This is a genomic window from Phaeobacter inhibens DSM 16374, assembly GCF_000473105.1.
In the GTDB taxonomy this organism is placed as follows: Bacteria; Pseudomonadota; Alphaproteobacteria; order Rhodobacterales; family Rhodobacteraceae; genus Phaeobacter; species Phaeobacter inhibens.
The window spans coordinates 115344-170983 of record NZ_AXBB01000004.1 but is presented as its reverse complement, the minus strand read 5'-3'; the positions used below and the strand labels follow the sequence as shown (position 1 = coordinate 170983).

General features: G+C 59.1%; 57 protein-coding genes (2 of these 57 cut by a window edge). 38 read left to right on the top strand and 19 right to left on the bottom strand.

Features of this window, described 5'->3' with window-relative positions; all coding sequences use genetic code 11:
* Positions 1-450 carry the 3' portion of a hypothetical protein gene (locus tag INHI_RS0100795; RefSeq protein ID WP_027246376.1) on the top strand. 285 nt of this gene lie to the left of the window's left edge, so 450 of the gene's 735 nt are visible here — the last part of the coding sequence; its start codon lies off the left edge, out of view; the stop codon is at positions 448-450.
* Between the two features lie 66 nt (positions 451-516).
* Positions 517-1539 carry an AI-2E family transporter gene (locus tag INHI_RS0100790; protein WP_027246375.1) on the top strand — a complete coding sequence of 341 codons (1023 nt, stop codon included), beginning with the start codon at positions 517-519 and terminating at the stop codon, positions 1537-1539.
* 41 nt (positions 1540-1580) lie between these two features.
* On the opposite strand, the gene INHI_RS0100785 is transcribed toward INHI_RS0100790, so the two are convergent.
* The 4 genes from INHI_RS0100785 to INHI_RS0100770 are packed head-to-tail and all read right to left on the bottom strand — an operon-like array spanning position 1581 to position 5588.
* Positions 1581-3098 (bottom strand): phospholipase D family protein, encoded by a 1518-nt coding sequence (locus INHI_RS0100785; protein ID WP_027246374.1) that lies wholly within the window; start codon positions 3096-3098, stop codon positions 1581-1583.
* Positions 3073-4797, bottom strand: a complete 1725-nt coding sequence (locus INHI_RS0100780) for a sensor histidine kinase (protein ID WP_254656804.1) — start codon at positions 4795-4797, stop codon at positions 3073-3075. The genes INHI_RS0100785 and INHI_RS0100780 overlap by 26 nt, the downstream gene beginning before the upstream one ends.
* Positions 4798-4852: 55 nt before the next feature.
* Entirely contained in the window at positions 4853-5398 is a 546-nt protein-coding gene (locus INHI_RS0100775) for an RNA polymerase sigma factor (RefSeq protein ID WP_014875607.1), read from the bottom strand.
* On the bottom strand, positions 5391-5588 hold the full coding sequence (locus INHI_RS0100770; protein ID WP_027246372.1) for a NepR family anti-sigma factor: 198 nt from the start codon (positions 5586-5588) through the stop codon (positions 5391-5393). The genes INHI_RS0100775 and INHI_RS0100770 overlap by 8 nt, the downstream gene beginning before the upstream one ends.
* 96 nt (positions 5589-5684) lie before the next feature.
* Here INHI_RS0100770 and INHI_RS0100765 point away from each other — a divergent pair, with 96 nt between their 5' ends.
* Positions 5685-6500: a response regulator gene (locus INHI_RS0100765; protein WP_014875608.1), complete on the top strand. Its 816-nt coding sequence runs from the start codon at positions 5685-5687 to the stop codon at positions 6498-6500.
* Between the two features lie 136 nt (positions 6501-6636).
* Here INHI_RS0100765 and INHI_RS0100760 read toward each other — a convergent pair whose 3' ends face one another.
* On the bottom strand, positions 6637-7134 hold the full coding sequence (locus INHI_RS0100760; protein WP_014875609.1) for a Dps family protein: 498 nt from the start codon (positions 7132-7134) through the stop codon (positions 6637-6639).
* A gap of 194 nt (positions 7135-7328) precedes the next feature.
* Entirely contained in the window at positions 7329-7493 is a 165-nt protein-coding gene (locus tag INHI_RS0100755; RefSeq protein WP_027246371.1) for a DUF1328 domain-containing protein, read from the bottom strand.
* Between the two features lie 119 nt (positions 7494-7612).
* Between INHI_RS0100755 and INHI_RS0100750 the strand changes: the two genes are divergently transcribed.
* Entirely contained in the window at positions 7613-7927 is a 315-nt protein-coding gene (locus INHI_RS0100750; RefSeq protein WP_027246370.1) for a hypothetical protein, read from the top strand.
* A gap of 93 nt (positions 7928-8020) precedes the next feature.
* On the opposite strand, the gene INHI_RS0100745 is transcribed toward INHI_RS0100750, so the two are convergent.
* Complete coding sequence (locus INHI_RS0100745) at positions 8021-8893, bottom strand: MurR/RpiR family transcriptional regulator (protein ID WP_014875612.1); 873 nt, start codon at positions 8891-8893, stop codon at positions 8021-8023.
* A 149-nt stretch (positions 8894-9042) separates the two neighbouring features.
* Between INHI_RS0100745 and INHI_RS0100740 the strand changes: the two genes are divergently transcribed.
* The 7 genes from INHI_RS0100740 to INHI_RS0100710 all read left to right on the top strand — a co-directional run bounded on the left by INHI_RS0100740 (position 9043) and on the right by INHI_RS0100710 (position 17204).
* Positions 9043-9852 carry an N-formylglutamate amidohydrolase gene (locus INHI_RS0100740; RefSeq protein ID WP_027246369.1) on the top strand — a complete coding sequence of 270 codons (810 nt, stop codon included), beginning with the start codon at positions 9043-9045 and terminating at the stop codon, positions 9850-9852.
* Positions 9845-10441, top strand: coding sequence for a TRAP transporter small permease subunit (locus INHI_RS0100735; protein WP_027246368.1), 597 nt, complete (start codon positions 9845-9847; stop codon positions 10439-10441). Before INHI_RS0100740 ends, INHI_RS0100735 begins: the two co-directional genes overlap by 8 nt.
* A complete protein-coding gene (locus INHI_RS0100730; protein ID WP_027246367.1) occupies positions 10441-11943 on the top strand; it encodes a TRAP transporter large permease in 1503 nt (500 codons plus the stop codon). The genes INHI_RS0100735 and INHI_RS0100730 overlap by 1 nt, the downstream gene beginning before the upstream one ends.
* 51 nt (positions 11944-11994) lie before the next feature.
* On the top strand, positions 11995-13029 hold the full coding sequence (locus tag INHI_RS0100725) for a TRAP transporter substrate-binding protein (RefSeq protein ID WP_014875616.1): 1035 nt from the start codon (positions 11995-11997) through the stop codon (positions 13027-13029).
* A 118-nt stretch (positions 13030-13147) separates the two neighbouring features.
* Positions 13148-14500, top strand: a complete 1353-nt coding sequence (locus INHI_RS0100720; RefSeq protein WP_027246366.1) for a glutamine synthetase family protein — start codon at positions 13148-13150, stop codon at positions 14498-14500.
* A gap of 82 nt (positions 14501-14582) precedes the next feature.
* Entirely contained in the window at positions 14583-15965 is a 1383-nt protein-coding gene (locus INHI_RS0100715; protein ID WP_027246365.1) for an aldehyde dehydrogenase family protein, read from the top strand.
* A gap of 93 nt (positions 15966-16058) precedes the next feature.
* The gene (locus INHI_RS0100710; protein ID WP_014875618.1) at positions 16059-17204 is read left to right on the top strand and encodes an iron-containing alcohol dehydrogenase; all 1146 of its coding nucleotides are present in this window, start codon (positions 16059-16061) and stop codon (positions 17202-17204) included.
* Positions 17205-17378: 174 nt separating this feature from the next.
* On the opposite strand, the gene tmpB is transcribed toward INHI_RS0100710, so the two are convergent.
* Entirely contained in the window at positions 17379-17996 is a 618-nt protein-coding gene (gene tmpB / locus INHI_RS0100705; protein WP_027246364.1) for a (R)-1-hydroxy-2-trimethylaminoethylphosphonate oxygenase, read from the bottom strand.
* Positions 17993-19138, bottom strand: a complete 1146-nt coding sequence (gene tmpA, locus INHI_RS0100700; protein ID WP_027246363.1) for a 2-trimethylaminoethylphosphonate dioxygenase — start codon at positions 19136-19138, stop codon at positions 17993-17995. Before tmpA ends, tmpB begins: the two co-directional genes overlap by 4 nt.
* Positions 19139-19249: 111 nt before the next feature.
* Between tmpA and INHI_RS0100695 the strand changes: the two genes are divergently transcribed.
* From INHI_RS0100695 to INHI_RS0100685, 3 genes are all read left to right on the top strand, one after another.
* Entirely contained in the window at positions 19250-20107 is an 858-nt protein-coding gene (locus INHI_RS0100695; protein WP_027246362.1) for a LysR family transcriptional regulator, read from the top strand.
* Positions 20108-20230: 123 nt separating this feature from the next.
* Positions 20231-20602 (top strand): hypothetical protein, encoded by a 372-nt coding sequence (locus INHI_RS0100690; protein WP_027246361.1) that lies wholly within the window; start codon positions 20231-20233, stop codon positions 20600-20602.
* 331 nt (positions 20603-20933) lie between these two features.
* Positions 20934-21626, top strand: coding sequence for a response regulator (locus tag INHI_RS0100685; protein ID WP_027246360.1), 693 nt, complete (start codon positions 20934-20936; stop codon positions 21624-21626).
* A gap of 21 nt (positions 21627-21647) precedes the next feature.
* Here the strand turns inward: INHI_RS0100685 and INHI_RS0100680 are convergent, their stop codons facing one another.
* On the bottom strand, positions 21648-22367 hold the full coding sequence (locus tag INHI_RS0100680) for an ATP-binding protein (protein ID WP_027246359.1): 720 nt from the start codon (positions 22365-22367) through the stop codon (positions 21648-21650).
* Positions 22357-23754: an extracellular solute-binding protein gene (locus INHI_RS0100675; protein WP_014880925.1), complete on the bottom strand. Its 1398-nt coding sequence runs from the start codon at positions 23752-23754 to the stop codon at positions 22357-22359. Before INHI_RS0100675 ends, INHI_RS0100680 begins: the two co-directional genes overlap by 11 nt.
* A 244-nt stretch (positions 23755-23998) precedes the next feature.
* Here INHI_RS0100675 and INHI_RS0100670 point away from each other — a divergent pair, with 244 nt between their 5' ends.
* Both INHI_RS0100670 and INHI_RS0100665 read left to right on the top strand, forming a co-directional pair.
* Positions 23999-25744, top strand: a complete 1746-nt coding sequence (locus INHI_RS0100670) for a sensor histidine kinase (protein WP_254656803.1) — start codon at positions 23999-24001, stop codon at positions 25742-25744.
* Positions 25741-26172, top strand: a complete 432-nt coding sequence (locus INHI_RS0100665) for a response regulator (protein ID WP_014875627.1) — start codon at positions 25741-25743, stop codon at positions 26170-26172. The genes INHI_RS0100670 and INHI_RS0100665 overlap by 4 nt, the downstream gene beginning before the upstream one ends.
* A gap of 217 nt (positions 26173-26389) precedes the next feature.
* Here INHI_RS0100665 and INHI_RS0100660 read toward each other — a convergent pair whose 3' ends face one another.
* A complete protein-coding gene (locus tag INHI_RS0100660; protein ID WP_027246357.1) occupies positions 26390-27256 on the bottom strand; it encodes an amidohydrolase family protein in 867 nt (288 codons plus the stop codon).
* Complete coding sequence (locus INHI_RS0100655) at positions 27253-28254, bottom strand: nuclear transport factor 2 family protein (protein ID WP_027246356.1); 1002 nt, start codon at positions 28252-28254, stop codon at positions 27253-27255. Before INHI_RS0100655 ends, INHI_RS0100660 begins: the two co-directional genes overlap by 4 nt.
* Before the next feature lie 133 nt (positions 28255-28387).
* Here INHI_RS0100655 and INHI_RS0100650 point away from each other — a divergent pair, with 133 nt between their 5' ends.
* From INHI_RS0100650 to INHI_RS0100585, 14 genes are all read left to right on the top strand, one after another.
* Positions 28388-29437 carry an ABC transporter ATP-binding protein gene (locus INHI_RS0100650; protein WP_014875630.1) on the top strand — a complete coding sequence of 350 codons (1050 nt, stop codon included), beginning with the start codon at positions 28388-28390 and terminating at the stop codon, positions 29435-29437.
* Between the two features lie 89 nt (positions 29438-29526).
* A complete protein-coding gene (locus tag INHI_RS0100645; RefSeq protein ID WP_027246355.1) occupies positions 29527-30753 on the top strand; it encodes an ABC transporter substrate-binding protein in 1227 nt (408 codons plus the stop codon).
* A 71-nt stretch (positions 30754-30824) separates the two neighbouring features.
* Positions 30825-31850 carry a carbohydrate ABC transporter permease gene (locus INHI_RS0100640; protein WP_014880930.1) on the top strand — a complete coding sequence of 342 codons (1026 nt, stop codon included), beginning with the start codon at positions 30825-30827 and terminating at the stop codon, positions 31848-31850.
* A 1-nt stretch (position 31851) separates the two neighbouring features.
* Positions 31852-32736: a carbohydrate ABC transporter permease gene (locus INHI_RS0100635; protein WP_014875633.1), complete on the top strand. Its 885-nt coding sequence runs from the start codon at positions 31852-31854 to the stop codon at positions 32734-32736.
* Between the two features lie 130 nt (positions 32737-32866).
* Positions 32867-33403: an ester cyclase gene (locus tag INHI_RS0100630; protein WP_027246354.1), complete on the top strand. Its 537-nt coding sequence runs from the start codon at positions 32867-32869 to the stop codon at positions 33401-33403.
* 5 nt (positions 33404-33408) lie between these two features.
* Positions 33409-34737: a histidinol dehydrogenase gene (gene hisD / locus INHI_RS0100625; protein WP_027246353.1), complete on the top strand. Its 1329-nt coding sequence runs from the start codon at positions 33409-33411 to the stop codon at positions 34735-34737.
* Between the two features lie 67 nt (positions 34738-34804).
* Positions 34805-35857 (top strand): ester cyclase, encoded by a 1053-nt coding sequence (locus tag INHI_RS0100620; RefSeq protein ID WP_211233559.1) that lies wholly within the window; start codon positions 34805-34807, stop codon positions 35855-35857.
* The gene (locus INHI_RS0100615; RefSeq protein ID WP_027246351.1) at positions 35854-36630 is read left to right on the top strand and encodes an SDR family NAD(P)-dependent oxidoreductase; all 777 of its coding nucleotides are present in this window, start codon (positions 35854-35856) and stop codon (positions 36628-36630) included. The genes INHI_RS0100620 and INHI_RS0100615 overlap by 4 nt, the downstream gene beginning before the upstream one ends.
* The gene (locus tag INHI_RS0100610; protein ID WP_027246350.1) at positions 36627-37655 is read left to right on the top strand and encodes a LacI family DNA-binding transcriptional regulator; all 1029 of its coding nucleotides are present in this window, start codon (positions 36627-36629) and stop codon (positions 37653-37655) included. Before INHI_RS0100615 ends, INHI_RS0100610 begins: the two co-directional genes overlap by 4 nt.
* On the top strand, positions 37642-38631 hold the full coding sequence (locus INHI_RS0100605; RefSeq protein ID WP_027246349.1) for a nuclear transport factor 2 family protein: 990 nt from the start codon (positions 37642-37644) through the stop codon (positions 38629-38631). The genes INHI_RS0100610 and INHI_RS0100605 overlap by 14 nt, the downstream gene beginning before the upstream one ends.
* A 154-nt stretch (positions 38632-38785) precedes the next feature.
* Positions 38786-39748 carry a cupin domain-containing protein gene (locus tag INHI_RS0100600; RefSeq protein WP_027246348.1) on the top strand — a complete coding sequence of 321 codons (963 nt, stop codon included), beginning with the start codon at positions 38786-38788 and terminating at the stop codon, positions 39746-39748.
* Between the two features lie 98 nt (positions 39749-39846).
* On the top strand, positions 39847-40974 hold the full coding sequence (locus tag INHI_RS0100595) for a cobalamin-independent methionine synthase II family protein (RefSeq protein WP_027246347.1): 1128 nt from the start codon (positions 39847-39849) through the stop codon (positions 40972-40974).
* Complete coding sequence (locus INHI_RS0100590) at positions 40971-41666, top strand: alpha/beta fold hydrolase (RefSeq protein ID WP_027246346.1); 696 nt, start codon at positions 40971-40973, stop codon at positions 41664-41666. Before INHI_RS0100595 ends, INHI_RS0100590 begins: the two co-directional genes overlap by 4 nt.
* Positions 41663-42358, top strand: coding sequence for an RraA family protein (locus tag INHI_RS0100585; protein ID WP_027246345.1), 696 nt, complete (start codon positions 41663-41665; stop codon positions 42356-42358). The genes INHI_RS0100590 and INHI_RS0100585 overlap by 4 nt, the downstream gene beginning before the upstream one ends.
* Positions 42359-42427: 69 nt before the next feature.
* Here INHI_RS0100585 and INHI_RS20120 read toward each other — a convergent pair whose 3' ends face one another.
* The 4 genes from INHI_RS20120 to INHI_RS0100560 all read right to left on the bottom strand — a co-directional run bounded on the left by INHI_RS20120 (position 42428) and on the right by INHI_RS0100560 (position 47067).
* On the bottom strand, positions 42428-44134 hold the full coding sequence (locus tag INHI_RS20120) for a methyl-accepting chemotaxis protein (protein ID WP_155805534.1): 1707 nt from the start codon (positions 44132-44134) through the stop codon (positions 42428-42430).
* A 26-nt stretch (positions 44135-44160) separates the two neighbouring features.
* Positions 44161-45290 (bottom strand): IS3 family transposase gene (locus INHI_RS0100575; protein ID WP_155805531.1). Its coding sequence is split into 2 segments (ribosomal slippage): positions 44161-45056 and positions 45056-45290, totalling 1131 coding nucleotides; the frame shifts between segments, so codons are not numbered across the junction.
* A gap of 30 nt (positions 45291-45320) precedes the next feature.
* The gene (locus tag INHI_RS0100565; RefSeq protein ID WP_162148078.1) at positions 45321-45719 is read right to left on the bottom strand and encodes a methyl-accepting chemotaxis protein; all 399 of its coding nucleotides are present in this window, start codon (positions 45717-45719) and stop codon (positions 45321-45323) included.
* 370 nt (positions 45720-46089) lie between these two features.
* Positions 46090-47067 (bottom strand): nitrate- and nitrite sensing domain-containing protein, encoded by a 978-nt coding sequence (locus INHI_RS0100560; RefSeq protein WP_027246341.1) that lies wholly within the window; start codon positions 47065-47067, stop codon positions 46090-46092.
* A 298-nt stretch (positions 47068-47365) separates the two neighbouring features.
* Here INHI_RS0100560 and gap point away from each other — a divergent pair, with 298 nt between their 5' ends.
* Entirely contained in the window at positions 47366-48373 is a 1008-nt protein-coding gene (gap, locus tag INHI_RS0100555; protein WP_027246340.1) for a type I glyceraldehyde-3-phosphate dehydrogenase, read from the top strand.
* 109 nt (positions 48374-48482) lie between these two features.
* Here gap and INHI_RS0100550 read toward each other — a convergent pair whose 3' ends face one another.
* Positions 48483-49118: a ChrR family anti-sigma-E factor gene (locus INHI_RS0100550; RefSeq protein WP_014875647.1), complete on the bottom strand. Its 636-nt coding sequence runs from the start codon at positions 49116-49118 to the stop codon at positions 48483-48485.
* Positions 49115-49765, bottom strand: coding sequence for a sigma-70 family RNA polymerase sigma factor (locus INHI_RS0100545; protein WP_014875648.1), 651 nt, complete (start codon positions 49763-49765; stop codon positions 49115-49117). Before INHI_RS0100545 ends, INHI_RS0100550 begins: the two co-directional genes overlap by 4 nt.
* Before the next feature lie 147 nt (positions 49766-49912).
* On the opposite strand from INHI_RS0100545, the gene INHI_RS0100540 reads away from it, so the two are divergent.
* The 7 genes in view from INHI_RS0100540 to INHI_RS0100510 are tightly spaced (at most 1 nt apart) and all read left to right on the top strand, a layout consistent with a single transcriptional unit that may run on beyond the window.
* Positions 49913-51202: an NAD(P)/FAD-dependent oxidoreductase gene (locus INHI_RS0100540; protein WP_027246339.1), complete on the top strand. Its 1290-nt coding sequence runs from the start codon at positions 49913-49915 to the stop codon at positions 51200-51202.
* A complete protein-coding gene (locus INHI_RS0100535; RefSeq protein WP_014880946.1) occupies positions 51199-51951 on the top strand; it encodes a DUF1365 domain-containing protein in 753 nt (250 codons plus the stop codon). Before INHI_RS0100540 ends, INHI_RS0100535 begins: the two co-directional genes overlap by 4 nt.
* Positions 51951-53108 carry an SAM-dependent methyltransferase gene (locus INHI_RS0100530; RefSeq protein WP_014880947.1) on the top strand — a complete coding sequence of 386 codons (1158 nt, stop codon included), beginning with the start codon at positions 51951-51953 and terminating at the stop codon, positions 53106-53108. The genes INHI_RS0100535 and INHI_RS0100530 overlap by 1 nt, the downstream gene beginning before the upstream one ends.
* Positions 53101-53664: a chalcone isomerase family protein gene (locus INHI_RS0100525; protein WP_027246338.1), complete on the top strand. Its 564-nt coding sequence runs from the start codon at positions 53101-53103 to the stop codon at positions 53662-53664. The genes INHI_RS0100530 and INHI_RS0100525 overlap by 8 nt, the downstream gene beginning before the upstream one ends.
* Positions 53664-54887 (top strand): MFS transporter, encoded by a 1224-nt coding sequence (locus tag INHI_RS0100520; protein WP_027246337.1) that lies wholly within the window; start codon positions 53664-53666, stop codon positions 54885-54887. The genes INHI_RS0100525 and INHI_RS0100520 overlap by 1 nt, the downstream gene beginning before the upstream one ends.
* Positions 54884-55432: a DUF3833 domain-containing protein gene (locus tag INHI_RS0100515; protein ID WP_027246336.1), complete on the top strand. Its 549-nt coding sequence runs from the start codon at positions 54884-54886 to the stop codon at positions 55430-55432. The genes INHI_RS0100520 and INHI_RS0100515 overlap by 4 nt, the downstream gene beginning before the upstream one ends.
* Before the next feature lies 1 nt (position 55433).
* On the top strand, positions 55434-55640 hold the beginning of the coding sequence (locus INHI_RS0100510; protein WP_014875655.1) for an SDR family NAD(P)-dependent oxidoreductase. It continues 525 nt past the right edge of the window; only the first 207 of its 732 coding nucleotides appear in the window; its start codon is at positions 55434-55436; its stop codon lies beyond the right edge, outside the window.

The following is a 55640-nucleotide window of genomic DNA, read 5'->3' as shown; positions in this document are numbered from 1 at the left end:
CCAATCCGGACGCCTGCAACGCCGGCGGTACAGCCAGTGGCGAGCAAAGGTCCAAGCGCCAAACGCCTGCGCGCCGCTCTGGATCACGGGCTGGACAAGTTGCCGCCCAAGGCCCGCAAGCAAATCCGCAAGGCGCGTCTGGCCGCGATCCATATTCAGGAAGATCTGGAGCGTCGCGCTGCCAAACTCAGCCGGGCCTCACAGGAGGGGGTCGCTGCCCAACCTCTGGTGGCCGGGGGGCTGGCCTTCGGCCTTGGTGCCATCGCTGCAGCGCTGCTGCCGCAGACCCGGCAGGAAGATGCGCTCCTAGGTGAAAAGCGCGATGCGCTGATGGCGGAGGCCCGCGACATCCTGCAACAGGAGATGCGCAGTCTTGCAAACAAGGGCGAAACCGCCCTGCACGAACAGGTCAGTAAAGGGCGCGACGCTCTACATGCCTCGCTCAACTGATCTGGCCACACACCCCCTTCGCCCTGTCAGGGACGGAGGGGGTCTCTTTGAACAAGGCCTTTGCCAATGTTGAATTCCATGCTCTCTGACCGGGCAGCACGTATCATGCTGCTCATCGTGACAGCCCTTGCACTTGGCCTTGCGCTCTTTTTTGCAAAACCCGTTCTTGCGCCTGTTATTTTCGCGGTAGTCGTCGGGATCGTGGTCTCTCCGCTTGCCGACCGGCTGCAGGGGATTGGCGTTGCGCGCGTGATCGTAGCAGCCAGCCTATTGCTGTTTTCATGCGCCATTATTGTCCTGCTGTTCCTGTCGCTCGAACCGCTGATATCCGGCGTTGTCGAAGATCTGCCAAAGATCAAACAGGAGATTAAAAGCTGGGTTTACATGATGTCCGGCCTACTGCGCGGGATTGAGGCGATTAGTCAGGAGATTGAGCAGACGGTCGGCACCGGCGCGGCGGGACCCGATGTCAGCACCGGCTTTCCGACGCTGATGGATGCGCTGTGGGTTGCCCCGAACTTTGGCGCGCAGGTGTTCATCTTCATCGGAACGCTGTTCTTTTTCGTGCTGACGCGAACCGATATCTACGCGGCGGCCGGATCACTTGGCAAACGGCTCTATCGCGCGGAGCATGAGGTCGCGCGCTATTTTGCGGCTGTGACGCTGGTCAACGCAGGCTTGGGCGTCGCCACCGCCATTGGCCTCGCGACCCTTGGGATTAACAGCGCGCTGATCTGGGGGCTCGCGGCGATGTTGCTGAACTTCATCCTCTACCTTGGGCCATTGATGATGATCACAGGGCTGACCTTTGTTGGGATGACACAGCTGGGCGGGGCCGCAGCGCTGATACCACCGGCGTTGTTTTTGGCGCTCAATCTGATTGAGGCACAATTTGTGACGCCAGCCTTTGTCGGCCATCAACTGCATCTAAGCCCGCTGGTGGTGTTTCTTGCCATTGTTTTCGGCCTGTGGATCTGGGGACCCGTCGGCGCTATCGTCGCCTTGCCAGTGATGCTCTGGATCGGGCAATTGCTGCGCTCCTCGGCGGAGGCGCGCAGACTACAGGGCGAAGAGAACCCGACAGGCTGAGCCGCACAACCCGGGCGGGGCGTCAGGCTCAGTGGCTGCCATCACACCACATCTTCGGTCGCGCCCGGCAGCGATTGGTGCAAATCCGCCATCTTCTGCGGATCATGCGGCACCAGAAATCCGCTGCGGGTCTGTGGCAGGCGAACGCCGTTGCGCTGAATCTCACGGTGCCACCAGTCTGCTGCTGTCTCGACAGCGCGGGCCTCTGCCGGCATCTGCTCCCGATGCCACCAATGGGCACACATCGCCTGCCAGGTTTTAGCGACGCGCTGCTTGTCTGTGATCCGAAGCGCCACCTCCGTGTCCCAGCGCATTGATCGCCCATTCATATTGGCGGATCCGATCATCGCAAAACTATCATCTGCAATCAAAACCTTGCTGTGCACATAGATCACGGGTGACCCTGCCAGAACCGATGGCGCTTCGCGCTCCGCCAGAAATGGCTGCACCGGGCTTGCGATTGTGGCCCGCTCGCCAAAGGCTGTCTGCACCGTCTCCAGAGCCTGCCCCTGCAACGCCATGCCATAGCGCGCATCCAGATCGCGATTGCCCTCAAACGCCACATCATCCGGCAGCGCTGGCAGGACCAATATCAGCGAGAGATCCGGGTTACGTTTGGCGGCGGCGGCCAGCCCATCAGCCAGCACGCTGGACCGCAGGAACTGGGTCTCCAGATAGATCAGGCGTTCTGCCCGTTCGAAAGCGGCCAGATAATCCTCTTCGATCTCGCGCAGGACCGTACGGGGTGATACCGCCCAGAACCCAAAGCGGCGCGGCGCAGAGATCGTGCGCCGAATGAGCTGTCCTTCTGGCGGTGTTTCTTTTCCGGCGACATAGCGCTGGAAATGACGCAGGTAGTGGGCCGCCTCCCGCGCCTCGGGGCCGCTGACCAGAAGTTGCACATCCGCCCAGGTCTCCTGCGATGGCAGATCATGTTTCAGCGTGTCGCGGCGTCGATCATTCAGATCCAGCCCGCCGACATACAGAAGACGCTCATCAATCACCGCCAGTTTTTGGTGATGGGTGACGGGGCGGACCTCCGGGAGGACCTCATCGCCTGGGGCATCCTCCGACGGGGAGGACTGGCTTTGGTCGAGGTTCTGCGTCTTCTTCATCTTGACGAAAGGACCAAAGGCAAGGCGCGGCAGAAGGCCCGCGCGCGCCGGATGCATTGCACCCTCGACCTGGAGATGTCCCACCGGATCATTGGTGGCACGACGGGCTAGCCGTGCGGCAATGGCCTGCGCCTGCGCCACACTGCGCTTGGTCTTTTGATGCAGTTCCTGTCCCATGACCGGGTCAAAATCGCTGATCACCAGATGAAAATCGACACCCCGTGCCACAATATGTTCAACCAGATCGGCCCATGTTTCGCCGATGGCGCGGGCTTCGGGGCTGAGCAAAGCAGTCGAGAAATCGAATATACGGAAACTGGCACGCACCTCTTTTTTCGCGCCCAGCACTGCGCGTTCAAACGCAGGCCACGCCTGCGCCGCCGTTACCAGGACCTCAAAAACCTCTGGATCGGTCGCGTCACCCGGTGTGTCGGAGGTCCGCATTGTCATTTGCACCCTTTTGTTCCGCAATCGCCGCCGCTGCGGTGTCATCACTACGCGGGAAGACGACCTCGTAGGTAAACTCGGTCTCAGTTTCCGTAACCTTGGCGTCGCCGTTCAGCTGGGCAACAAAGGCCTTGATCAGCCGCGCGCCGAGCCCGCTGGTGAAATGGCGGTCTTCATGTGCCAGCCCGGACTGCGGATCCAACGCATTGTGGATTGCAAGACGGCACATACTGGCTTTCTCTTCGCCGAAGAAGACCTGAACCACGCGTCGTCCATCCTCAGTCGCGCCTGCGTATCTGACCGCGTTGGTTAGCGCCTCAGCGACCAGCATGGAGAGGTTTACCGCATCATCCTGATTGAGCGGAACCGTCTCCAGCTTGGTTTCGATGGACACAACCGCATCAGAGCCGAGCGACATGGCCGCGACCTCCTTTGCCAGGGCAGTGATCAGCTCAGCCGCATCGACGGTTGTGACATCCGGATTTGTGTTCAGAGAGCGGTGGATCGCCGCCAACCCGCGCACCCGGCGCTGAAGCTGCGCCAACACCGTACGCGCCTCATCTGACCGCGCCGACCGGGCCTGCATATTCATGATAGAGGCGATCAACTGAAGGTTGTTCTTCACCCGGTGGTGGATCTCGCGCAGGAGAATGGTCTTCTCGCGCAGATCAATTTCACGGCGCTCCTCCGCCTTGCTGAGGATCAGCACCATCCGGTTGAAGGATTGCTGCGCCTCGGCGAATTCACGTGGCGGGTTGATCAGCTCCAGTTGCGCCTGCTCGCGCTCGCCCAAGGCATAGCGCCGCATCGCCGCGCGCAGATCGCTGAGGTGGCGGATCACCAGACGGTGCAACCCAAAAACCCCGACAACCATACCCGCCAGCCACATCAACACCGGAAAGGCCAGTGTAAAGACCCAACCGCCGGCGCCGGTGGCCATCTTGGCCTGCGCTGCGGGCCAGCTGCCCACAACCGCAATCTGGCCCGGGATAATATCGCTCACTGCAAAGAAACGTTCCTCGCCCGCGTTTGACACCGCAAAAAATGTTTCGCCGGATCGCGCCATCAGATCCTCGCGCAGTGATGCCTGTGGCAGGATCAACCCGGCCTCGGACCGAGGTTCGGAGGCAGACAGAACGTCGCCCTCCTCATTGATCGTGGCGAAGCGGATCCCCTCCAGCTTCCAGTCATCGGTGAAGAAACTGCTGGTCAGCCGGTTCGGGATTGCCAGAACGAGATAGGCTACTGCCCTGCCCGCTTCTTCAATGGGACGTGTGAGGGACAGCTCAAATCCATCGCTGCCGTCAAGATTCCGCCCAACGCCATAAGACGGCGTGTCACGGGACAGGGCGCGTTGGAAGATCGGTGTATTGGCGATACTCGCCTGCCCCCCGCCTGAACTGCAGACCCGCTTCCCATCCGGGCGATACAGGCCCGCGAAGGAATAGGCCGCCTGCTCTGCCACAAACGACGTCATCATCGCATTGCATGCACCGGGCTGATCGCTGAGTGGAAGCGCTATCGCACTGAGCGCCTCCGCAGCGCCGTTGGTCCGCTGCAGAAGCTCGCGCTCCGCCAAGGCCGCATTCTCTGCCCGCGCCAGAATGGCGACGCGCGACAATCGTGCGGCCTCGTCTATCACTGAATAGGTCTGATAGATGGCAATCATGCCCAGCGGCAACAGGGCCAAGGTCATGAGAGCGGCGAGCCTGAAAAACAGACCGCCGGCCAGTGCCCGCCCCAACCTCATGTTATGCCACGCTTTGCTGCGACACGATGCCAGCCGTGACGGTATCCGTCAGCTCCATCGGCTCATCTTCGTCAAGGTGCATCAGTTCAGCCAGTCGCGCACGCCCCCGGTTGACGCGGCTCTTGATCGTGCCGACCTTGACACCGCAGGTTTCCGCCGCCTCCTCATAAGAGAAGCCGCCTGCGCCGACCAGCACGAGCGCCTCGCGCTGCTCATCGTTCAGCTGCGCAAATGCCGTGTTGAAGTCACGCATGTTCAGGCGTCCGTCATGGTCCGGTTTCTGTGACAGCTGTTCGGACAGGACCCCGTCGGCGTCCTCGACCTCGCGGCGGCGCTTACGTCGCAAGGAATAATAGGTGTTGCGCAGGATCGTGAAGAGCCAGGCCCGCATATTGGAGCCTTCCTCAAATTTTTCGATATTGGTCCAGGCCTTTACCAATGTGTCCTGCACCAGATCATCGGCCATCGCTGTGTTGCGGGTCAGGCTGATGGCAAAGGCGCGCATGGCACCGAGGTGGTCGACCAGCTCGTCTCTCGGGTCACTCATTGGTGTCACCGGCGCCGTTGCCCGAGGATTTCGCAGGCTCTGAACCCTTTGCCTTGAGCTGATCCAGCAGGTTGGCGAAGCGATCAGGAATAGGTTCGGAGGCCAACGTATCGAAGGCCTTCTTGAGATTGCTATCGATCTCTCGCTCGACCGCATCGCTGCGTGTTTCGGTTGCCTTGTGCTTTTCCATACGATCCAACTATATTTTTTTACGTAGGCTCTGGAACCAAACGCAGTTACCGAGCGTATGGTTCCATATGTATTCAGAAAAAAAGGGACATATCAAATGACCGCCCCGACGGGAGAAGTTCTTGCTAATCAGATTGGGTCTAACCTGCCATTTCTGCGTCGTTACGCCCGTGCGCTGACAGGGAGCCAGACAAGCGGTGACACCTATGCCCTTGCTACTTTGGAGGCGATCCTGGCCGAGCCCGATCGTTTCGAGCCGGAGCTGAAGGCCAAGGTGGCCCTTTTTCGCGCTTTCCATATCATCTGGAGTTCCAGCGGGGCCCCGCTGGAGATGGATGAGCCCGACAACGGGCTGGAGACACAGGCGCAGAAGCATTTGCGCAGGCTGACGCCCAACACCCGCGAGGCGTTGCTGCTCCACACGATTGAAGATTTCAGCACCGCCGAGGTGGGACAGGTCATGGATATCAGCGCCGCAGAAGCGGGAGAGCTGGTCAAGATCGCCTATCAGGAGATGTCTAAATCCACCTCCGGCCGAATTATGATCATTGAGGATGAAGCCATCATCTCCATGGATCTTGAAGGTATCGTGTCGGATATGGGCCATCGCGTCACGGGCATCGCCCGCACGGAAGATGCCGCGCTGAAACTCGCGCAGCAGGAAACGCCCGATCTTATCTTGTCGGATATCCAGCTGGCGGACAATTCCAGCGGCATCGACGCGGTGAACAAGATTCTGGCGGCGCATTTCGACTGTCCTGTCATTTTCATTACCGCCTTCCCCGAGCGGCTGCTGACCGGCGAGGGACCAGAGCCTGCGTTCCTGATCTCAAAGCCATATACAGAGGATCAGGTCCGTTCGGCTGTGAGCCAGGCGATGTTCTTCTCATCGACCGAGACGCTCAAGGCCTGATCAACGCCCGATGCTTGAGCTCTGATAGCCGCCTGGAGACAGGCGGCTATTGCTTTTGAGTATTTATGGAAAGGTGACAGGCCGGTCGCGGGAAGGTCGCCAACCGTTGATGCAGCTGTCACCGGGCCGGGCGGTGTTACCCCTTGGCAATAGCGCGCAGCATCCAGGCCGCCTGCTCATGAAATGCTGAACGCGCGGTGGCCAGATCTTCGGTCACGATGTCTTTGCGATCGCCAGCCAGCTCAGCCAGTGCGTGCAGCCGGTGCGCCACGCGCTCATGGCTGTGCGCAAGATCTTCGACCATTTCCGCTGCCGTCAGCCCGCCAGGTTTGTCCTCCAGCTTCGAGCGGCTGACGATATCGGCAAGGCTCGACGGCGCCAGATGGCCCAAAGCCCGGATCCGCTCAGCCAGATCGTCAGCGGCGGCAAACATGTTCTCGTATTGCTCTTCGGTCAGCTTATGGACCGAGTAAAACGCCGGACCTTCGACGTTCCAGTGATAGGCATGGGTCTTGAAGACCAGGCGGTAGGTGTCAGCCAGCACATCGGCAATGCCGCTGGCGATCACGGATGTGTCGCGGACACCGGTGGCAACATCATCACGGCTGGGCACAACTGAGAGCGCTTCGCTCATCTTATCGTCTCCTTTGTCTGTGTTAATATCGCTGACCCAACGTGTGCAGCTGGCGGAGGTTCCATCTTTTCTAACTGCGGTACGGACCCGCCAGAACGCCACATCCATACGCCGCGCCGCGTGGACCTCAGCATGGGAAACGGGCGGAAGTCAGTTCCTCCGCCCGCATCAGGTCAGGATCTGATCTCTGCATGTCACCTGCCCTTGATCACCCGAAGCACCATCGCGATGGCAAACAGGATGAGGAATACAAAGAACAGGATCTGGGCGATCCCCGCAGAGGCCGACGCAACCCCGCCAAAGCCAAACAGGCCAGCGATGACTGCGACGACAAAAAATAACAATGCCCAATAAAGCATGGCCGCCTCCTTCATATCGTGTTGCGCTGTGATACCTGCCCAACTCAGGTCGCGCGGCGATAGTTCCATGGAACCTTCGCCGCATTCTGCACGTTGAGAGGGGGAAAGGAGATTTCATTATGCCCGCGACCCAGACACAGACTGAGACGAAAAAATCACCCGCAGCGCGCCGCGCCGGGGGGAACAAAGCCGAGGAGACACAACCGATCGCCGAGAAGGTGAAAGAGGTTGGTGAGCAGCTTGAAGATATGGCTGTGCGCAACGCACAAGCTGTCCGTGAAATGGCCAGCGACGGTGCCAAGACCACATCGCAGGCCGTCAGTGATCTGGCGAGCCAAAGCGAGGATTTCGTGAGGAAGAACCCTGCCCTTGCGGTGGCAGGGGCACTGGGCGTCGGCGTCCTGATTGGTATGGCGGTGCGCAACCGCTACTGATCCAATGCGTAACGAACGGAGAGAAGGGGGCCTGTCGGCCTCCTTTTTTATTTGAGGAGATCTTCAGGGTGACCTGCGGCGTAAGAGCGACCATCAGGTGAATTTTCGGAACAGCCGCGTGGTGTCAAAAATCGTGTCCAATTTTTCGTAACGCGCGCGCGTCTCATCCCAGCGCTCTTCCTGTGCGGCAGAGATCATCGCCTCCAACAGCATCATGGTCGAGATATTGGAATCCCAGGCTGAAGGGATCTCCACCCAGCAGTTGAACGTTTGGGCCGCCACCGATCCGATGGGGCTCGACCATTGATCGGTGATCAGGATCACCTGCACGCCACGTTCCGACGCCAGTTCCGCCAGCCGCTGCAGATTGGTTTCATAGCGGCGGACATCGAACATTAGCAGCGTGTCCCCTTCGACCATATCCAGCACGTAGTGGGGCCAGGTTGCCGATGAGGACGTCATATGTGTGACCCGCTGTCGGATCGCCTGAAAATGGGTGAACGCATAATCCGCCAGCGCCCGTGTGATGCGACCACCGACCACATAAAGCCGACCTTCGGTGTCAGCCAACTGACGAACGGCAGCGTCAAACTGTTCGGAATCGACATTGGAAAACGTCTGGCTGAGGTTGTCGGTGACTGCCTGTGCAAATCTGTTCAGCAGATGCCCGTCCGGCGCCTCAGACGCCCAGTTCGCCCGGCGTTGGGTTGGCCCGGATCCTTTGGCCTCCAACTCCTTCAGCAAGGCCTGATGAAACTGGGGATACCCTTTGAAACCAAGCTTTTGCACCATGCGCGCCACGGTGGGTGTCGAGACGTCAGCATTGGCCGCAACAATGGTGATGGAGGCCAGACCGGCCGCTGGGTAATTCGCCAACAAGGCGTTGGCAAATTTGCGTTCCGCCTGTGTCAGACTCGCATATTGCTCCCGGATGAGTTCGCGCACGGTGGCGGGCGGTTTTGTCACAGTCCGGCTATCCCTCTGCTTTGCCTGCAATTTAAGCACAGCTCCGAAACGAGAGCCATTCAAATCTCAGGTCGTCAAACTGATGCTGAAAAGATATTGACACAAAAAGTTGTACGTGAAAACATTTTTCCAAAATCAGGGAGTACCCAATGTCACTGAGCGATTCCAACGCTCCATCTGCCGCCTCGCCAGATCTGCCCGACCGGGCGGTGGACGTCTGGAATGCGACCGGAACCGGCGAGGTGCTGGTGCTGTGCGAACATGCCAGCAACCATATCCCGGCCCGATACGAGGGGCTTGGCCTGTCTGAGGAAGATCGCATCAGTCATGCCGCCTGGGATCCCGGTGCATTGGCAGTCGCCAAAGGCCTGTCGGCAGCGCTGGACGCGCCATTGGTTGCAAGCTGCGTGTCGCGACTGGTCTATGACTGCAACCGCCCTCCCGAAGCCCCAAGCGCGATGCCCGCCAAATCGGAACTGATCGAGGTGCCGGGCAACCGCAATCTGGACGCAGCGGCGCGGGCCGAACGGGTGGCAACCGTCTACGATCCTTTCTGTGCAGCCGTGGCCAAGGTGATTGCGGATCGCAAGGCTGCTGGTCGTGAGACGATGCTGGTCACCATTCACAGCTTCACCCCAGTCTACTACGGCAGCCCCCGCAGTGTTGAAATCGGCATTCTGCATGATCATGATACCCGGCTGGCGGACGCGATGCTGGACGCGGCACCCGCGCTGCCGCACCGCCAGGTTGAGCGGAACGCGCCCTATGGTCCGCAGGACGGCGTCACCCATTCCCTGGTCCTGCATGGGCAGGACAACGGTCTGGCCAATGTGATGATTGAGATCCGCAACGATCTGCTGCGCACCCCTGAACAGGAAACCACCATGACCGAAGAGTTGCTGTGCCTGCTGCGCCCGGCTCTGGCGACCCTCGTCACAAAGGGGGCAGCCAATGCCTAGAGCCATCAAAAGCTACGTGCGCGCCATTGATGCAATGAACCGGCTGATCGGCCGCTTCGCCATGTATCTGATCTTCGTGCTGGTGGGCGTGTTGCTGTGGTCGTCGATCTCCAAGACATTCTTTAACCCGTCGCTCTGGACGCTGGAGACCGCGCAGTTTGTCATGGTCGCCTACTATATTCTGGGCGGGCCTTACTCCATCCAGATGGGCAGCAACGTCCGCATGGACCTGTTCTATGGGTCCTGGTCGCTGAAGACCAAAGCCTGGGTGGATGCCTTCACCGTGCTGTTCCTGATGGTCTACCTGGGTGTGCTGTTTTACGGAGCCATCAGCTCCACCGCCTATTCTCTGGGCTACTTCGGGTTGGAGCCATTTCAGTTCTTTGGCGATCTGGTAATGACCCTTGTGACCGAGGGTCTGGAAGCGGCCAGTGCCAAACTTGGCTATCTGGAACGCAGCTCCACCGCCTGGCGCCCGTTCATGTGGCCCATCAAAACCATCCTCTGTTTCGGCGTCTTTCTGATGCTGCTGCAATGCCTTGCTGAATTGTTCCGTGATCTCGGACGCCTTCGCGGAGACGACTTCTAATGTCCTATGAACTCATCGCCATTATGATGTTTGCCGGCATGATGCTGATGCTGATGACCGGCCAGCGCGTGTTTGGTGCCATCGGATTTGTCGGCGCTCTTGCGGGCATGCTCCTGTGGGGCACCGGCGGCAGCGAAATCCCCTTCTCCGCAGCCATGAAGCTGATGAAATGGTATCCGCTGCTGACGCTGCCGATGTTCATTTTCATGGGCTATGTGCTGTCGGAATCCAAAATTGCCGATGACCTCTACCGGATGTTTCACGTGTGGATGGGCCCGGTCAAAGGTGGGCTCGCGATTGGCACGATCGGTCTGATGGTCCTGATTTCTGCGATGAACGGCCTGTCGGTGGCAGGTATGGCGATCGGTGCCACCATCGCGCTGCCCGAGCTGTTGCGCCGCGGCTATGACAAGACGCTGGTCACCGGCACCATTCAGGCCGGATCCTCATTGGGTATTCTGGTGCCCCCCTCGGTGGTGTTGGTGCTCTATGCGATGATTGCGCGCCAGCCTGTCGGGCAGCTCTGGCTTGCCGGTGTGGTACCGGGTCTTCTGATGGCGACGATGTTCATCATCTATATCTATCTGCGTGCCCGCATGCAGCCTGAACTTGGCCCAGCGATGAGCCCTGAGGATCTCGCCGAATACGAACGTATCAGCGATCATCCGCTGCGGTTGAACTACGTCGTGCTGGCGTTGCTGGTGCTGGTGCCGCTGGTGGTAAAACTGGGTATCATCGAGGCAAAGCCCGCAATCGGCGTGGCGCTGGTCGGGTCTGTTCTGGCCTTTGTGACCCGCAGCATTCCTGCCTTCTATCACGATGTCTTCATGCGTGAAAAATATCGCCTGCTGTTCTCCGGCGTGCTGCCGCTGGCGATTTTTGCCGCGATGATGGTGCCCTTTGTCAATGGCTGGACCTCGCTGGTGGAAAGCTCCGCCATTGGTGCGATGACCGCCTTTGTCGCAGCCATTCTTAAGGGACGTATGAACAAGGAAGTCTTTGAAACCTCCGTGCGCTCGACCTTGGGGATTTCCTGCATGTTCATGTGGATCATTCTCGCCGCGCTTGGCTTTGGCGCCATCTTTGATGGTTTGGGCGCGGTGAAGGCGATCGAGGATCTGTTCACCACGCAGCTGGGCCTGTCGCCCTGGATGATCCTGATCCTGATGCAGCTGAGCTTCATCGTGATGGGCACCTTCCTGGATGACACCGCGATGCTGGTGATTGTGGCGCCGCTTTACGTGCCGCTGGTGGGCGCGCTGGGGTTCGATCTGATCTGGTACGGTGTGCTCTACACCATCACCACCCAGATCGCCTATATGACGCCCCCCTTCGGCTATAACCTGTTCCTGATGCGGGCCATGGCGCCACCGGAGATCGGGCTGAAAGATATCTATGTCTCAATCATCCCCTTTGCGGCGGTGATGGTCGTGGCCCTGGCGCTGGTGATGATCTTCCCGCAGATCGCCCTATGGCTGCCGGAATATGTTTACGGAAAATAACCTTCAGAAGAGCCCCGCAAGGGGGCCGGACATTCAACATGGAGAAGAGATATGACGACAAGACGTAAGTTTATTCAGACTGCCGGCGTCGGTGCCCTCGCCGCCCCGCTGGCCACCCCCGCGCTGGCGCAATCCAAGATCACATGGCGTATGCAGACCTATGCCGGTGCGGCGCTGGCCGAACATGTGGTGAAACCCGCCATTGACATGTTCAACAAGATCGCGGGCGACCGTATGCAGATCGAGCTCTACTATGCCGATCAGCTGGTCCCGACTGGTGAATTGTTCCGCGCCATGCAGCGTGGTACCATCGATGCGGTGCAGTCCGATGATGATTCAATGGCCTCCCCGACCGATGTCACCGTTTTTGGCGGCTACTTCCCCTTCGCCTCGCGCTACTCGCTCGATGTACCGGTTCTGTTCAACAAATACGGGCTGAATGAGATCTGGGACGAAGAATACTCCAAAGTCGGCGTCAAGCACATCTCTGCAGGTGCCTGGGATCCCTGCCACTTCGCCACCAAAGACCCGATCCGCAGTCTGGCAGATCTGAAGGGCAAGCGCGTCTTCACCTTCCCGACAGCGGGTCGTTTCCTGAGCCAATTCGGCGTCGTTCCCGTAACCCTGCCATGGGAAGACATCGAAGTCGCCATGCAGACTGGTGAGCTCGATGGGATCGCATGGTCCGGCATCACCGAGGATTACACCGTTGGCTGGGCAGATGTGACCAACTACTTCCTGACCAACAATATTTCGGGTGCATGGGCTGGGTCCTTCTTTGCCAATCAGGGCCGCTGGAACGAACTGCCGGAAGATCTGCAAACGCTGTTCCGCGTCTGCTGTGACCAGTCGCATTACTACCGTCAGTGGTGGTATTGGGGCGGCGAAGCAGACCTGCGCGTCAACGGCCCGAAAATGGAGCTGACCTCGATCCCCGATGAAGAATGGGCAACGGTTGAGGACGCCGCCTATAAATTCTGGGACGAAATCGCCGCAGAAAGCCCGACCAAGGCACGCGTTGTCGAAATCATCAAGAAATACAACGCGGACATGCAGAAAGCCGGGCGTCCCTACCGCTACGGCTAAGTCTAAGGTCTGAAAAACCGGAATTTGGCCCGCATGCGGTGGGCCAAATTCCTTTCAAAGGAATTTGCCAAACTTTTTTGTCAAAGAAGTTCTGGCCTCAATACGCAAAGGGCTGCTCATGCTCTCCTTCGACACTCTTAAGGACCAGGTTGCCGACGGCACGGTTGATACAGTTCTCGTGTGCCTTGTGGACATGCAAGGGCGGCTGATGGGCAAGCGTTTTCACGCCAAGCATTTTGTGAATGGCGCTTGGGAAGAGACCCATTGCTGCAACTATCTTCTGGCCACCGATTTGGCGATGGCGACACCGGATGGCTATGCCTCGACCAGCTGGGAAAACGGCTACGGCGATTACGTGATGAAGCCGGACCTCGCAACCTTGCGCCCGGTGCCCTGGCTCGAAGGCACGGTGATGGTGCTCTGTGACGTACTGGATCACCACAGCCACGAAGAGGTGCCGCATTCGCCGCGCGCCATCCTCAAACGTCAGGTGAACCGTCTCAAAGAGATGGGTTTTGACGCGATGTGCGCCACCGAGCTGGAGTTTTTCCTCTTCGAGAAGAGCTTCGATGCGATCCGCAAATCAGGCTTCCGCGATCTGGAGCCGATCTCGGGCTATAATGAGGACTACAGCATCCTGCAGACCTCCCGCGAGGAGCACGTGCTGCGCCCGATCCGCAACCACCTGTGGGATGCGGGCCTGCCGATTGAGAATTCCAAAGGCGAGGCCGAGACCGGTCAGGAAGAGCTGAACATCAAATACGCCGCCGCGATGGACACGGCCGCCTATCACACCATCGCCAAACATGCGGTGAAGGAAATCGCCCAGCAACAGGGCCATGCGGTGACCTTCCTGCCGAAATGGAGCCACGAGAAAGTCGGCTCCTCCTCTCATGTGCATCAGTCGCTGTGGCAGGACGGCAAGCCCGCGTTTCATGACCCGTCGGATGAGCTGGGCATGTCGCCGCTGATGAAGGCCTACATGGGTGGCCTGCTGAAATACGCGCCGGATTACACCGCCTTCATGGCGCCCTATATCAACAGTTACAAACGCTTCATGAAGGGCACCTTTGCCCCCACCCGCATCATCTGGTCGGTGGACAACCGCACCGCAGGCTATCGTCTCTGTGGTGTCGGCAGCAAGGCCATCCGCGTCGAATGCCGTATTCCGGGCTCGGACATGAACCCCTATCTGGCCATCGCAGGCATGCTGGCTGCGGGCATTGCAGGCATCGAGGAAGGGCTTGAGCTGCAGGCGCCCACCACGGGCGATGTCTATCAGGGCGACACCGGCATGATCCCCGGCACCCTGCGGGATGCGGCGACGGCACTCAAAAGCTCGGCCATGTTGCGGGCCGCCATGGGTGATGCGGTGGTTGACCACTACGTGCGCGCTGCCGAAGTGGAAATCGAGGATTTCGAGCGGATCGTGACCGATTACGAGATTGCCCGCGGGTTTGAGCGCGCCTGAGGCGCGCAGAGCCTTCGGCGAGAGTATTTTTGGAAAGATGACGACGGGGGCGTGGCCTCCGTCAAACCACATGAGGAAGACCATGGGCCAGACCCTGAAATGTATCTCACCGATCGACGGATCGGTCTATGCCGAGCGTGAGACGCTGCCACCGGAGGCCGCAGCGGAGCGCGTGACCGCAGCCCGCGCGGCCCAGGCCGCCTGGGCCGCGCGCCCCCTGCAGGAGCGGGTTGACCTGGTGATGGCCGGTGTGGCGGCTGTTGGCGCGATGAACGACGATATTGTGCCGGAACTGGCCCATATGATGGGGCGCCCGGTGCGTTATGGCGGCGAATTTGGCGGCTTCAACGAGCGCGCCAGCCATATGGCGCAGATCGCCGCCGAGGCGCTGGCCGATATCCAGGTCGGCGAAGACGCAACCTTCAAGCGCTACATCAAACATGTCCCTCATGGCGTGGTGTTGGTGGTGGCGCCCTGGAACTACCCCTATATGACCGCCATCAACACCGTGGCTCCTGCCCTGATTGCGGGCAATACCGTGGTGCTGAAACATGCCACCCAGACCCTGCTGGTGGGCGAGCGCATGGCGCAGGCCTTCCAGTCGGCGGGCATTCCGGCAGATGTGTTCCAGAATATGTTCCTCGACCATGACACCACATCAGCACTGATCGCAGACCGCGCCTTCGACTTCGTGAACTTCACAGGTTCCGTCGGTGGCGGTCAGGCGATGGAGCGCGCGGCTGCAGGCACCTTTACCGGCGTCGGCACCGAGCTGGGCGGCAAGGATCCGGGTTATGTGATGGAAGACGCCGATCTTGATGCGGCGGTGGACACGCTGATCGACGGCGCCATGTTCAACGCTGGCCAGTGCTGCTGCGGTATTGAGCGGATCTATGTCCATGAGAGCCTTTACGACGCCTTCGTCGAAAAGGCTGTGGCCATCGTCAACACCTACAAACTGGGCAATCCGCTGGAGGCAGAAACCACCATCGGCCCGATGGCGAACGTACGCTTTGCAGCTGAGGTGCGCAGCCAGATCGCCGAGGCGGTTGCGGCGGGGGCTGTGGCCCATATCGCGGCTTTTGCCGAAGATGACGGGGGCGCCTATCTCACACCGCAGATCCTGACCAATGTGACCCATGACATGCGGGTGATGCGTGACGAAAGCTTTGGCCCCGTGGTGGGCATCATGAAAGTCTCCTCTGACGCCGAAGCCATCGACCTGATGAATGACAGCGAATTTGGCCTCACCGCCTCGCTCTGGACCGGGGATGTAGAGCGCGCGACCCGTGTTGGCGATCAGATCGAAACCGGCACCGTGTTCATGAACCGCGCCGATTATCTGGATCCGGGCCTGTGCTGGACCGGCTGCAAGAACACCGGCCGCGGGGGAGGCCTGTCAGTCATCGGCTATCACAACCTCACCCGCCCGAAATCCTATCACCTGAAAAAGGTCACGGGCTGAGCCCCGTCATCTTTCCCGAAATACTCCGGGGGGCTTGCCGCAGGGCAAGCGGGGGCAGCGCCCCCTCCCCGGCTTCATCACAGGAACACACCTATGACTCTTGTTGGAAACTGGTCCTATCCGACCGCAATCAAGTTTGGCGCTGGCCGGATCAGGGAACTGGCCGAGGCCTGCGCGACAGCGGGCATGAAAAAACCGCTGCTGGTCACGGACAAGGGGCTGGCCGATCTGCCGGTCACCCAGTCCACCCTCGACATCCTGGAGGCCGCGGGCCTTGGTCGGGCGATGTTCTGCGAGGTTGACCCCAACCCGAACGAGAAAAACCTCGAAGCCGGTGTTGCCGCCTATAAGGCAGGCGATCACGACGGGGTGATTGCCTTTGGCGGCGGCTCGGGGCTGGATCTGGGCAAGATGGTTGCCTTCATGTGCGGCCAGACCCGGCCGGTGTGGGATTTTGAGGATATCGGCGACTGGTGGACTCGCGCCGATGCCGATGCCATCGCGCCGATCATCGCGGTGCCGACCACGGCTGGGACCGGTTCCGAAGTGGGCCGCGCCTCTGTGATCACCGACAGCGTGACCCATCAGAAAAAGATCATCTTTCACCCCAAGGTGCTGCCCACCGTGGTGATCTGCGACCCCGAACTGACCGTCGGCATGCCGAAGTTCATCACCGCAGGCACCGGTCTGGATGCCTTTGCGCATTGTGTCGAGGCGTTCTCCTCGCCCCATTACCACCCGATGTCCCAGGGTATCGCGCTGGAGGGCATGCGCCTGGTGAAGGAGTACCTGCCGCGCGCCTATGCTGATGGCACCGACATTGAGGCCCGCGCGCAGATGATGTCGGCCGCCGCCATGGGCGCCACCGCCTTCCAGAAAGGGCTGGGCGCGATCCACGCCATGAGCCACCCGATCGGGGCGCTCTTCAACACCCACCACGGCACCACCAACGCCGTCTGCATGCCCGCGGTGCTGGCCTTCAACGCACCGGAGATCGCCGACCGCTTCAAGACCGCCGCAGATTATCTGGGCATCGACGGCGGCTTTGAGGGCGTCTGCGCCTATGTGCAGGAGCTGAACGACAGCCTCGGCATCCCACGCGGATTGTCCGAACTGGGCGTCACCGAAGCCGCCATTCCAGAACTCGTCAAAGGCGCCCTCATCGACCCTTCCTGCGGCGGAAACCCGGTCGTCCTGGACCAAGCAAACCTAACCCAGCTGTTCAAGGACGCTATGTGATCCCCAGAGCGCATCTGCATAACTTCTGCTGCTGCGCTCGCACCGACCCCCGGCTGAGCGCAGCGCATTGATGCGGCGGTGCGGCTATTACGCAGCACAGGCCCATCAAGACTGCGGCCCCTCTCTGAGTTGAGAGGGGCCGCTTTTTTACACTGCAGTCAGCTCAAACCTCAATCAGACACCACAGTGCCGGTCGACCATCCGCTGCACCATCGGTGCGAAGTGCCAGAAATCGGGCGTGACCATGCCTGCCCGCTTACCCGCCTCATCAAGATAACGCACTGCGATGATCTCTTTCAGGTTTGGATTGGCCTCAAACGCTGCGATTTCCTCCGCGTTCATCGGCCCGCCCTGCAGCTCCAGCGTATGGACGGACGCTGGGGAAAGCCGTTTGAAATACTCAGGCTTCGTCGCGCAGAGATACCGTTTGGCAGCGACATGATAGCGACAGCAATCAGTGATCACACTGGGAAAGAAACGCTCCAGCACCTCGGCCCCGGCGTCCTCATGATGTCGATCCTCGGTATCATCGGGATGGTAGGTGCCAAACTCGGACGTGAAATGGCCGATATCATGCAGCAGCGCGCCCACGATGATCTCTTCTGGCTGGCCGTTCTGTTCTGCGATGGTGGCGCCTTGCAGCATATGTTCGCCCATGGTCACCGGCTCGCCCAGATATTCCTCCCCGCCGCGCCGGTCAAAGATTGAGCCGAGGAAAGCGACAATCGTCTCACGGTCCAGCGTGTCTGGCGGGACATGCGTGGCTGCTGGCTGTGGCTGGCGGCTGGTCATTCTGCCGCCTCCGCCAGCGCCTGACGTCGCCGCGCGTCATAGACAGAACGCAGCCCATCCTTGTCAGCATAACAGCCCTGCAGCCAGCGCGTCCCCTCACCCGAGTAGCCCTTGCGCGCGTGCAGGACGCGGGTGTTGTCCACCACAAAGGCCTCACCGGGATTAAGACGGAACGTGACCTCCATCGCCGTATCATCGATGATCTCGCCAAACCGGCGATAGGCTGCATAATAGAGCGCCATCTTCTCAAACGGGACATCCTGCACCGCTGCGAGTGACCGGTTGTTGAAACGCACCCCGATCAGCTCCCCATCGGGTGCCAGCTCGATCATGGGGCGACGAGAGGTCAGGCAGACCCCGGCTTCGCCTGCGTATTCAAAACGCGCACAATGTTCCGCCAGCACATTGAAATAGGCCTCATTCTCGGCCTTGAGACGCAGAGCGGCGGCAAAGCCGTCCACCACCATGTTTTCACCCCCGGCAGCGGAGCTTTCGAGGCAGTAGAGCACCTGAATGGTTGGCACCGGATCGCGATAGGGATTGTCGGTATGCGCCTGCAAGCCCAGGCCGGTGAAGGCGAGGTTGGTCGGGTTGACTTCGGTGCGAACCTCGAAATGGCGCCCGTAGTTGGTCTCGCGGACATGCCCGAACAGATCGACCACGCGGAACAAGGCGCCATCTTCAACCGGCCCGTTGACGACCTTGCCGAATCCATAGCGCGTCACAGCGCCCAGCCAATCGCCCAGCGCCGCACCGCCTGCTTCCAGCGCCGCGAAATCACCGGTGGGCACGCCGTCCATCAGCCCCGCGTCCCAGGTCTCAACCCCATCTGCAAGCCAGCCCGCCTTTTCGGGCTGGGCCTTGTCATAGGTATGGGCTTGCAGCCACGAGAGATCATAGGCAACGGTTTTATTCTCCGGCATAAACCGCAGGCGAAGCCTCTCGCCGTCCAGCGTGGCCTCTGCAATCGTGGTGTCCGCCGGAATGTCCCGCAGCGCGATCAGACGCTGGCCGTTGGCCTCAGCCCGGGTGTCGGAGTCGTTGGCATTGTCACGCAGCCAGATCGCGTGAAAGCGCATGTCGGATGCCCCGTGAGACAGGGTGAGATAATCGCCCGCAGGGGCAAGAGTAACTGACGGCATGGTATCCTCATTGGTGGTCCGCAACGCGGAAGATGACTCTTGTGCGCATGTTGCCATTGCCTCTACATAATCTCAAATTACGAATTTCCGCACTAAGGCCAAGGTCAGCTAATGCAACAGCAGCGCCCCACCCTGCCGCCCCTGGAATGGATCCGCGCTTTTGAAGCGGCGGCGCGCTGCGGTAGCTTTACCGCGGCGGCAGCGGAAACCGGGATCACCCAATCCGCCATTTCGCAGCGTATCGCCCAGTTGGAGAAACGGCTGGGCACTATGCTGTTTCACCGCCACCCCCGCGCCATCACCCTGACCGTGGAGGGCGAAGCCTGGTTGCCGCACATCCAGTCGGCACTGGATACGATGCGCGACAGCTCCGAGGCGCTGTTTGGCACCGGGCGGCGACAGCTGACGATCTCTGCAAGCCAATCAATCATCGATTTGTGGCTCACCCCGCGACTCGCCGCCCTGAGCGACATCGCAGGTGGCCAGTTGGCGATACGAACCATGGTTTTGGGCGCCCATGATGCAGTGGAGGACGAAGTGGTCCGCATCCGCTACGGCGTTGGTGACTGGCCCCACGCTTACAAACTGCCGCTCTATTCTGAGGGGATCGTCCCCTTGGCCTCCCCGGAGTTGATTGGCCGCAGAGGCGGGCACTGGAGTGACTGGCCACGGATCGCCTGTTCCGGGCCTCGGCCGGGATGGCCGGATTGGGTTGCCTGCCACGGCGGTGGATCCACGCCGGTGCCGCATCTGCGATTTGATACGTTTCTGTCCGCTCTGGGGGCGGCCCGCGCCGGCACCGGCGTGCTGCTTGGGTCTCTGCCGCTCTGCGATCAGGACCTGGCAGCTGGGCGGCTGGTACGGAAGGGTCGGGACCGCCTCGACCACCACGCCACCTATTGGATGATTGCCGGACAGGATGCTATCAGCCGCACCCAATGGGCGGAGTTGACCCGCATTATGACCTGATGGTGTAGCTTTAGAAACAGGCGCGTATTGTCGCGCTGGCAGTCTGCCACATTGCCCCGCTGCAGTGGACCCGACATTTTCCGTACCCAATAGATTCTCGAACCGTTTGGAGCATGAACGCGCATGAATATTTGGCTCTTGGCCGCTGGCGGCCTGTCGGTCGTCAACACTCTGTTACACATTTTTGCCGGCGGCCCCAGCGTCGCACGCCCCCTGCTGGAGGCACGCGGCCTGTCCGCCGAGGTGCGCTACGTCAATTATTACTGCTGGCATCTCGTGAGCATAAATCTGGCGGCTGTGGCGGCGCTCTTCCTCTGGCCTGCATGGTCGGGCGAAGCCGAAATCGCTGCGATCCTCGCCACTGGTCTGGCCGCTGCCTACGCCATCTGGGGGCTCGCCCTGCCGGTTCTGAATGGTCAGCGCTACAAGGACATTCCGCAGGGTTTTTTGTTCGTACCGGTGACGATTTTGGGAATCGCCGGCCTCACGCTCTAGCAGCACGTCGCCGTCCGAGACCCAGGCAGAAACGATTTTGCGGGAAAATTACGGTCGGTGATATCCGGGAAATACCATCGGCCTCAAACAATTTCATAGATAAAATATATTCAGAGAAACCTCAGAAATACTGAGGCCTCTTATGCGATCGCCCCATGAAAAGAGGAGAAAAACAGCCTTAACAGCTTATGAACATGGGTGTTCAGCTACTTGAAGATACACAACTCAAAGCTGTCTGGTTAAAGTCTTAACGACAGTTGGTGGGCATATTAATCGTTCATTAGGGCTGAAATGTCAGTTTCTGGCTACAGTCTTTGGAAAGGGCGTCACGATGAATGGTACTGAGGTTACGATGGAGACCAGCCACCCGACACTGCCCTCCGGCAACCTATGCGTCTTGGTGCTGGACGACAGTGAATTTGACCGGACGCGAATGCGGCGGCTCATTGCGCAGGCTGATCGAACGGTCGAGGTGATTACATGTTCGGACATTCAGGATCTCGAAAAAGCACTGGACGAAAACGTTGTTGATCTCTGCCTGATTGATCACCAGCTGCGCGATGCCTCTGGCCTTGACGCGGTCGCCGTGGTCAAAAAACAGCTGGAGACCGAAGAGGTGCCGGTGGTAATGATCTCTGGCCGCGAAGATACCGAAGCAGTGGTCAGCTCGATGCGCGCTGGCTGCGTGGACTATGTCGGCAAGGGCAATCTGACCGCGGAAAAACTGCATGGAGTGATCTACAACTCCATTGCCGAGACATTGTCAAACCCGGCGATGAAATCTGAAGTGCAGGACGCCACACGAAACGTGATCCGGGGCATGGCGGAGGGCTGCATAAGTGAATTGCAGCCAAAACTGCGGCGCATGTATCGCCAGATCTCCTTCATCCGCGGCTGCCATAACCAGGGGCTGACACCATCCCCCGAAGCCCTTGATGAAATTGAAACACATTGCCTGAACATCTGGCGTTTCTTCGATGAGATCGAGAACTACAGCAATAGTTTCAATGTGGTCCACCATTAAGGTGGACCACATCACTGCCGTTCAATCGCGGTGATTTTGTTTCAGACGCAGTCGAATAGTCGCCCCGTCCCGCTTGGTTCGGGGCGGTAGTGCCTCCACAACACCGCCGTAGCTGTCAGCAAGACGGCGCAAGATCGCAAGGCCCATCCCTGCCCCACCGGTCTCCACGACCGAAAACTTGCTCATCGGATCAAAAACCCGCTCCAGTTTACCGGCCGGAAATCCGACACCGTTGTCACGCAGCATCATCTCCCAATATCCGTCGCGCAAGCACCCGGTCACAGCAACGCGCACCGGCTCCGCGTTGTGCTCAGCAGCATTTCCCAACAGGATCAGAAACATCGACATCAACGCATCGGGATTCATCTCGATTTCCGCCGGATCAAATCGTGCCCGCACCTGCATGTCACTCGGCAGGTTCAGTGCCGCAATCGCCCGATCAAGGCAGGTTCTAACGGAAACCCGCTCTGTCTCGCGATATCCGGTCTTGGAATACAGCGACAGCTGATCAAGCATCATGTTCAGCTTTTCCGCATGGCGCCGCATCAGATCAAAAGACTGCGCAGGTGCCTCCGGCAGCGACATGCCGACATCCTGCAGATCCTCTTCAATCCAATTCGGCAATTCAGCGATGGCCCGCACTGAACCACGCAAGTCATGAACAATCTTATAGACCACGTCCATCATGGCCTGATCGCGCATGGTCTGGCTCAGGGCTGGATCGGGTGTGTCATATTTCATCGGTAAGAGCCTTTCGCAGATCGGCAGGATAGGTGTCGCGCAGCGCCATCCAGCGGCGCGATTGCACCTCCAGGCCCACACGATCTGTGGTCGCCCGCCAGGATTGGGCAACATTGTCCAGCGCGACCTCGGCTGTCACATCCCCAGCCAGTGCGGCCAGCAGCCAATAGGACAACGCCTCAAAATATTCGCCACGCCGCGCCAGATAAAGATCCGGCATCGAGGCGCGCATCGCCTGCTCGTGAACAGTCAGAAACTGCGTGCCATAGGCCTTGATGATAGCTGGATCCTGGTACTGGTCGGTTCTGAACGGATCAAAGAACCCATCGGACTGGGCGATTGCTGCAGCGCCGACCTGCTGCGAGACGGCATTGACGCAGAACTGATACGCCAGCTCTCGCTGTTTTGAATTCTTGGCAACAACATAACTCCACCCCCAGTTGAAATAAGAGAGAGGAACCACCGCCCCGCCAATACGTCCTCCTGGCAACGACGCGTTGATCATATTGTCGCGCATTGCCGATCCGGGTGCATAGAGGCTCTTTTGCGTACCGCCCCAGCCAATATTGGCGTAGATATCGCCTTCCTGATAGCGCGCCCAGTTGGAAAACAGATCCAGATCTGCCCCGACAAGATGCGCGCCGGAGGCAATCATGTCCTCCAGCGCGGCGATGCCACGCGCTCCTGCGATCTGCGGTTCCATCGTGGGCGAAAACGGCCAGGCGCCCTTGGCATGAAACCGCGCCCACCATTCCCAGGCCACCTTATCCTCCGTGCGGAACAGGCAACCGCCATACCGACCCGCATCCGGATCGTGAAAAAACGCCATCTGTCGGTCCAGCTCGTCCCAGGTTTGCGGCGTCGACAACGCCGTACCAGTCTGATCCGCATATCGGCTCCCGAGGTCCCGATCCTCCATAAAGCTTTTGTTATAAAACATTAAAAAGACATCACCGTCGGTCTGATAGCCCCACAGCCGCTCGTCGAAGATATCGCCGCTGGTGTACATCATCGCGTCGGTCAGCCCTTGTGGCGCATATTGCTGAGCAAGCGCATCCAGGGGCAAAATTGCCTCCGCCTCGACAAGGTCTGGTATGCCAAAGGTGGCTGGCAGCGCCACATCTACGCCGACATCGTTCAGCATCGCTTCCAGTGTCAGAACCGCGTTCACCTCGCCAACGCCGACCACGACCAGTTCCGTGCGACACCCGCACATTTCCTCAAAACTCTTGGCCACCGGCGCTAGGTTTGCCTCCGCCCCATGGGGGACCAGAATACGAAGCAGATTAGGATGCTGGTGATCAACTCCGGCACGCGCAGCGGCAGGCAGACCGCCAACCCCGCCAAGCGCCAGGGCATGCGTCGTGAAAGCGCGTCTCGTGAACATGGGGATCCTCGCGTGTGGCTCAGTAGATTTAAGCCTATCTGCGCCCAGTTAAGGACTGGTAAACCTCTCAACCTTATGTTGAGCACACCAACAGCAAAAGGGGCCCGTAGTGTCGCTAACCGCACGCCTCAGATCTTGTGTCGTTATATGTCTCGCGTCGATTTGCGTCGCGATGTATGCGGAGTGGAACGACCTAAGCCGCATTGAGCGCAAGACAGAGAACCTGTCTGATCGGACGATTCCGTTGCTCGACAGGATTGCCGACCTTGGCGACCTGCAACACGGGTTGGAGGTAACGCTGGCTCGGGTCAGGCTGATCGACGATCTGGATGGGCTTGCCGGGATGGGGCGGCGCGTCGACAATCTCTCGCAGCTGTTTCGTGAGAATTTCAGCGACCGAGAAGATACAATCGCCGAAGAATTGTCATCAGCAGATGCTGATGTGTTTCAGAACGTGGTGAAGGGTCGCCAGGATATCGTCGCTCAGAATATCAGGATTAACGCCCTTGTTTCACAGGCCGTTGACAAGATCCTGGCGCTGGAAAAATCTATTGTTGTTGCGCAGATCGAGTTCGGCAATCAACAGCGCGACGCGCAATCCAGACAGGAGGGATCCCTGTCGGTCACCTGGGCAATCGATACCGCCAAGACTTTGGGAGAAATCTCCGGCAGCGTTGCCTCGCTCGCCATCCTGACCAAAGACTTCTCGCTTGAAACCGGTACTGGCAACACAGGCGCACGCCAGAGCCTGGTGGCAGAGATCAACATCCTTGCCTCTCGCCTTGCCCGGCTGAAAAATCTGGAAGCGCGTCACGACATTGCCGGTGTCTTGGTCGATTATCGCAATACCATGCTGGGCCCGGACGGGGTGGTCGAAGCGTTATCAGCCCTGCAAACGCGCCAAGCAGGTCAGGAACAGCTTTATGGTGAGGCTGAGGCTGTGCTCAACAACATCGGCGCCTGGACCCGGTCGAGCACCCAGCGGGCCGCAATGGAGTTTCGTCAAAGCGCAGCGGAAACGAGCCGCATTGTTGAGCGCATTCGGTTCGTCGATGTCGCCTTCAACATGTGTATGCTTCTGATTTCGCTTGCTCTTTTGTGGTTCATGATCGAGGTTCGGATGATTTCGCGGATTCACCGCCTGACGCGCCATATTCAACGTATGTCGCGTGGCCATCTCGAAGATCCGATCGACACCGCCGGGTCAGATGAGATTGCTGAGATCGCCAAAGCTGTGGAGAAATCCCGCCTTACTGCGGCAGCTCTGCAACGCTCAAATGAGGAACTGGAGCGGTTCGCCTATGTGGCGGCTCATGACCTGCGTGCGCCGCTGCGCGCCATCTCAAATCTGATCGAATGGACAGAAGAAGATTTCGCCGATGAGATGCCCGCCGACGCGCAGAAAAATATTGGATTGATCCGCAATCGTACGGACAGATTGTCAGGCCACCTGTCTGCCCTGCTGGACTACGCGCGGGCCGGCCAGATTGATGGCGAACATGGGGCCTTCAGCCTGACCAAATTTGCGGAAGAGCTGAGGCTCTACTTCAATTCCAACTCCGCTTTCGAAATCAGGGTGGAGCAGGATTGTGGACCCTTCGGCGCCTATCTGACACCGCTGAAGACCATTCTGATCAATCTTGTCAGTAACGCGAATAAGCATCACGACAGATCATCTGGCACGATCCGCATGAGCAGCGAGCTGTACCCCAACTACGTCGAGATCACCGTGGCCGACGACGGGCCCGGCATTCCGAAACAGTATCAGGACCAGATCTTTGTTCTGTTTCAGACACTGAAATCCCGCGACGAAGTGGAAGGATCCGGCTTGGGCCTGGCGCTTGTACAGAAACTTGCCCGATCGCTCGGCGGCAGCGTGTCCGTCGTCTCCAACCCGGATGTGGCCCGTGGCACCGTGTTTACGGTCCGTGTCCCCCTCAATACACCCTCAGCAAAAACACCGAATGACATCCAAGGATTGGCCGCATGACCAATAGAGAATCCGTTACGTTTCTGATTGTAGACGATGACGAGGTTGCCGTGATGGCGATCAAACGCGCGTTGAAAAAACTACGCCTTGTTAACCCAATTGAAGTTGTCGGCGATGGACAGGAAGCGCTTGATCTGCTGCGGGGGGTGAACTCCGCCGCGCTTGAGCGCCCGTACATCATCCTGCTGGATCTGAATATGCCGCGCATGGGGGGGCTGGAATTTCTCGCCGAGGTGCGCGAGGACAAAGAGCTGGCGAACTCGGTGATTTTTGTTCTGACAACCTCCGATGCGCCCTCGGATATTGCCGTTGCCTATGAGCATAAGATTGCCGGTTATATCGTCAAAGAGAACGCCTATGATGCGGTGAAATCTGCGGTGGAAATGCTGGGCGCCTATGTCGAGATCGTGTCGCTGAAAACAAATTGAAGTGAGGTTTGTTGCTGGCACCGACGCACAACACCTCTTCAGTCACCGCGCCTCCCCCGCACGACTGAAGAGACGCGCGGGCCAAGCTTGGTTTATGCAGTAAGGGACAGGATTGGTCGGTATATTCAACCTCGGCTTTTGGCCCACTCGCAGTCGGGCTCGACATGAGTAGGCCCCTTTGGCTGGCCACCCTTGCCTCCCCCATCAGCAACACATCTCAGAACTTATAAAAGCGCGCTGCGGTCTCAGCAAAAACCTGTGATCTCTGGCTATCCGGAACCAATTTTTCATGTGCGTGCAAGAGCGTTTCATAGTTTGAATAAAGGCTATCAACGGGAAAGTTGGAGCCAAACATACAGCGGTCAGCGCCAAATTGATCGAGGCATGTCTCAATGATCGGTCTGAAGTCCTCAACGGTCCAGCAGTGCTGAAACATCCCCAAACCTGAGAGTTTGCATCGTACATGTTGAAGACCCGAAAGCCATCTGAGCTGCTGACTCCACGCCTTTAGCCCCTCAGGACTTCGATCATGGGGGCTGCCCGCATGGCACAGGGCCACATTTGTTCGCGGGGCCTGCCCCAGAACGCGCGCGGTTTTCTCCATCAGCTCGGGGATAAGCTGCAGATCGAAGGACAGCCCGCGTTCTCCAATCAGCAGCAGCCCCTCCAGAAACCCTGGATCATCCAGAAGCGCATTGGTGCCGGTCTGCGCATCCTCACCCGGGGCGCGACCGACGATCTGGCGCACGCCCCGGACCGAGGGCAGCGCCTGAAAAACGTCGAGTTGCTGCGCCAGATCTGGCGCCGTCAGATCGCAATGCACCACCTGTACCATCGGCCAGTCCCGGTTCGCGTCGACGACGGCTTGAACCCATTTCGCCTCCGCCAGAGGATCCGCAGCGCCGACCTGAATGTGAACAGATCCGGTGATCCCAAGGGCCGAGGCCTCTGCGCGAAAGTCAGGCAATAGATAGTTGCGCTGGATCGGGCTTGGGTCGCCAAAGAACCGCGATACACCCTTGGCGGCCAGCCAAGGGTAATGCACCGCCGTCAGGTCCCACAGGTGATGATGCGCGTCGATCATGTCAGGGTCCCATCGCTCAGCTGTTGCAGGACATCATATCCCTGCCCTTTCCAGAAATGCAGCAGGTCAATGAAGATCCAGTTTTCCGCAAGTTTGTCACCGCTACGCCGGTAGATATCAATCACCCGGAATTCGCCCCGTTCATTGGTCGCCGTGCGACCCATGAAATCGCCGGTCAGACGCGCGGTGAAGTTCGGCCAGCCAGCGAAGCCACCGTAGGCGCCTTCCGCCAGGCGCGCCGTATGACCGGTCCTGGATCTGTCAGAGAAGGCCGCGCGAAACGGGCCGGAATGCTGCTGGGCATAGCGCTCGATGGTATAGGTGGCGCCGATGCCGGTCGGCCCCCACCACAACATGTGTTCACACCAGGTCTGACGCAGCTCATCCTCAAGACTGAGCTTGTTGTCCCACTGCCCCAGTTCACCAATCATGCGGTTGATCACGGCCAGCGTCGCCTCGCCTTCGTGGTCTGGTTGCGCTTCGAACAGAAGGCCATCATGCGTCATTGGCCCCGGCTGCACCAACTGCGCGGCGGTCTGACCGGGAAAGGCTGTGACACCAGCCTGCGCCATCAGATGCGGTAGGTCGAAATACATCGCGGTCTGTGCAATCTTGCCGTCTTCAACCCGGTGAAACTCGCAATAGCGCAGCATCGCAATCTTACCCGTTGGCGGGATGTTCACAAATGGCGCGTCAAACAGCCCCATCAGATGCCCCATGGACACCACCCAGATGCCTTGAAAATCATCCATCTGGTTGCGCCCGGCAAAGAAAATATCCTCACGCCGCTGCAACGATGTGAGACTTTTGCGCAGCGGCGCCCAGAACTGCCGAGCAACCTCAGCAGCCGCGGTCATCTCATTGAACGGGTGGAAACCACGCCACAGGTAGTCGGGCGATGTATGTCGAATCAGAGCCGCTTCAAGATTCGCATCCGGAGCATCCAGATCGGCATAGAAGGCGCGCACGACGGCTTTTGCTGCCTGAAGATCGTTCATTTCTTTCCCTATTTTACAGGCGCTTCACGCCACATTGCATACGATTGCAAAATTATCTTGCCAAATTAACGCAGCAAAGACTAACCTTTTTGCAATCGTATGCAAAATAGATTTCGCTGGGAGGCGGACCCGCATGGCACAGATAGAGCTGCGTAATATCAGCAAGCGTTGGGGCAGCTTTGTCGGGGTTGATAATTTCGACCTGACCATCGCAGACAAGGAGTTTCTGGTTCTCCTGGGGCCGTCGGGCTGCGGCAAGACCACAACGATGCGGATGATTGCCGGACTGGAAAGCGCCAGCGAGGGCGACATTCTGGTGGATGGCAATCGGGTCAACGAACTGGAGCCGAAGGACCGGGACGTCGCCATGGTTTTTCAGAGCTATGCGCTTTATCCCAATATGAACGTCTACGAAAATATCCGCTTTCCGCTGAAGGTGCGCGGTGTTGACGCCAAGACCCATGACGAGAAGGTCCGACGGGCCAGCGCCATGGTTGAACTGGACGAATTCCTGCATCGCAAGCCGGCCGAATTGTCAGGCGGTCAGCGGCAGCGGGTGGCTCTGGCCCGGGCCATCGTGCGCGAACCGAACGTGTTTTTGATGGACGAACCGCTGTCTAACCTCGATGCCAAGTTGCGGGTCTCTACCCGTGCGCAGATCAAAAACCTCAGCCATGAACTGGCCGTGACAACGATCTATGTGACCCACGACCAGATTGAAGCGATGACCCTCGCCGATCGCGTGGTGGTCATGAACAAAGGCGTCGTACAGCAGGTCGGTAGCCCGACAGAGATCTACGACCGTCCCGCCAATGCCTTTGTGGCTAGTTTCATCGGCTCACCTGCGATGAACTTGATGGAGGGCGGCCTGTCCGGCGGACGGTTTACCGCCCAGCATACGGATATTGCCGGTCTGAGTGGCCAGGACGGCCCGGTCACACTGGGTTTTCGGGCCGAGGACGCCAGCGTTGTGGACAGCGGCGGCCAGATCAACGCCCCGATCTACACGATGGAGCTCTTGGGCGATGCAACCATGGTTACGGTCCGCATTGGCGGCGTCCTGGTTTCGGTCAAGGCAGATAAGACCTTCCGCGCAGAGATCGACGATATGGTGTCGATCCACGTGCCCACCGATCACTGCCACCTGTTTGATACACAAACAGGTGCGCGGCTGGGGGGGTAATCCCCCACCACCGCCGCCTTCGTGCATGCGACGGGGGCAAAGACGGGGATGCTGTCCGGACGGCTTCCCCCTATAACAGGGAGACTACCATGAAATTCACACATATCGCACTTGCCAGCTCGGTTTTGGCTCTTGCCGCGACCGCAGGTTCTGCCTGCGAGATTTCGGCACGGGTCAATATTGTCGGCAATGAATTCCCCGCCATCCATTCTGTCGCCGATGCGGCCAAGGAGTGTACCGGTGGCGAGGTCAAGGCCAACCTGACAGCAGACCATCAGAAGATCAACGTTGCGGGCATGACCGGCAACCCGGCGGAATACACCTCTGCGATCATCGCCAACTCCTCCATCGTGGCCCTGATGAACGAAGACGTCATACGTCCGCTGGACGATCTGGTCGCCAAACACGGTGACGGGCTGCAGAAACCCCAGCTGATCACCATCGATGGAAAGATCATGGCCGTGGCCTTCATGGCAAACGCCCAGCATCTGGTTTATCGCGCCGACGTGTTGGAAGAGATCGGTGTTGAGCCGCCCAAGAGCTATGAGGACCTGCTGGCAGCCGCCAAGATGATCCGCGAAAAGGGCCTCATGGAGAACCCCGTAGGCGGTGCCTACAAGGCGGGTTGGAACCTCGCGCAGGAATTCAACAACATGTATCTGGGCCACGGCGGCAGCTTTTTTGAGCCGGGCAGCGCCAAAGTCTCGATCAACAATGAACAGGGCGTAGCCGCTCTGGAAATGATGAAGTCGCTGTCGGAATATATGAACCCCGACTTCCTGACCCATGACTCCAACGCCACCAACGCCGAATTCCGTGCCGGCAATGTCGCGTTGATGAACATGTGGGGCAGCCGCGCTGCAACTCTGGCCGATGCCGATGGTGTCGTACAGGAGGTGAAGGATCACATGGCCATCTCCGGTCCGCTGACCGTGGCGGGGGGATCTGATGCCGCCTCTACCCTGTGGTGGGATGGCTGGACTGTCGCCAAGAATATTCCCGACGCCGAAGCCGAAGCCACCTTCGTCGCGCTGACCCATGGCATCCGCCCCGAGATGCTGAACGAGGAAACCGAACCTCAGGCGGTCTGGCTGATCGACGGCTATGAGCCGACCGATGCGGCTCAGGGTGTCTTTGAGGCCGTGCAGATGAGCACCAGCCCCTACCCGATGCTGCCCTATATGGGTCTGCTGCATACCGCGCTGGGTGCTGAGCTGAGCGATTTCATGCAGGGCAAGGAAAGCGCTGAACAGGCTCTTGCTGATGCAGAATCAGCCTATACCGCTGCCGCCAAGGAAAAAGGGTTCCTCAACTAAGTTGAGGCCCAACCGGCAGAGGGGAGCCTCCCCTCTGCCACCACCACCTGAACTCTGGACATCGGTTTGTCATGAAACACCGCACCTTTTTCTGGTTCTTTCTGCCCACCGGGCTTGCGATGCTCTTGTTCATCGCGCTGCCCATCGTGTCGGTGTTGTTCCAGTCCGTTCACACGCCCCATGACGCCGTTTTGGTGACGGTTGAAAACTGCGGTCCCTTCGGCTGCAAAGAGGAAACCACCATCGACCAGGAGGCCACCCGTGCCCTGCGCGATGCGGAGCCTTTGGGCAAATTTGTTGGCCTGCAAATCTATTTTGATCGTGGTCATCTGGCTGTGGCCGAGGTGGCAGAAGCCTGGCGCAGCACCGACAGCATCGGCGCTTTCTTGGGCGAAATCAGCGACCTGCCCTTCTACCGCGCGATGGGTTTTACGCTGACCTATACCTTTACTGTAACTCCGCTGCTGATCGTGCTGGGTCTGATGATCGCGCTCGCCGTGAACTCGCTCAACCGGCATCTCAAAGGGCTGGTGATCTTCTTCTCGCTGCTGCCGATGATCGTGACGCCGCTGATTGGCTCCCTCATCCTGTTCTGGATGATCGACAGCCGTGGTGTACTTGGATCTGCGCTGCAATATCTGACCGATGATCCGACCCTATCGCTCAAAGCCTCGACCGGGCTGACCTGGGTTATGCTGATCATCTATGGGGTCTGGCACTCTGCGCCCTTCGCCTTTGTGGTGTTCTATGCAGGCCTGCAAACCCTGCCACAGGACCAGCTGGAAAGCGCGCAGATCGACGGCGCCACCCGCTGGCAGCGTGTCCGCTACGTGGTGGTGCCGCATCTGATGCCGCTGGTGACCTTTGTGGCACTCATTCAGCTGATGGACAACTTCCGCGTCTTCGAACCGATCGTCGGCTTCAACGCCGAGGCCCACGCGACGTCTTTCAGCTGGATCATCTTCAACGATATGGGCGGTGAAACCCGGCTGCTGTCCTCCGCCGCGACCACATCCGTTCTGACCATTCTCGGCGTTGCCGTACTGCTGACCCCGGTGCTGATCCGGACCTGGCAAGATTTCAAGGGGAAGACTTAACATGAGCAGTTCCGCCGCCACCCGCCGCCCATTGGGCCTGCGCCTGCTGGTCAATGGTTTCATCCTGTTCTGGCTCATTCTCGCGGCCTTTCCATTTCTTTGGACCTTCTGGGGATCCTTCAAGGTTGAGCTGGATTTCTTCTCCATCGCGGACTGGACAAACGCGCTGACCGGTACGCTGACCAAGGCAACCCACGGATCCTCGGTGACCGGCGTCGGGTACGAAGGGGCCTGGATCCAGGAGGAATTCTGGAAAGCAGGCATCAACACCACACTGGTCTGTATCTTCGTGGTGATGACCTCGCTGACGATCGGAACGCTGGGTGGCTATGCCCTGTCCCGCTCCGGTTATCGCTATACCTTCTGGCTGCTGATCACTGCGCTGATCTTCCGCGCGATGCCGCCGATTACCCTGGTTGCAGGCTACCTGCTGCCGTTTTTTGAATGGAACCTTTGGGGGCATCTTGCGACCACGGTCATCGTTCTGGTGGCGATCAACCAGCCCTTCACCCTGTGGATGTTGCATTCGTTCTTCCAGTCGATCCCGAAGGAACTGGACGAAAGCGCCAAGGTGGATGGCTGCACCCAGTTTCAGGCCTTCCGCCATGTGATCATCCCGGTGATGTGGCCCGGCGTCATCACCACCGGCCTGTTCTCTTTCCTGCTGGCGTACAACGACTTTGCCGTCACCTCGATGCTGCTCAGCAAGGACAATCAGACCATGATACCCAAGATCGCCAGCTTCATGGGGACCACCCAGACCGAAGGCAACGTGATGTTTGCCGTGGCCGCCGTGGTCTCTGCCACAGCCCCGCTGTTTGTGCTGGTGATGTTTTTCCAGCGTCAGATCGTGAGCGGCCTGACCGCAGGTGCGGTCAAAGGATGAGCGCCTCTTTCCGTCATAACGCCCTCGGCCGCCATCCGGCGCTGAACAGGATGCCAAGGGATTTTCTGTGTGCGGGATCTCCTCCCCCCATCACAGATTTTCCCTTGGTAGACTGAAAAGGATAAGACCAATGAAAGGGTCTCGCCCAGAACAAGCCGTGCTGACCAAAGACACGGATATGAGCAAAACAGAAGACACCCGCCGCGTCATCGAAGAGATGGTCGATGGGCTGAACGACCACCGCATCGGCGATATTGGCGAATTCTTTGCCGATGGGTTCCGCTGGATGGGGAATCAGGGATGCGGCACCAAGACCGGGCTGAAGGAATTTCAGGACAACTGGCAGCGCCCGTTTCAGGCAGCCTTCTCCGACAAGGTCTGCATCGACGAGGCCCGCCTCTACATGGGCGAATGGGCTGCGGCCTTTGGTCGGCAGGAAGCCACGCACAGCGGGACCTTCCTCGGCATAGCGCCCACCGGCAAACGGGTGGAGATCCGCTACATGGATTTCTGGAAAGTCGTTGACGGCAAAATCGTGGACAATTGGGTCAATGTCGATTTCGCCCATGTCGCCGCCCAGCTCGGCGTCGATCTGTTCAACGGCGAAGGCTGGGAAGCATTTGATCGTGGCGAGACGCAACCGCCACGACCCGACAACAAAGGATAAATACGATGGCGATTGACTATCTCAAACGCGGCAAACCCGAAGCAGACCGGGTCGAAGACGACGCCAAGACCGCCTCTGTGGTGGCTTCAACGCTGAAGGATATTGAGGCCCGTGGCGATGCCGCCGTGCGTGAACTTGCCTGCAAGTTCGACAATTACGACCGCGACAGCTACCGGCTGAGCGAGGCTGAGATTGAGGCGATCATCGCCAAGGTCTCCCCGCGCGAGATGGCAGATATCCAATTCGCACAGGATCAAGTGACCAAATTCGCGCAGGCGCAGCGGGACTCCATGCTTGACATCGAGGTGGAGCCGATGCCCGGTGTGATCCTCGGCCACAAGAACATCCCGGTGCAATCCGTCGGCTGCTATGTGCCTGGCGGCAAATTCCCCATGGTGGCCTCCGCGCATATGTCTGTGGCCACCGCAAAGGTCGCAGGTGTGCCGCGTATCGTGGCCTGCACCCCGCCCTTCAACGGTGAGCCGAACCCCGCCGTAATCGCGGCAATGCACCTTGGCGGTGCGCACGAAATCTATGTACTCGGCGGGATTCAGGCGGTGGGCGCCATGGCGATCGGCACCGAAAGCATCGCACCGGTGCATCTGCTGGTCGGCCCCGGCAATGCGTTTGTTGCCGAAGCCAAACGTCAGCTCTTTGGCCGCGTGGGCATTGACCTCTTTGCGGGTCCGACCGAAACCATGGTCATCGCCGATGACACGGTTGATGCCGAACTCTGCGCGACCGACCTTCTGGGACAGGCCGAACATGGCTACAACAGCCCTGCTGTTCTGGTCACCAACAGCCGGACCCTCGCCGAAGAAACGCTGAAGGAAATCGACCGGATCTTGGCCATCCTCCCCACCGCTGGCACCGCCCGCGTCAGCTGGGAGGACTACGGTGAAGTAATCCTCTGCGATACCTACGACGAGATGCTTGCGGTAGCCGATGATATTGCGTCGGAGCATGTTCAGGTCATGACCGACCGCGATGATTGGTTCCTCGACAACATGACCTGTTACGGCGCGCTGTTCCTCGGCCCGCGCACCAATGTTGCCAATGGTGACAAGGTGATCGGCACCAACCACACGCTGCCGACGAAGAAGGCCGGGCGCTACACCGGTGGCCTTTGGGTGGGTAAATTCCTGAAAACCCATTCCTATCAGAAGGTCACCAGCGATGAGGCCGCAACGCTGATTGGCGAATACGGCTCGCGCCTGTGTATGCTGGAAGGCTTCGTGGGCCACGCCGAGCAATGCAACATCCGGGTTCGTCGCTATGGCGGGATCAACGTCCCCTATGGGGAAGGCGCCCCTTACCGCGACGCTGCTGAATAAACATCCAAGATCTGCCGGGCGGGGGTATTCCCGCCCGGCATCAAAAGCCTCCTCTTAATTCGGACCAATGATGGACCACCCTAGCGCCCATAAGGCCCTGTTATCTCCGCTGTTCTCGGCGATGCGCGATTTTTCGGCGGACCCGGTGCAGAGCGCAATGACAGCGCTTTTTTCTGCCCAAGCTGAGATCCATCTTTGCCACCCTCTTGGTGATATGCGCGGCCCGGATGCGCTGTATCAGACGGCCTATGCCCCCTTGTTGCGGGCGATGCCGGATCTGGAACGGCGCGACTGGATCGTGATGGCTGGCGAAACCTCCCAAGGAGAGCAGTGGCTGGGGGCTGGCGGTCATTATATCGGAACCTTCATGGCGCCGTGGCTGGACATTCCCCCAACCGGGCACATCGCCCATATGCGGTACCACGAATTCTATCGCATCTCAGATGGCAAAATCGTCGAGATGCAGGCAATATGGGACCTCCCGGAGCTGATGATGCAGGCCGGTGCCTGGCCCATGGCGCCCTCACTCGGGCGGGAGTTTTTTGTCCCCGGACCCGCCACACAGGACGGGTTTGTTCGCGGCCCATGGGACCGGGATCAGGCGACGGCGTCCTGTGATCATATCGTGGACATGCTGGCCCACCTGACGCGCCACCCAGCGCAGGGTGGCCCGGAGGTGATGGAGATGGAACGCTTCTGGCATTCACGTTTCAACTGGTATGGCCCAGCCGGGATTGGGACTGCGCGCGGTGTTTCGGGCTTTCGCAACTGGCATCAGATCCCCTTTCTGAACGCGATGCCAGATCGTGGCGCCAAGGATGAGACGCTGGATTTCCATTTCTTTGGCGATGGCGATTATGCCGCTGTTACCGGCTGGCCAAACATGCGCCAGAGTCTGACATCGGATGGCTGGCTGGGGCTCCCGCCCACCGGCCAGATGATTGACCTGCGCAGTCTTGATTTCTGGCGGCTGGAGAATGGGTTGATCCGGGAAAACTGGGTTTTGGTCGATCTGCTTGACCTCTATGCACAGCTTGGCGTTGACGTGATGGCCCGACTGCGCGAGTTCAACAAAGCCCGCAATCCGGGCCCCATCCCACAAATCGGAGATCGCCCGTGACCCTGCCCCGCACCCCTTCCTTCCGTCTTGATGGCAAACGCGCGTTGGTGACCGGGGCCAGCTCCGGCATCGGCCGCGCCTGTGCCGTGGCCTTGGCAGAGGCCGGGGCCCATGTCACCATCGCTGCCCGTCGGATTGAGCCGCTGGAAGCGCTGGTCGCGGAGATGCAGGCAGCCGACATGCAGGCGGAGGTGATGGTTCTCGACGTCGCTGACATTGCCGCCACTCAGGCCGGCATCAGTGAGCGTATAACCCAAAATGGCGCCTTTGACATTCTGGTGAACTCCGCCGGGCTGGCGCGCCATAGCCCTGCCAGCGACACCACTGAGGGTGATTTCGACGCGGTGATCGACCTGAACATCAAGGGCGCCTATTTCCTGACCCAGGCAGTGGCCAAGGGGCTGATGGCGGCCGGCAAACCCGGTTCACTCATCAACATCAGCAGTCAGATGGCCAAGGTCGGCGGTCTGGACAGGGCCGTTTATTCTGCAACCAAACATGCGGTTGAGGGGTTCACAAAATCCATGGCCATCGAATGGGGGAAATCGGGTATCCGGGTAAATACCATCTGCCCGACTTTCATTGTGACGCCACTCACGCAGTCCACCTTTGACCGTCCGGAACGCAGGGCCTGGATCGAAAGCAAAATCCAGCTTGGCCGCATCGGTGAGGTTGAGGATATCATGGGTGGCGTGGTCTATCTGGCCTCTGACGCCTCGTCCCTGATCACTGGCACCGCGCTGATGATCGATGGCGGATGGACCGCAGAATGACCGCCGCAAAGATCACCTCTGCCGATGTGGCGCGGCTTGCGGGCGTATCGCAATCCGCTGTCAGCCGGGTCTTCACCCCCGGAGCCTCCGCCTCGAAAAAAACCGTGGACAAGGTGCGCGCGGCAGCGGAATCCCTCGGCTACAGACCGAACTCGCTGGCCCGGGCCATGGTTTCCGGTCGCTCGCGTATTATCGGGTTGGTGGTGGCCTATCTGGAGAACCATTTCTACCCGGAGGCTCTGGAAAAACTGTCCAACGCGCTTCAGGAACGCGGCTATCACGTATTGATGTTCATGGCCCCCAACACGGCCCACAGCATCGACAATGTGATTGAAGAAATCCTCGACTATCAAGTTGACGGCATTATCGCAGCCTCGGTTGCCATGTCGTCGGAACTGTCAGATCGCTGCCGCGCCGCCGGTGTGCCGATGGTGCTGTTCAACCGGTCGCAAGATGACCCGAGCATGTCAGCCGTCACATCGGATAACTATGCAGGCGGGCGCAAGGTCGCTGAGTTTCTGCTGGCCGCTGGGCATCGTAAGATCGGCTATATCGCGGGTTGGGAAGGCGCCTCGACCCAGCGCGACCGCGAAACGGGGTTTTGCGAGCGACTGGCCGAGGATGGGCTGACATTGCATGCCCGTGGCGTGGGCAACTTCAAGATGGAAACCGCCGCCGAAGCCACCCGCCAGATGTTCACCGGCGACCGCCCGGATGCGGTGTTTGTGGGCAATGATCACATGGCCTTTGCGGTGATGGATGTGCTGCGTTCCGAACTGGGGCTTTGCGTGCCGGGGGATGTTTCTGTGGTGGGATATGACGATGTGCCCACCGCCGCCTGGCCAGCCTATGACATGACCACAGTTCGTCAGCCCGCCAATCGCATGGTTTCGGCCACGGTGGATATTCTGCTGAACGAAATCAACGGCGCGCCGCAGAGGCCGCGCCGTATTGCCATTGATGGCCCATTGATTGTTCGCGGCTCTGCCCGCATTCCCGAAGGATGGAAAAATGAAGGGTTTTGATCCCAAATTCAAAGACTTCCCCGATTACATTGTCGGCATCACCAAAGAGATCTGGGAAGACCGGGGTATTTCCACCCTGCATGAGTATTATGCGCCCGAGATCGTTGTCAGAATGCCCGGAGCGGTCTCGACCGGAAATCAGGGCGTGATCGGTGCCACAATGGCAACCCTCGCCGAATTCCCCGACCGCACCCTGCTGGGCGAGGATGTGATCTGGTCCGGCACCCCGGAGCAGGGCATGCTGTCGAGCCACCGGATCATGTCTACGGCGACACATCTTGGCGACGGGGCTTTCGGCAAGGCGACGGGAACCAAGCTGAAATACCGGATCCTCGCCGACTGCCACGCCAGAAACAATGCCATCGATGACGAATGGCTCATCCGCGACAATGGCGCGATCGTGCGGCAAATGGGCTGGGAGCCGGAGGGTTTTGTCCGCGATCTGATCACTCGCGAAGGCGGTCCGGAACGGGCCGTGAAGCCACTAACGCCCACGACTGACCAGCCCGGACCCTATCAGGGCACAGGTAATGATAACGAATGGGGGCAACGCCATGCTGACCTGCTGATCCGCATGATGGCGGCTGATATGGGTGCGGTAGAGGATACCTATGATCGCGCGGTGCAGACTGAATACCCCGGTGGCATGACCGGCCATGGCCGCGCTGCGGTCGATCAGTTCTGGATGTCGCTACGCGCCTCCCTGCCCTCTGCAACCTTCACCATTCATCACCAGATTGGCCGCTCCGACACCAATATGCCGCCCCGCTCAGCCGTGCGTTGGAGCCTGCATGGCAAACATGATGGCTGGGGCGCGCTTGGAACGCCTACCGGCGCCGATATCTACGTGCTGGGCATCAGCCACGCCGAATGGGGTGAACTGATCGGCGGCGACATCCGGTTGCGGCGCGAATGGACCCTGTTTGACGAAACCGCGATCTGGAAACAGATCCTGCTACAGACAGGCGACCTCTGAGTGAATGCGCAGACCTCATATTTGAACGCCAGTCAGGCGGCACGGCGCTATCATACGCACCGAGCCTCTCTGCGGGCGCGCCGCCTGAACAACCGCCCTCCCGGGGTGCGGGTTTGAAACCTGTCAAACCCAAGATCCAAAACGGAGAAAACACATGAGCACCATTCAAAACCGCATCGTCCGCTACGGTGAGCTGCGCCCCTGCAAGACTGCCTTCATCGACGCCCACACCCCCGGCTCCGACCAGAAGGAAAACTTCACCATCATCGGCGGCGGCGTTTCCGAAAGCCCGGACCAGCATGTCCATATCACCGACCAGATCGGCTTCAACATTGGCGCCGCAGGCCAGCCGCCGAAATGCCGCAACTCGCTGCACAGTCACACAACCGCCGAAGTCTTCTTCGTGCTGAAGGGGCGTTGGCGCTTCTTCTGGGGCCGTCACGGGGATGCCGGTGAATTTGTCGCCGAGGAAGGCGATATCTTCAACATCCCCACTGGCATCTTCCGCGGGTTTGAGAACATTGGCACCGACTACGGGATGATCATGGCCGTGCTGGGCGGTGATGATGCCGGCGGCGGCGTCACCTGGGCCCCTCAGGTGATTGAGGACGCCCGCGACCACGGGCTGGTTCTGGGTGAAAACGGCGTGCTCTACGACAGCAAGAAAGGGGTATCCCTGCCCGACGGCATAAACCCGATGCCCTTGCTGAGCGAGGAGGAGCTGGCTGCATTCCCGGAGGTCCCCGTTGAGGCGGTGGTCCGTGACTATGTGGCGCGGTACTGGGATCTGATGGCGTTGGCCCGCGACAAACCGGCCAAGGTGATCGGTGCAGATGCGCTCCTCAAGGACAAGCCCGGTTTCTGCGTCGATTTCCTGACCCGCGGCTCCTTGCCTGCTGACATGCACAGCCATGATCAGCACACTGTGTTGATGCCGGTGCGCGGCCACTGGCGGCTGCGTTGGGAAGGGGGCGAAACAACCCTTAATCCCGGCGACACTGCATTGATCAAGGCGGGTGAGACCCACAGCCTGGAACCGTCCATGACCGGTGAGGCAAGCCTCTACCGGGTCACCGCCACCGATGATCCGGCCGGCGCGACCTGGACCGGCAACTAACGCAACTCCCTCCGCGCGGCGGCGAGCGCGGCGCGGAGGCACTATCAGGACGGCGGCAAGATCCCCCGTTGCAGATCTGACTTGAGGAGATTCGGCACATGGTCAAGACAACACACGTAGGCTCGCTCCCCCGCTCGCAAGACGTGGTCGATTTCATCTTCGCCCGCGAGCGGCAGCAGTCATTTGATCAGGCGGATTTTGATGCCTGCATGCGCGCCGCGGTCAGCGATACGGTCAAAAAACAGGTTGCGGCCGGCATTGATATCGTGAGCGACGGTGAGACCTCCAAAATCTCCTATGCGACCTACGTAAAGGACCGTTACACAGGGTTTTCCGGCGACAGCCCGCGCAATGCGCCTGCTGATCTGAAGATGTTTCCCGGTTTCCTGAAGCGTCTCGCTGACGATGGCGGCACCCCGCAATATGCCCGTCCCATGTGCACCGGAGAGGTCCGCTCCAAAGGTCAGGGAGAGTTGGAGAAAGATATCGCCAATCTGAAATCTGCGATGGCAGAGCATGGCGCAGATCGCGGGTTCATGAATGCCGCGTCTCCCGGTGTCATATCGCTGTTTCTGCAGAACGACCACTACCCCACGCGCGAAGCCTACCTCGCCGCCCTCGCCGATGCGATGAAAACCGAATACGAAACCATCGCCGGTGCCGGGCTCGACCTGCAACTGGATTGCCCGGATCTGGCGCTGTCGCGTCACATGCTGTTCACGGAATTGAGCGACGATGAGTTTGTAAAAGTCGCCCAAATGCATGTCGAAGCGTTGAACCACGCACTGTCCGACGTGCCCGCCGAGAAGGTCCGCGTGCATATCTGCTGGGGCAACTACGAGGGGCCACATTGCTGCGACATCTCAATGGAGAAGGTCTTTGCCCCCCTGATGGCAACCAAGGCACGCTATGTGCTTTTTGAAACCTCCAATCCCCGGCACGCCCACGAATGGACGGTGTTCCGCGACCACAAGGCGCAGATCCCCGATGACAAAGTGCTGGTGCCCGGCGTGGTTGATACCACCACCAATTTTGTTGAACACCCGGAGGTCGTTGCCCAGCGTATTGAGCGGTTTACCGATATTCTGGGTCAGGACCGGGTGATCGCCGGATCTGATTGTGGCTTTGGCACCTTTGCCGGATTTGGTGCGGTTGACCCCGATATCGCCTATGCCAAACTCTCGGCCCTATCCGAAGGTGCAAAACTCGCGGCAGAGCGCGCGTGACACCGCTCCTGCTGCTCCCCGGCATGATGTGCGACGCGCGACTGTTCCAGCCGCAGGTCGCAGCATTGTCGGGTCATGTCCCATTGATGACCGCCCCTATCGGGCAGGGCGACAGCATGGCGGCCCTTGCACAGGCGATACTGGAGATTGCCCCCCCACAGTTTGCCGTTGCAGGGCTGTCCATGGGGGGCATCCTCGCGATGGAGATAATCCGGCAAGCCCCGGAGCGCATCCTCGGCGCTGCTCTGATGGACACCAACCCGCGGGCCGAAGCGCCCGAAGTGCAGGCCCGCAGAGAGCCGCAGATAGCAGCGGCACGCGCCGGACGACTGGAACAGGTGATGCGCGAGGAGATGAAGCCCAACTATCTGACCGATGGACCAAACCGGGCTCAGATCCTTGATCTCTGCATGGCGATGGCGCTTGATCTGGGGCCGGAGGTGTTCGTCAACCAGTCCAAGGCGCTGCGGGATCGCCCTGATCAATGCGACACGTTGCGCCAGTTCGACCGACCTACGCTGGTGCTCTGCGGGCGAGAGGACTCGCTCTGCCCGCCGCACCGCCATGAATTGATGCACGACCTGCTGCCGCAGAGCCACCTGGAAATCCTCGATGGGACCGGTCATCTTCCGACGCTGGAAACCCCTGACCAAACCACAGCGGCCCTTCGTCGCTGGCTGGAGAGCTTATGACCCCAACACTTCTGGACCTGCTGCGCCAAGTCGATACCCCGACCGTCTGCAACGCGATTGAGGTCGCCGAAGGCAAACGTGGCTTCAATGCCTTCACCCGCGGCACCATGCTGGCCTCAGCACCCGAGGCAGGCGCAATGGTCGGCTACGCCCGGACCGCCAGGATCTCGGCTCTGGCGCCCCCGACTGAGCCGCCCGAGGTGATCAAGGCGCGACGCATGGACTACTACCGCCATATGGCCAGCGGCCCCCGCCCCGCCGTGACGGTGGTTGAGGATGTCGATTTCCCCAACTGCATTGGCGCCTATTGGGGCGAGATCAACACCACCGTACACAAAGGCTTCGGTATCAGCGGCGCTTTGACCAACGGGGTAATGCGTGATCTGGGCGACCTGCCTGAGGGCTTTCCTGTGATTGCTGGATCAATCGGCCCCTCTCATGGCTTCGTGCATGTGAAAGAGATCGCAACGCCGGTCACTGTCTTTGATCTCCAGATCAGGGATGGCGATCTGGTTCATGCCGATCGTCACGGCGCGCTGGTCATCCCACCAGCGGTTCTGCCGCATCTTGAGGGCGCAATCCGCAAGTTGCTGGAGACTGAAAAACTGGTGCTGGATCCCGCCCGTAAAGAGGGGTTCGATTTTGAGGCATTCGAGACCGCCTGGAGTGCCTTTGAAGCCGCGCGCACCTGACCAATTGGCAGCAGAAAACCTGCCGCAGCGGTGAGCTACGGCAGGGTGTTTTCAGAGACGACGGCGGTCTTACCCCGCGCTTGCCAGATTTCCCTCGGGGAATGCGAAGATGCTGCCCTTGTCTCCATCCGCTTCATCCTTGCGACGGAACCGTGCGCCGGCCCCATCTGTGAGCGAGAAAACCGCAGTCAGGCCATTGAGCGTATTGGCATCCGTGTCCAGCATCTGAGCGGCCGCCGTGGTCTCTTCAACCATGGCTGCGTTCTGCTGCGTGACGCCATCCAGTTGGGTGATCGCCGTGTTGATTTCAGAAATCCCGGTCGACTGTTCTTTCGTCGCCCCTGCAATTTCTTCCACCAGACCGTTCACACTGGTGATCTTCTCAATCATCTGTTTCAGGGAGCCAAAAGTTTTTTCAACCAAGGACACGCCGTCCTGAACATGTTGAGAGCTGTTGGAAATCAACCCTTCGATCTCATCCGAAGCAGACGAGGCCCGCTGTGCCAGCGCCCTTACCTCTGAGGCCACAACCGCAAACCCGCGCCCCGCTTCGCCTGCCCGCGCGGCCTCGACGCCGGCATTCAGTGCCAGCAGATTGGTCTGGAAGGCGATATCATTGATGACGCTGATAATTTGAGAAATCTTCTCTGACGATTCACGAATTTCAGCCATCGCCGAGATCGTTTGTTCCAGCACCTCTCCGCTTTCTTCGGCGCTTCGTTTGGTCTCACTGGCATAGGCATTCGCCTTTTCGGCACCTGACGCGGTGGATTGCACGGTATCAGTCAGAGTGGCGAGCGCGGCCGCCGTCTGTGCCAGCGTCGCAGCCTGCGTTTCGGTCCGCATCGACAGCTCACTAGACGACTGGTTGATTTCAGATGCACCGGATCGAATGCTCTCAGTGCTGGACACCACCGACTGAATAGCCGCCTGCAGCTTCTCCATAGCCGCGTTGAAATTCACCCTCAGTGCATCGTATTCCTCAGGGAAGGTTTCATTGATCCGCGCGGAAAGCGTGCCATCGGCCAGCAGTTCGAGCCCCTCACTCAGGGCGTTAACGACATCGGCCTGCTCTTCCCGGGCGCGGTTTTCGCGCTCTTGCGCAATACGATCCCGATCAAGGTGTGCTTGACGGAACACCACCAACGCCTGTGCCAGTTGGCCAAGTTCATGGCGTTGCTCCGCACCGACAATATCCACGTCTGTTTTACCCTGAGCAAGGCGGTTGGTTGTCTTGATGGCCTGACGAAGCGGCACAACAATCCAGCGTCCGACTGTCACCGACAAGAGAACAGCAATAGCCGTGCACAACAAACCAACGACGGGCACCAACACGAACATCCGGTCGACAATTGCCTGGCCATTGGGGCCAAGTTCATTTTGCGTTGCAACAATGGATTCAGCGAGCCGCTCAAAGCTGTTTTGCATCTCAGGGCCGATCTTATCCAGATACCGCGCACTGATCTCATCGACCTGGGTGATTGCCACCTGAATCTCCGCAAGTTGCTCCTGGAACAGCGCAATTTCCTCACTCGCTGACTCTGCCAGATCTTTCTCTTCCTGAGTGCTGGACAACACCACAACGCGCGGCAGACTATCTATCGCGGCAGAGATATAGGCGTTTGCCTCCTCGAAATGGGCTCTGTCTCTCGAAAGGAAGTATTTTTCGACGTAGATCCGGCTGAGCAACAGGTTTTCCTGAGCACGAGACGTCAGGTACTGAAGATCGCCTTCATGGCTTTTGTTCGCGGTAATGCTGAGCTCTGGTCTTGTCACGCTTTCGTGCCGCTCCAAGTGCTCGTTTAAGCCACCTTCCGTTCGAAAGCGACCGGGCTTATCCAGCCCAGTGCTGAGTGACGGCGTCGTGGATTGTAGAACCCGTTGATGTATTCGAAGATTGCCATCTCAGCCTTCCGCCGTGTCTCCCAAGGATGCCGCCAGATCAGCTCCGCCTTGATCGTCTTAAAGAAGGTTTCGACGGCAGCATTGTCGTAACAATTACCCTTGCCGCTCATGGACACCTTAAAGCCGTGCTGGCGCAGGATCTTCTGATAATCATGAGAACAATATTGCGATCCGCGATCGGTGTGGTGGATGCAGTCCTTGGGCGGTTGCCGGAACGCGATGGCCATGTTCAACGCTCGGATTGCCAAGTCGCGTTTCATGCGGTTGCTAACGGCCCAACCGATTACCCGCCTGGAATGTAGGTCCAGGATAACAGCCAAATACAACCAGCCTTCGCGCGTCCAGACATAGCTGATGTCACCCGCCCATTTCTGGTTTTGTTTATCAGCGTTGAAGTCACGATCCAGCAGGTTGGGTGCTATATTGAGCTTATGATCGCTGTCAGTGGTCACCTTGTGTTTGCGGGTCCGAACAACAGATATGCCGTTCTGACGCATCAATCTGCCCACACGGCGATGGCCAACATCCAAGCCGATCTCCTTCAGCTCTTCGGTCATACGCGGCCTGCCATAACTGCCTAAACTGAGACGCGACTGTTCTTTGATATGCGCCAGCGTGACCAGGTCAGATCGCTGTCTGCGGCTGGCTGGCCGACTGCGGAACGCACGCAAACCGCGCAGGCTGACATCCATAACCTGACACAGGCGCGCTGCCGGAAACGCATCCCGGTGTTCTTCGATGAACCTAAACCTCATGGCTTTTGGCTCGCGAAGAACTGCGTTGCTTTTTTTAGGATGTCCCGCTCCTCCTTGAGAATGCGGTTCTCACGCCTAAGCCGGTCATTCTCTTGAGCAAGGCTCAAATCTTCTTTCGACACCACGTCTGTATCTCTGTGCGCGGTGATCCATTTGTTCAGCGTCGACATACCGACGCCAAGATCATCCGCCACCTGCTTACGCGTTAGCCCGCTGGTTAACGCAATCCGCACCGCATCTTGGCGAAATTCGTCCGTCCGTTTTAGTCCCATAGTTCATCTCCTTTGGTGCAGTAAATGCTATCAAAGGAGCGGCATCAAACCGCGACAGGTCCACTTGCGCGCCGATTTTCCGAGTTCCAAAGCCGTGTGCTCCAGATCCTCCTCGCGGGCGACAGCAGCACGTAGATCTTCGAAATAAGCCAAATACTGCTGTGATGATTGCACCGCGGCTTCGATATCTCGGGAATAGGCCGCATTTCCACTGAAGACGGTAAGGTCATTTCCATCCCTGATGATTTCAGAGATGTTAGATTGCACCTCCTCAGAGCTTTCCTCGCTGCGGGTCGCGCGATATTTAAGTGCCGCGATCCGTGCCTGAAACAGGTCTTCGACAAAATCACTGGTCGCAATGCTCTGCTTGGCGGTCGCCCGGTACTGCAGATAGCTTTCGCCCAAATCCCGGACCACCACCAGCGACAAGCCCGCCAATGCAACGAGTAGCACTGTAAGTGCGGCAAATCCCGCGTTAATTCGGTTTGAAATAGATATCGATCTAAGCATTTTATACCTTTTTTCTCAACGCCATCGTGAATGAATCAAAAAATATGCTGCCCCAGCGGTAGCCTAGATGTCCTAGACATCTCCTAAAGCTGCGCACAGAAGTGCGCTATGCGGGCAGATTGAGTGATTTCCGATCACATACCGCTCTTTTACCCGGCGACCGATGCTCTGCCGAATAGTCGGTTCGGATATCAAACCGCACTGTCTTTGGGGCTGTTAAGGGTGTCTGCGATGCGCAGTGTGCTTAAGACACATGGGACGGGACCAATCGCCGCAGATCAGGAGACGTCTACTTTAATGCCACCACCACGAAAGCTGCGGCGGTAAAAGCGGCAAAGACCGAGAACCAGATGAGTTCCGTCAGCTGAGATGCCGTTTCCTGCTCAAGCTGACTGGCAAGGAAAACAAGTTCGGCTGTGACAGCAGCCTCTTCCTGTCGCAGGAGGTCAATCCAGGCCGTCGAAGCAGCAAACCATTGTGTGCGTGTGAAAGGGAGAGAGTCAGTAGTGGCATCGGCTGACAGAATGATCTCATGCAGGTCGTCCAACGCCACATATTGTCTTGTTCTCTGCAGTGTCGGCAGCCAAGCTGAGCTGCCTTTGATCGCGTCGACCTCGCTCAGGGTGGCAAGCTGTTCACGCCTCAAAGACGTCAGCTCTTCCTGCATCGAAAGTGAATACACCATGACGACACCTGCCGCACCCGTGGCCCGCTCCAACCCTGCCTTTTCCTTTGCTGAACTGATCAAAAAACGAGCCTGCCGCAGCGCGTGATATTCTGTAGATCTGTCAGATCCCGTACTTGCCTGAGCAAGCGCCAGCAGTGGGTCGATAAGGCGCGTATAGGAGTTGATAACCTCCTCAATTATGCGCTGCCCGTTTTCGTCCCATCCATCGATACGCTGCCTCACATGCGTCAAGGTCTGCAAACACGCGACGACGCGATCAAACTCCTCCCGATGATCTACCGCGATAAGGTCGATACCAGATAGTGCCGATGCAATTGTCTGGTCTGTCCGGTCGCGCTGTTGGGTCAACTCATCTGGAAAGGTCAGCCCATCAGATGACACATATCCGACCGAAAATCCCCGCTCCCTTTGCAGCTCATGGATCATGTCACTGATCGCACTGTCTTCACGGGCGGTCTGCGCCGTATGTCCAGATCGCATATGCAGCGCTCTTTGCTTGGCGATCTCGCTGTAGGCGAAATACCCCACCAGTAAAAACAGTGGTGCGACAACAAACAGCACAACAATTCGAAGCGGCATGGAGGCTCCCTTTGACCAGAGCAAATAACAATCATAGCGTGTATAAATTAGTATTAAATCACCAGAGAAGTCATGCATCTAATCGCCCGACGATGTAAGGTCATCAGAGATAGCTAAGCGGTGCGGGCAGTGAACCGGACCATACCACCGCCCCGCCACTCAGAGAATTTGACACCTGAAGCTTGCGTATCGAACGGGCTTGATTTTTGCCACTGTTAGCGATAACGATGCCGCAACTGTCAGACCACCGGGCGCGCCCGTCGAGGGCTGCACCCACATCATCACCGGAGTTGCACATATGACCCTGAAAATTGCTATCAACGGATTTGGACGCATTGGCCGTGGCGTTTTGCGCGCCCTGCTGGAGAGCAACGCCGACGATATCTCGGTTGTGGCCATCAATGATCTGTCTCCGGCTGAGACTCTGGCGCACCTGTTGAAATACGACAGTGTGCATGGCCGCCTGCGCGCATCCGTGAAGGTGGATGGCGACACCATGCATGTGGGCAACCACAGCATCCGCCTGACCGCGATCCGCAATCCAGAAGAACTGCCCTGGCAAGACGTTGATATTGCGTATGAATGCACCGGCCTGTTCACCAGCCGTGATACCGCCGCCAAACATCTGAAGAATGGTTCCAAGCGGGTACTGATCTCTGCACCGGGCAAGGATGTTGACCGTACCGTGGTATTTGGTGTCAACCATGATGATCTGACCAAGGACGACGTGATCGTCTCCAACGCCTCCTGTACGACCAATTGTCTGGCGCCTGTTGCGAAGGTTCTGGATGACACCTTCGGCATCAAAACCGGGTATATGACCACCATTCACGCCTATACCGGTGATCAGCCGACCCATGATACCAGCCACAAGGATCTCTACCGGGCTCGTGCGGCTGCCTTGTCGATGATCCCCACCTCAACCGGCGCGGCGCGGGCGATCTCAGAAGTGCTCCCGCATCTCAAAGGCCGTCTTGAGGGATCGGCGATCCGCGTACCGACACCAAATGTATCTGTGGTGGACCTCAGCTTCATTCCTGAGAAAGCTGCGACGGTCGACGCAATCAACGACGCAATGAAGGCGGCCTCCGAGGGGGCTCTGGCAGGTATCCTGTCCTATGAGACTGATCCCTTGGTCTCCATCGATTTCAACCACGACCCACATTCCTCCTGCTTTGCCGCCCCGCAGACCGCTGTCACAGCCGAAGGGCTGGTGCGGGTTGTCAGCTGGTATGACAATGAATGGGGCTTCTCCAACCGGATGGTCGACACTGGCCGCCACATGGGCAAGGTAATGAATGGCTGAACGCCAGAACTGCCATCTATGACTATGTAAAAAAGGGCTGCCTCAGGGCAGCCCTTTCTCATAATCGGATGATGCTGCCGACCTTGGCCGGATGCGTCCTCTGATGTGTTCAGATACGGAAGATCGGTTGCAGCAGGCGCGGTACCAGCGACCGGAACCGCAGCGCGGCGTCGGTCGCGGCCAGGCAAATGCAGGTCTCACCCTCCTCGGCGATCGGCGTGTGTTCCAGATCATCGTCGGCAACCTCCAGATCGCCGACGCCGAACCGCCCTGTTTCATCGCGAAACGCGCCCTGCAGCACCAATGTCAACTCAAGCCCATTGTGGCCATGGTCAGGCACCGCCTGCCCCGACGGGATGTACAACAGCCTTACACTGCCACCGTCGTCATGGCTCAGGATGGATTGGCGCACTCCCATACCAAGGGATTTCCACTTTGGCGGCAAGCCGCCAAGCGCCTGCATTACCGGTGCCGGAAAAATACCGGAGCGGCCAAATTGCGGCGTCTCTTCATAGGGCTCATCCAACTCGGCGAACACGCGATCCCGCAGATCGGTCGAAAGATCCCGCGTGCCGCAGGCTTCCAATACGGAGCCGCCGACAGCCTGATGCGCAGTCAACCGGGTGCGGCAACTGTCACACATCGACAGATGGGTCGCCACCACCAGAGAATAGGCATAGGGCAGGTTGCCGGAAGCGTAAGCCACCAACAACGGGTCAGGGATATGATGGCGTACGCCGGTCATGATAGTCCTTGTTCCTTCAACTCATGACGCAACCGCTCAAGTCCGAGGCGGATGCGGGATTTGATTGTTCCCAGCGGCAACCCGGTTTGCTCCCGGATATCTGCATGGGTCAGCTCGCCGAGGTAGGCCTTTTCGACCATCTCACGTTGAGCAGGTTTCAGCCGGGCCAGCGCGGCACGCAGCTTTGATGTCTCCTGATCCAGCGCCAGAATCTGGGCTGCATCTTCCTGTGTATCTTCCGGAAGCTTCAGCTCTTCCGGGATCGGTCGCCGCTCCTTGCGGATCACGTCAATCTGCCTGTTGCGGGCGATCTGATAAATCCAGGCCGACACCTGCGCCCGCTCCGGATCGAACATCGCCGATTTACGCCACACGGTCAGCATGACGTCTTGCACCACTTCTTCGGCCTGACTGGGCGGCATGCCGGACCGGCAAATCACCCCCTTGAGCCGCGGCGCGAAGTAGTCGAACAGCCGCCCAAACGCCACCTTGCAGCGACTATCACGCACGGCCAGCATCCAGATCGTCTGATCAGACAGGCTCTCCCGTTCCACTTTTTTCCTTTCGCACAATGCACTTGTGTCACGGTCTACCGTAACGGGCGGCGCAGGGGCTGCAAGAGGTGGATCGCTCAGCGTGGTCAACATGTATGCAATACGCGCGTTTTCCGGCGATGGATCACTCTGCGCTAAATTTTTTTCGTATTTTCCCAATTCACCAAAATCAGCTGTCACCTTTTTTGATCCGCTCGGGCAGAAGCCGCGTAACAAATTGAAATCACAGATGGAGACAGCATGTCCTTTGACGCATTATCATCCGCTCGCGAGCGTATCGCCGTCGTAGGGGGCGGGATTTCCGGGCTGGCAACAGCGTGGCTGCTGGCAAAGACGCATAATGTCACCCTGTTTGAGGCGGCCCCCCGGCTGGGTGGTCATGCCCGGACAGTGATGGCGGGGCGCAATGGGGATCAGCCGGTCGATACTGGTTTCATCGTCTTCAACTATGTGAATTACCCGCATCTGACGTCCATGTTCCGCGATCTGGAGGTTCCCGTTGTCAAAAGCGATATGAGCTTCGGTGCCAGCATCGGGGACGGACGCGTGGAATATGGGCTACGAGATCTTGGGGCGCTGCTGGGTCAGCGTCGCAACATCGCGCGGCCCGCATTTTTCCGCATGGTCAGAGACATTCTGCGCTTCAACGCCAATGCCGAACAGGTCGCCAAGAGCGACAGCGTCACCATCGGTGAGTTGGTCAATGATCTGAAATTGGGGGATTGGTTCCAGCGCTATTATCTGATGCCAATTTGCGGCGCGATCTGGTCCACCCCCCCTGATGAAATCCGTGGCTTCCCGGCCCAATCTCTGGTGCGGTTTTTCCGCAATCACGCCTTGCTCAGTTCCTCAGGTCAACACCAGTGGTGGACGGTCAAAGGTGGCAGCATCGAATATGTGCGCCGCCTGACAGCTCGGCTGGAACAGATGGGCTGTCAATTGCGTCCGGGCACTCCGGTGCGCAGTGTCGAGCGAACTGCAGAGGGCGTGTGCATCCATCTGCCCGATGGCACCAGCGAGAATTTTGATCAGGTGGTAATGGCCTGCCATTCGGACGACAGCCTGCGCCTGCTCAGCCAGCCAACGCGCGCTGAACAGGCAACGCTGGGGGTTATGCGTTATCAGGATAATGAAATGATCCTGCATCATGACAGCGCTCAAATGCCACGCCGCCGCGCCTGCTGGTCGTCCTGGGTTTACAAGGCCGACACCCGAGATGACCGGGCAGCCATCGGGGTCACCTACTGGATGAACCGGCTGCAGAACATCAATGAAAACGATCCGCTTTTCGTCTCCCTGAACCCGGTGAAAGACGTGCAAAGCGATCTGATCTACGATCAGAAAACCTTCCGTCACCCGGTTTTTGATACGGCTGCCCTGCGCGCGCAGAGCCAGATCGCAGACATCCAAGGCCAGAATAACACTTGGTTTGCAGGCGCCTACCTGCGCCACGGTTTCCACGAAGATGGGTTTGCCAGCGCCGTGCGCGTCGCGCGGGGGATTGATGCGCGCACCAGGGTGGTGGGATGACACAGTGGCCCGACCATATCGCCGGGCAGACCACACATGCCCGCTATGGCGCTATCGCCAACAGCTTCCGCTATGGCGTGGACTACGTGCTGATTGATCCGCGCGCCGAAAACGGCCCGCTGTTGTTCTCGCGCAATCGCTTCAACCTGCTTGCGGTCCATGATCGCAATCACGGCGGCGCGCCACGTCGGGGGGCGGGGCTGCCCTGGGCGGAACAGGTCTTTGCCGACGCTGGCCTGAGGATGGACGGGATCACCATCCGGCTGCTGACGCAACCAAGCTATCTGGGTCACATCTTCAACCCCGTCAGTTTTTGGCTCGCCTTTCGTGGTACCGCCCTGCACGCGGTGATCGCGGAGGTCAGCAATACCTTCGGCGACAGACACAGCTATGTCTGTCACAAACCCGAATTCACCGCGATTGCCCCGTCGGACAAGCTTCAGGCCAAGAAAATCTTCCACGTCTCTCCCTTTCAGCAGATCGCGGGCGACTACTGGTTCAATTTCGACATAGGGCCACGGCGGATCGCAATCCGCATCGATCACAAGAATGGTGACCAGGGGGTCATTGCCACCCTGACCGGCGCCCGCCAGCCGTTGAGCAACACCGCCGTGCTGGGTGCCAGCCTGCGCCGCCCTGCCGGAACCCTGCGCACGGTTGCGCTGATCTATTGGCAGGCGCTGAAACTGAAACTTAAGGGCGCAAACTATCGCCCCCGCCCTACCCCACCGGAACATGAGGTCAGCTGATGATTTTTCTTACCAAACGTGTGAAACACGACTTTCTCGACAGCTGCGCCCGCATCCGCAACGGCAGCCTTCGCCTGCATACGCCCGAAGGGGATGTGCATGATTTCGGCGCCGGTGCCCCGCATGCAGAAATTCAGCTGCACGACTGGAGCGCGATCACCGCAATGGCTGCCCGCGGGGATATCGGCCTCGGCGAGGCCTATGTTTCTGGGCTCTGGGATACGCCCAGCATCGAAGACGTGATTAAGGTGGCGTTGCTGAACCTCGATCATCTCACTGATTATGCCTACCCCAGCTTCTGGGCGGGCCTAAAATACCGGATGGTGGACCGGATGCTGCGCGCCAATTCGGTCAAGGGCGCGTCGCGCAACATCAAGGCACATTATGATGTCGGCAATGAATTCTACCAGCTGTGGCTGGACGAAAGCATGACCTATTCATCGGCGCTGTTTGCCCCCGGCGACAATGATCTGGCCCGCGCCCAGACCCGCAAATATGATCGGGTCCTCAGTCGTCTGAGCGCTGGCGACCGGGTGTTGGAGGTTGGCTGCGGCTGGGGTGGATTCGCCGATCGCGCAGCTGAACAGGGCCGCCATGTCACCGGCCTGACGATCTCTCCCAGCCAGTTCGGCTATGCTGATGCACGGCTGGACGGACGGGCCGACATCCGGCTCTGCGACTATCGCAAATCGGAAGGCAAATTCGACAATATCGTCTCAATCGAAATGGTCGAAGCCGTGGGCGAGCGGTACTGGCCCAGCTATTTTGCAACCCTGAAAAACCGCCTCGCGGATGATGGACGTGCCGTGGTGCAGGCGATCACGGTGCAGGACAGCTATTTCGATATCTATCGGCAATCCTCGGACTATATTCGCCAATACACCTTCCCCGGTGGCATGTTGCTGTCCGACGCGGTTATTTCACATCAGGCGCGCACCGCCGGGCTGAAAGTCACGGATAACTTTGCCTTCGGTCAGGATTACGCCCGCACCTGCCGCGAGTGGGCAGCGCGGCTTGCAGCAATGACGGCAAAAATCCAGGCACTGGGCTATGGCGACGCCTTCCTGCGCAACTGGCGGTATTATCTGGAAACCTGTGCCGCCTCCTTTGAGGTCGGGCAAACCGATGTCGTACAGGTGGAGCTGGCCCATGCCTGATCCAGGCCAGCCCCACGACACCAAGAGCCTCTGGACAAGTCATCGCTCAGCCATGGTGTCTTTCGCACTGGGGCTGGCTGTGCTCCTGAGCAGTTTCAGCACCCCAGCAACGGCGGATACCGGCCTCCAATCCCCAATTAAGCTGGGTGAGGTGACCTTCCGCTGGTTCGGTCTGCCGCTTTATGACGCCAGCCTGTTTGCTGAGGGTCAAGAGCGCTTCGATTGGCAAACACCTATGGCGCTGAAGCTCAGCTATCGGCGCGGGTTCACGCGTATGCAGCTGACCAAGGCGACCGCCGCAGAGTTGACCCGGCTGGAGGGACCGCGTGCGGATCAGGATCGGTTGCTTGCAAAGCTGGAACGCTGCTTTCGCGATGTGGCAGCCGGGGACAGTTTTGTCGCCACAACACGCGACCCGAACCAAGTGGCACTTTACCTGAATGGACGGCAGACCTGTGATGTGCGCCATGCAGAGGCCCGCAAACGGTTTCTGAATATCTGGCTATCTCCCAACAGCCGGTCCGCGCGCCTGTCCAGTCAGCTCAGAGGCAACTGATGCAAGCCACCCGTATTTCCCTGTTTGCCATGATGCTGGCCGCCGCCGGCCTGCCACTCTACATCCATCTGCCGCGTTTTGCGACGGCGGAACTGGGGGTGAGCCTGGCCACCCTGGCGGCAGTACTGGCAGGGATACGGGTGCTTGATTTCGTGCAGGATCCATTGCTGGGCTGGATCACCGACCGCTGGCCGCAGGAGCGGGCGACTTTTGCTGCGCTGGCGGCCTTTGGGATGGCTATGGGGTTTCTCCTGCTCTACACGTATCGCCCAGCTGCAGGGAGCGTCTTGCCCTGGCTCGTGATTGCACTGGTATTGCTGTTCACAGCCTACAGCTTGGGCACCGTGCTGTTCTATGGACAAAGCACTGCGCTCGCCGGCAGCCCGGAGGCGCTGATCCGCCTTGCCGGATTTCGCGAGGGTGGCACATTGGCCGGGATCATTCTCGCTGCCCTTGCCCCCAGCCTGTTGGGTGCGCTAGGCGCCAGTCAGGCCGGTTACCCCGCCTTTGGCGGTCTGCTTGCCGGACTTTGCATTACAGTTTGGTGGCTGACCCGCGGTCTGTGGACCGCCACACCGCGGCCGGAGCAGCCCCTGTCGATCACAGCCCTGCGTGAGGCTGGTGGGTTTCGCCTTCTCGCCCTGGCTCTGGTCAACAGCCTGCCCGTTGCCATGACCTCAACGCTGTTTCTGTTCTTTGTCGAGGATAAGCTCGCGCTGGCCGATATGGCCGGTCCCTTTCTGGTGTTGTTCTTCCTCGCTGCCGGACTTTCGGTACCATTATGGACACGAGCCGCAGACCGATTTGGGGCGCGCAATGTGCTGTTTCCGGCGATGATATTGGCGATACTATCGTTTGTTTCCGCAGCGTTTCTGCCTGCTGGTGCCGCGCTCGGGTTTGCCATGATCTGTGTCGGATCTGGTGCGGCGCTTGGCGCGGATATGGTGATCCTGCCGGTGCTGTTCTCGCGCATGTTGGCACGGGCCGGGTTGCAGGCAGGACAGGCCTTTGGGCTCTGGTCCTTCGCCGCCAAACTGGCGCTTGCTGCCGCGGCTGTTCTGCTTCTGCCGATGCTGCAACTCAGCGGCTTTACCCCCGGCGGCCAGAACAGCATCGCCGCGCTCCAGACCCTGACATGGGCCTACGCCATCATTCCCTGCTGTATCAAACTCATCGCCATCGCGATGGTCCTCCGACTCCCAAGAAAGGTCACCGCGCCATGAAATTCCTGCTTGTAGCGATCATCCTGGTGCTGCTGCTTGCACTGCTCCGGCCCGGTTTCGGGTTTCGCAGCCAACGCCCCCAGCACTACGCCGGCACCGGTCCCGACTTCGACATTCGCACACATCTGAGCGGCGAAATGATCTCCGAAGGCATGATCTATGGCCCAATGGGCCGCGTGGTCTCGCGTTTTGTCGCCACAATGAACGGAGCCTGGGACGGCAACACCGGCACGTTGAGCGAGGATTTCTCCTATGCCAGCAGCGGTACGCAGCAACGCAAGTGGTTTCTCACCATGGGTGAAAACGGGGCGTTCACCGCGACCGCAGATGACATCATCGGCACCGGCGAGGGTCAGCAGAGCGGCGCAACCGTGCGCCTGACCTATCGCATCCGCCTCCCCGAGAGTGCGGGTGGTCACGTGCTCGACGTCACCGACTGGATGTATCTGATGGAGAACGGCACCATCATGAACCGCTCTGAAATGCGCAAATTCGGCCTCAAGGTCGCAGAGCTGGTGGCCACCATCCGTCCGAAAGGAACCTAAGATGTTTGCAGGACAGACATGGTGGATCATCGGCGCCAGTGAAGGATTAGGCCGTGCCATTGCCCAAAAGCTGGATGCAGCCGGAGCGCGGCTTATGCTCTCGGCCCGCAGCGAGGAACGATTGCAGGACCTCGCGGGGGAGCTGACCAATGCCACCGCTCTGCCACTGGATGTGACCGATAGTGACGCCATCCGTGAGGCTGCTGCC

Excerpts from the sequence above, each read along its gene's own strand:
- INHI_RS0100790 (WP_027246375.1), top strand. The coding sequence starts at position 517 with ATGTTGAATTCCATGCTCTCTGACCGGGCAGCACGTATCATGCTGCTC.
- INHI_RS0100785 (WP_027246374.1), bottom strand. The coding sequence starts at position 3,098 with ATGCGGACCTCCGACACACCGGGTGACGCGACCGATCCAGAGGTTTTT.
- INHI_RS0100780 (WP_254656804.1), bottom strand. The coding sequence starts at position 4,797 with ATGACCTTGGCCCTGTTGCCGCTGGGCATGATTGCCATCTATCAGACC.
- INHI_RS0100775 (WP_014875607.1), bottom strand. The coding sequence starts at position 5,398 with ATGAGTGACCCGAGAGACGAGCTGGTCGACCACCTCGGTGCCATGCGC.
- INHI_RS0100770 (WP_027246372.1), bottom strand. The coding sequence starts at position 5,588 with ATGGAAAAGCACAAGGCAACCGAAACACGCAGCGATGCGGTCGAGCGA.
- INHI_RS0100765 (WP_014875608.1), top strand. The coding sequence starts at position 5,685 with ATGACCGCCCCGACGGGAGAAGTTCTTGCTAATCAGATTGGGTCTAAC.
- INHI_RS0100760 (WP_014875609.1), bottom strand. The coding sequence starts at position 7,134 with ATGAGCGAAGCGCTCTCAGTTGTGCCCAGCCGTGATGATGTTGCCACC.
- INHI_RS0100755 (WP_027246371.1), bottom strand. The coding sequence starts at position 7,493 with ATGCTTTATTGGGCATTGTTATTTTTTGTCGTCGCAGTCATCGCTGGC.
- INHI_RS0100750 (WP_027246370.1), top strand. The coding sequence starts at position 7,613 with ATGCCCGCGACCCAGACACAGACTGAGACGAAAAAATCACCCGCAGCG.
- INHI_RS0100740 (WP_027246369.1), top strand. The coding sequence starts at position 9,043 with ATGTCACTGAGCGATTCCAACGCTCCATCTGCCGCCTCGCCAGATCTG.
- INHI_RS0100735 (WP_027246368.1), top strand. The coding sequence starts at position 9,845 with ATGCCTAGAGCCATCAAAAGCTACGTGCGCGCCATTGATGCAATGAAC.
- INHI_RS0100730 (WP_027246367.1), top strand. The coding sequence starts at position 10,441 with ATGTCCTATGAACTCATCGCCATTATGATGTTTGCCGGCATGATGCTG.
- INHI_RS0100725 (WP_014875616.1), top strand. The coding sequence starts at position 11,995 with ATGACGACAAGACGTAAGTTTATTCAGACTGCCGGCGTCGGTGCCCTC.
- INHI_RS0100720 (WP_027246366.1), top strand. The coding sequence starts at position 13,148 with ATGCTCTCCTTCGACACTCTTAAGGACCAGGTTGCCGACGGCACGGTT.
- INHI_RS0100715 (WP_027246365.1), top strand. The coding sequence starts at position 14,583 with ATGGGCCAGACCCTGAAATGTATCTCACCGATCGACGGATCGGTCTAT.
- INHI_RS0100710 (WP_014875618.1), top strand. The coding sequence starts at position 16,059 with ATGACTCTTGTTGGAAACTGGTCCTATCCGACCGCAATCAAGTTTGGC.
- tmpB (WP_027246364.1), bottom strand. The coding sequence starts at position 17,996 with ATGACCAGCCGCCAGCCACAGCCAGCAGCCACGCATGTCCCGCCAGAC.
- tmpA (WP_027246363.1), bottom strand. The coding sequence starts at position 19,138 with ATGCCGTCAGTTACTCTTGCCCCTGCGGGCGATTATCTCACCCTGTCT.
- INHI_RS0100695 (WP_027246362.1), top strand. The coding sequence starts at position 19,250 with ATGCAACAGCAGCGCCCCACCCTGCCGCCCCTGGAATGGATCCGCGCT.
- INHI_RS0100690 (WP_027246361.1), top strand. The coding sequence starts at position 20,231 with ATGAATATTTGGCTCTTGGCCGCTGGCGGCCTGTCGGTCGTCAACACT.
- INHI_RS0100685 (WP_027246360.1), top strand. The coding sequence starts at position 20,934 with ATGAATGGTACTGAGGTTACGATGGAGACCAGCCACCCGACACTGCCC.
- INHI_RS0100680 (WP_027246359.1), bottom strand. The coding sequence starts at position 22,367 with ATGAAATATGACACACCCGATCCAGCCCTGAGCCAGACCATGCGCGAT.
- INHI_RS0100675 (WP_014880925.1), bottom strand. The coding sequence starts at position 23,754 with ATGTTCACGAGACGCGCTTTCACGACGCATGCCCTGGCGCTTGGCGGG.
- INHI_RS0100665 (WP_014875627.1), top strand. The coding sequence starts at position 25,741 with ATGACCAATAGAGAATCCGTTACGTTTCTGATTGTAGACGATGACGAG.
- INHI_RS0100660 (WP_027246357.1), bottom strand. The coding sequence starts at position 27,256 with ATGATCGACGCGCATCATCACCTGTGGGACCTGACGGCGGTGCATTAC.
- INHI_RS0100655 (WP_027246356.1), bottom strand. The coding sequence starts at position 28,254 with ATGAACGATCTTCAGGCAGCAAAAGCCGTCGTGCGCGCCTTCTATGCC.
- INHI_RS0100650 (WP_014875630.1), top strand. The coding sequence starts at position 28,388 with ATGGCACAGATAGAGCTGCGTAATATCAGCAAGCGTTGGGGCAGCTTT.
- INHI_RS0100645 (WP_027246355.1), top strand. The coding sequence starts at position 29,527 with ATGAAATTCACACATATCGCACTTGCCAGCTCGGTTTTGGCTCTTGCC.
- INHI_RS0100640 (WP_014880930.1), top strand. The coding sequence starts at position 30,825 with ATGAAACACCGCACCTTTTTCTGGTTCTTTCTGCCCACCGGGCTTGCG.
- INHI_RS0100635 (WP_014875633.1), top strand. The coding sequence starts at position 31,852 with ATGAGCAGTTCCGCCGCCACCCGCCGCCCATTGGGCCTGCGCCTGCTG.
- INHI_RS0100630 (WP_027246354.1), top strand. The coding sequence starts at position 32,867 with ATGAAAGGGTCTCGCCCAGAACAAGCCGTGCTGACCAAAGACACGGAT.
- hisD (WP_027246353.1), top strand. The coding sequence starts at position 33,409 with ATGGCGATTGACTATCTCAAACGCGGCAAACCCGAAGCAGACCGGGTC.
- INHI_RS0100620 (WP_211233559.1), top strand. The coding sequence starts at position 34,805 with ATGATGGACCACCCTAGCGCCCATAAGGCCCTGTTATCTCCGCTGTTC.
- INHI_RS0100610 (WP_027246350.1), top strand. The coding sequence starts at position 36,627 with ATGACCGCCGCAAAGATCACCTCTGCCGATGTGGCGCGGCTTGCGGGC.
- INHI_RS0100605 (WP_027246349.1), top strand. The coding sequence starts at position 37,642 with ATGAAGGGTTTTGATCCCAAATTCAAAGACTTCCCCGATTACATTGTC.
- INHI_RS0100600 (WP_027246348.1), top strand. The coding sequence starts at position 38,786 with ATGAGCACCATTCAAAACCGCATCGTCCGCTACGGTGAGCTGCGCCCC.
- INHI_RS0100595 (WP_027246347.1), top strand. The coding sequence starts at position 39,847 with ATGGTCAAGACAACACACGTAGGCTCGCTCCCCCGCTCGCAAGACGTG.
- INHI_RS0100585 (WP_027246345.1), top strand. The coding sequence starts at position 41,663 with ATGACCCCAACACTTCTGGACCTGCTGCGCCAAGTCGATACCCCGACC.
- INHI_RS0100560 (WP_027246341.1), bottom strand. The coding sequence starts at position 47,067 with ATGCCGCTTCGAATTGTTGTGCTGTTTGTTGTCGCACCACTGTTTTTA.
- gap (WP_027246340.1), top strand. The coding sequence starts at position 47,366 with ATGACCCTGAAAATTGCTATCAACGGATTTGGACGCATTGGCCGTGGC.
- INHI_RS0100550 (WP_014875647.1), bottom strand. The coding sequence starts at position 49,118 with ATGACCGGCGTACGCCATCATATCCCTGACCCGTTGTTGGTGGCTTAC.
- INHI_RS0100545 (WP_014875648.1), bottom strand. The coding sequence starts at position 49,765 with ATGTTGACCACGCTGAGCGATCCACCTCTTGCAGCCCCTGCGCCGCCC.
- INHI_RS0100540 (WP_027246339.1), top strand. The coding sequence starts at position 49,913 with ATGTCCTTTGACGCATTATCATCCGCTCGCGAGCGTATCGCCGTCGTA.
- INHI_RS0100535 (WP_014880946.1), top strand. The coding sequence starts at position 51,199 with ATGACACAGTGGCCCGACCATATCGCCGGGCAGACCACACATGCCCGC.
- INHI_RS0100530 (WP_014880947.1), top strand. The coding sequence starts at position 51,951 with ATGATTTTTCTTACCAAACGTGTGAAACACGACTTTCTCGACAGCTGC.
- INHI_RS0100525 (WP_027246338.1), top strand. The coding sequence starts at position 53,101 with ATGCCTGATCCAGGCCAGCCCCACGACACCAAGAGCCTCTGGACAAGT.
- INHI_RS0100520 (WP_027246337.1), top strand. The coding sequence starts at position 53,664 with ATGCAAGCCACCCGTATTTCCCTGTTTGCCATGATGCTGGCCGCCGCC.
- INHI_RS0100515 (WP_027246336.1), top strand. The coding sequence starts at position 54,884 with ATGAAATTCCTGCTTGTAGCGATCATCCTGGTGCTGCTGCTTGCACTG.